Annotated in this window: 52 protein-coding genes, 1 tRNA gene and 2 pseudogenes (1 of these 55 only partly in view); 33 read left to right on the forward strand and 22 right to left on the reverse strand. The window is 66.6% G+C overall.

Annotated elements, in window-relative coordinates:
* Window positions 1–30: 30 nt before the first annotated feature.
* From ON20_RS24250 to ON20_RS24260, 3 genes are all read right to left on the reverse strand, one after another.
* On the reverse strand, window positions 31–1,185 hold the full coding sequence (locus tag ON20_RS24250; protein ID WP_040838805.1) for an acyl-CoA dehydrogenase family protein: 1,155 nt from the start codon (window positions 1,183–1,185) through the stop codon (window positions 31–33).
* 2 nt (window positions 1,186–1,187) lie between these two features.
* On the reverse strand, window positions 1,188–2,417 hold the full coding sequence (locus ON20_RS24255) for an acyl-CoA dehydrogenase family protein (protein WP_040838808.1): 1,230 nt from the start codon (window positions 2,415–2,417) through the stop codon (window positions 1,188–1,190).
* Window positions 2,418–2,535: 118 nt separating this feature from the next.
* Window positions 2,536–3,072 (reverse strand): YdcF family protein, encoded by a 537-nt coding sequence (locus ON20_RS24260; RefSeq protein ID WP_040838810.1) that lies wholly within the window; start codon window positions 3,070–3,072, stop codon window positions 2,536–2,538.
* Between the two features lie 178 nt (window positions 3,073–3,250).
* Between ON20_RS24260 and ON20_RS24265 the strand changes: the two genes are divergently transcribed.
* Window positions 3,251–4,573: a UDP-glucose dehydrogenase family protein gene (locus tag ON20_RS24265; protein WP_040839005.1), complete on the forward strand. Its 1,323-nt coding sequence runs from the start codon at window positions 3,251–3,253 to the stop codon at window positions 4,571–4,573.
* A 311-nt stretch (window positions 4,574–4,884) separates the two neighbouring features.
* The gene (locus tag ON20_RS24270) at window positions 4,885–6,057 is read left to right on the forward strand and encodes an Hsp70 family protein (protein ID WP_245547442.1); all 1,173 of its coding nucleotides are present in this window, start codon (window positions 4,885–4,887) and stop codon (window positions 6,055–6,057) included.
* Between the two features lie 277 nt (window positions 6,058–6,334).
* On the opposite strand, the pseudogene ON20_RS24275 reads toward ON20_RS24270, so the two are convergent.
* From ON20_RS24275 to ON20_RS24285, 3 genes and pseudogenes are all read right to left on the reverse strand, one after another.
* Window positions 6,335–7,642, reverse strand: a pseudogene (locus ON20_RS24275) (YibE/F family protein); the annotation flags it as partial.
* A gap of 292 nt (window positions 7,643–7,934) precedes the next feature.
* Window positions 7,935–9,179 carry a pyridoxal phosphate-dependent aminotransferase gene (locus tag ON20_RS24280; RefSeq protein WP_245547444.1) on the reverse strand — a complete coding sequence of 415 codons (1,245 nt, stop codon included), beginning with the start codon at window positions 9,177–9,179 and terminating at the stop codon, window positions 7,935–7,937.
* An 80-nt stretch (window positions 9,180–9,259) separates the two neighbouring features.
* Window positions 9,260–10,642 (reverse strand): helix-turn-helix domain-containing protein, encoded by a 1,383-nt coding sequence (locus ON20_RS24285; protein WP_040838817.1) that lies wholly within the window; start codon window positions 10,640–10,642, stop codon window positions 9,260–9,262.
* Window positions 10,643–10,869: 227 nt separating this feature from the next.
* Between ON20_RS24285 and ON20_RS24290 the strand changes: the two genes are divergently transcribed.
* A complete protein-coding gene (locus ON20_RS24290) occupies window positions 10,870–11,319 on the forward strand; it encodes a hypothetical protein (RefSeq protein ID WP_040838820.1) in 450 nt (149 codons plus the stop codon).
* Window positions 11,320–11,420: 101 nt separating this feature from the next.
* Here the strand turns inward: ON20_RS24290 and dcd are convergent, their stop codons facing one another.
* Window positions 11,421–11,993 carry a dCTP deaminase gene (gene dcd / locus ON20_RS24295; RefSeq protein WP_040838823.1) on the reverse strand — a complete coding sequence of 191 codons (573 nt, stop codon included), beginning with the start codon at window positions 11,991–11,993 and terminating at the stop codon, window positions 11,421–11,423.
* Between the two features lie 86 nt (window positions 11,994–12,079).
* Between dcd and ON20_RS24300 the strand changes: the two genes are divergently transcribed.
* Window positions 12,080–12,454 carry a VOC family protein gene (locus tag ON20_RS24300; protein ID WP_040838826.1) on the forward strand — a complete coding sequence of 125 codons (375 nt, stop codon included), beginning with the start codon at window positions 12,080–12,082 and terminating at the stop codon, window positions 12,452–12,454.
* Window positions 12,455–12,566: 112 nt separating this feature from the next.
* On the opposite strand, the gene ON20_RS24305 is transcribed toward ON20_RS24300, so the two are convergent.
* Entirely contained in the window at window positions 12,567–13,109 is a 543-nt protein-coding gene (locus tag ON20_RS24305) for a dihydrofolate reductase family protein (protein ID WP_040838828.1), read from the reverse strand.
* 144 nt (window positions 13,110–13,253) lie between these two features.
* Between ON20_RS24305 and ON20_RS24310 the strand changes: the two genes are divergently transcribed.
* The 4 genes from ON20_RS24310 to ON20_RS24325 all read left to right on the forward strand — a co-directional run bounded on the left by ON20_RS24310 (window position 13,254) and on the right by ON20_RS24325 (window position 15,263).
* Window positions 13,254–13,327, forward strand: a tRNA-Gly gene (locus ON20_RS24310).
* 489 nt (window positions 13,328–13,816) lie between these two features.
* Window positions 13,817–14,008: a hypothetical protein gene (locus tag ON20_RS24315; RefSeq protein WP_040838831.1), complete on the forward strand. Its 192-nt coding sequence runs from the start codon at window positions 13,817–13,819 to the stop codon at window positions 14,006–14,008.
* A gap of 203 nt (window positions 14,009–14,211) precedes the next feature.
* Window positions 14,212–14,586: a hypothetical protein gene (locus tag ON20_RS36720; protein WP_040838834.1), complete on the forward strand. Its 375-nt coding sequence runs from the start codon at window positions 14,212–14,214 to the stop codon at window positions 14,584–14,586.
* Window positions 14,583–15,263 (forward strand): helix-turn-helix domain-containing protein, encoded by a 681-nt coding sequence (locus ON20_RS24325; protein WP_040838836.1) that lies wholly within the window; start codon window positions 14,583–14,585, stop codon window positions 15,261–15,263. The genes ON20_RS36720 and ON20_RS24325 overlap by 4 nt, the downstream gene beginning before the upstream one ends.
* Window positions 15,264–15,385: 122 nt before the next feature.
* Here ON20_RS24325 and ON20_RS24330 read toward each other — a convergent pair whose 3' ends face one another.
* Window positions 15,386–16,576, reverse strand: a complete 1,191-nt coding sequence (locus tag ON20_RS24330; protein WP_040838838.1) for a helix-turn-helix domain-containing protein — start codon at window positions 16,574–16,576, stop codon at window positions 15,386–15,388.
* A gap of 253 nt (window positions 16,577–16,829) precedes the next feature.
* On the opposite strand from ON20_RS24330, the gene ON20_RS36725 reads away from it, so the two are divergent.
* From ON20_RS36725 to ON20_RS39970, 4 genes are read left to right on the forward strand one after another with little or no spacing between them, the layout of a single operon-like run.
* Window positions 16,830–17,006 carry a hypothetical protein gene (locus ON20_RS36725; RefSeq protein WP_157228971.1) on the forward strand — a complete coding sequence of 59 codons (177 nt, stop codon included), beginning with the start codon at window positions 16,830–16,832 and terminating at the stop codon, window positions 17,004–17,006.
* Window positions 17,003–17,173 (forward strand): hypothetical protein, encoded by a 171-nt coding sequence (locus ON20_RS36730; RefSeq protein ID WP_157228972.1) that lies wholly within the window; start codon window positions 17,003–17,005, stop codon window positions 17,171–17,173. The genes ON20_RS36725 and ON20_RS36730 overlap by 4 nt, the downstream gene beginning before the upstream one ends.
* Entirely contained in the window at window positions 17,173–17,319 is a 147-nt protein-coding gene (locus ON20_RS36735) for a hypothetical protein (RefSeq protein ID WP_157228973.1), read from the forward strand. Before ON20_RS36730 ends, ON20_RS36735 begins: the two co-directional genes overlap by 1 nt.
* Window positions 17,316–17,447, forward strand: a complete 132-nt coding sequence (locus tag ON20_RS39970; RefSeq protein WP_281032900.1) for a hypothetical protein — start codon at window positions 17,316–17,318, stop codon at window positions 17,445–17,447. Before ON20_RS36735 ends, ON20_RS39970 begins: the two co-directional genes overlap by 4 nt.
* Before the next feature lie 153 nt (window positions 17,448–17,600).
* Here ON20_RS39970 and ON20_RS24335 read toward each other — a convergent pair whose 3' ends face one another.
* The gene (locus ON20_RS24335; protein ID WP_040838840.1) at window positions 17,601–19,058 is read right to left on the reverse strand and encodes a DEAD/DEAH box helicase; all 1,458 of its coding nucleotides are present in this window, start codon (window positions 19,056–19,058) and stop codon (window positions 17,601–17,603) included.
* 666 nt (window positions 19,059–19,724) lie between these two features.
* Between ON20_RS24335 and ON20_RS24340 the strand changes: the two genes are divergently transcribed.
* Complete coding sequence (locus ON20_RS24340; protein WP_040838841.1) at window positions 19,725–20,753, forward strand: alpha/beta hydrolase; 1,029 nt, start codon at window positions 19,725–19,727, stop codon at window positions 20,751–20,753.
* A gap of 769 nt (window positions 20,754–21,522) precedes the next feature.
* On the opposite strand, the gene ON20_RS24345 is transcribed toward ON20_RS24340, so the two are convergent.
* Together ON20_RS24345 and ON20_RS24350 are read right to left on the reverse strand one after the other, a co-directional pair.
* Window positions 21,523–21,975, reverse strand: coding sequence for a hypothetical protein (locus ON20_RS24345; protein ID WP_040839008.1), 453 nt, complete (start codon window positions 21,973–21,975; stop codon window positions 21,523–21,525).
* 316 nt (window positions 21,976–22,291) lie between these two features.
* Window positions 22,292–23,380, reverse strand: coding sequence for a glycoside hydrolase family 183 protein (locus tag ON20_RS24350; RefSeq protein ID WP_083865179.1), 1,089 nt, complete (start codon window positions 23,378–23,380; stop codon window positions 22,292–22,294).
* Between the two features lie 180 nt (window positions 23,381–23,560).
* Here ON20_RS24350 and ON20_RS24355 point away from each other — a divergent pair, with 180 nt between their 5' ends.
* Window positions 23,561–24,631 carry a class I SAM-dependent methyltransferase gene (locus tag ON20_RS24355; protein WP_040838844.1) on the forward strand — a complete coding sequence of 357 codons (1,071 nt, stop codon included), beginning with the start codon at window positions 23,561–23,563 and terminating at the stop codon, window positions 24,629–24,631.
* Window positions 24,632–24,693: 62 nt separating this feature from the next.
* On the opposite strand, the gene ON20_RS24360 is transcribed toward ON20_RS24355, so the two are convergent.
* Window positions 24,694–26,529: an acyl-CoA dehydrogenase gene (locus tag ON20_RS24360; protein WP_040838845.1), complete on the reverse strand. Its 1,836-nt coding sequence runs from the start codon at window positions 26,527–26,529 to the stop codon at window positions 24,694–24,696.
* 215 nt (window positions 26,530–26,744) lie between these two features.
* On the opposite strand from ON20_RS24360, the gene ON20_RS24365 reads away from it, so the two are divergent.
* Window positions 26,745–27,344 carry an alpha/beta hydrolase family protein gene (locus ON20_RS24365; protein WP_040838846.1) on the forward strand — a complete coding sequence of 200 codons (600 nt, stop codon included), beginning with the start codon at window positions 26,745–26,747 and terminating at the stop codon, window positions 27,342–27,344.
* A 47-nt stretch (window positions 27,345–27,391) separates the two neighbouring features.
* Here the strand turns inward: ON20_RS24365 and ON20_RS24370 are convergent, their stop codons facing one another.
* The 3 genes from ON20_RS24370 to ON20_RS24380 form a co-directional block, all read right to left on the reverse strand.
* Window positions 27,392–28,072: a class I SAM-dependent methyltransferase gene (locus tag ON20_RS24370; RefSeq protein WP_040839013.1), complete on the reverse strand. Its 681-nt coding sequence runs from the start codon at window positions 28,070–28,072 to the stop codon at window positions 27,392–27,394.
* Between the two features lie 61 nt (window positions 28,073–28,133).
* Window positions 28,134–29,417, reverse strand: coding sequence for an erythromycin esterase family protein (locus ON20_RS24375; protein WP_051163200.1), 1,284 nt, complete (start codon window positions 29,415–29,417; stop codon window positions 28,134–28,136).
* Window positions 29,418–29,510: 93 nt separating this feature from the next.
* Window positions 29,511–30,617 (reverse strand): glycoside hydrolase family 183 protein, encoded by a 1,107-nt coding sequence (locus tag ON20_RS24380; protein ID WP_040838848.1) that lies wholly within the window; start codon window positions 30,615–30,617, stop codon window positions 29,511–29,513.
* 320 nt (window positions 30,618–30,937) lie between these two features.
* Between ON20_RS24380 and ON20_RS24385 the strand changes: the two genes are divergently transcribed.
* From ON20_RS24385 to ON20_RS24390, 3 genes are all read left to right on the forward strand, one after another.
* Complete coding sequence (locus tag ON20_RS24385) at window positions 30,938–31,993, forward strand: hypothetical protein (protein ID WP_245547446.1); 1,056 nt, start codon at window positions 30,938–30,940, stop codon at window positions 31,991–31,993.
* Window positions 31,945–32,469, forward strand: a complete 525-nt coding sequence (locus ON20_RS39190) for a TLP1 C-terminal extension domain-containing protein (RefSeq protein ID WP_245547448.1) — start codon at window positions 31,945–31,947, stop codon at window positions 32,467–32,469. The genes ON20_RS24385 and ON20_RS39190 overlap by 49 nt, the downstream gene beginning before the upstream one ends.
* A 124-nt stretch (window positions 32,470–32,593) precedes the next feature.
* Complete coding sequence (locus tag ON20_RS24390) at window positions 32,594–33,364, forward strand: crotonase/enoyl-CoA hydratase family protein (protein ID WP_040838850.1); 771 nt, start codon at window positions 32,594–32,596, stop codon at window positions 33,362–33,364.
* Window position 33,365: 1 nt separating this feature from the next.
* On the opposite strand, the gene ON20_RS24395 is transcribed toward ON20_RS24390, so the two are convergent.
* On the reverse strand, window positions 33,366–34,142 hold the full coding sequence (locus ON20_RS24395) for an alpha/beta fold hydrolase (protein ID WP_040838851.1): 777 nt from the start codon (window positions 34,140–34,142) through the stop codon (window positions 33,366–33,368).
* 260 nt (window positions 34,143–34,402) lie between these two features.
* Here ON20_RS24395 and ON20_RS24400 point away from each other — a divergent pair, with 260 nt between their 5' ends.
* The 7 genes from ON20_RS24400 (at window position 34,403) to ON20_RS24430 (ending at window position 41,619) form a co-directional block, all read left to right on the forward strand.
* Complete coding sequence (locus tag ON20_RS24400; RefSeq protein ID WP_040838854.1) at window positions 34,403–34,729, forward strand: hypothetical protein; 327 nt, start codon at window positions 34,403–34,405, stop codon at window positions 34,727–34,729.
* Window positions 34,730–35,699: 970 nt separating this feature from the next.
* Entirely contained in the window at window positions 35,700–36,041 is a 342-nt protein-coding gene (locus tag ON20_RS24405) for a DoxX family protein (protein WP_051163202.1), read from the forward strand.
* 73 nt (window positions 36,042–36,114) lie between these two features.
* A complete protein-coding gene (locus tag ON20_RS24410) occupies window positions 36,115–37,287 on the forward strand; it encodes a monodechloroaminopyrrolnitrin synthase PrnB family protein (protein WP_083865182.1) in 1,173 nt (390 codons plus the stop codon).
* Window positions 37,284–38,570: a flavin-dependent oxidoreductase gene (locus ON20_RS24415; RefSeq protein WP_040838855.1), complete on the forward strand. Its 1,287-nt coding sequence runs from the start codon at window positions 37,284–37,286 to the stop codon at window positions 38,568–38,570. The genes ON20_RS24410 and ON20_RS24415 overlap by 4 nt, the downstream gene beginning before the upstream one ends.
* Window positions 38,571–38,581: 11 nt before the next feature.
* Window positions 38,582–40,300, forward strand: a complete 1,719-nt coding sequence (locus ON20_RS24420) for a type I polyketide synthase (RefSeq protein ID WP_040838856.1) — start codon at window positions 38,582–38,584, stop codon at window positions 40,298–40,300.
* Between the two features lie 16 nt (window positions 40,301–40,316).
* Window positions 40,317–41,318, forward strand: a complete 1,002-nt coding sequence (locus ON20_RS24425; RefSeq protein ID WP_040838857.1) for a beta-ketoacyl-ACP synthase III — start codon at window positions 40,317–40,319, stop codon at window positions 41,316–41,318.
* A gap of 40 nt (window positions 41,319–41,358) precedes the next feature.
* Window positions 41,359–41,619, forward strand: a complete 261-nt coding sequence (locus ON20_RS24430; RefSeq protein ID WP_040838859.1) for an acyl carrier protein — start codon at window positions 41,359–41,361, stop codon at window positions 41,617–41,619.
* Between the two features lie 197 nt (window positions 41,620–41,816).
* Here the strand turns inward: ON20_RS24430 and ON20_RS24435 are convergent, their stop codons facing one another.
* Window positions 41,817–43,820 carry a VanW family protein gene (locus tag ON20_RS24435; RefSeq protein ID WP_438803435.1) on the reverse strand — a complete coding sequence of 668 codons (2,004 nt, stop codon included), beginning with the start codon at window positions 43,818–43,820 and terminating at the stop codon, window positions 41,817–41,819.
* Window positions 43,821–44,522: 702 nt separating this feature from the next.
* Here ON20_RS24435 and gnd point away from each other — a divergent pair.
* Window positions 44,523–45,560 carry a phosphogluconate dehydrogenase (NAD(+)-dependent, decarboxylating) gene (gene gnd / locus ON20_RS24440; protein ID WP_040838860.1) on the forward strand — a complete coding sequence of 346 codons (1,038 nt, stop codon included), beginning with the start codon at window positions 44,523–44,525 and terminating at the stop codon, window positions 45,558–45,560.
* A 271-nt stretch (window positions 45,561–45,831) separates the two neighbouring features.
* On the opposite strand, the gene ON20_RS24445 is transcribed toward gnd, so the two are convergent.
* Window positions 45,832–47,133, reverse strand: coding sequence for an acetyl-CoA C-acetyltransferase (locus ON20_RS24445; protein ID WP_245547452.1), 1,302 nt, complete (start codon window positions 47,131–47,133; stop codon window positions 45,832–45,834).
* A 277-nt stretch (window positions 47,134–47,410) separates the two neighbouring features.
* On the opposite strand from ON20_RS24445, the gene ON20_RS24450 reads away from it, so the two are divergent.
* From ON20_RS24450 to ON20_RS36740, 3 genes are all read left to right on the forward strand, one after another.
* Entirely contained in the window at window positions 47,411–48,766 is a 1,356-nt protein-coding gene (locus ON20_RS24450) for a 3-oxoacyl-ACP reductase (RefSeq protein ID WP_051163234.1), read from the forward strand.
* A complete protein-coding gene (locus ON20_RS24455; RefSeq protein ID WP_040838862.1) occupies window positions 48,763–49,632 on the forward strand; it encodes a MaoC family dehydratase in 870 nt (289 codons plus the stop codon). Before ON20_RS24450 ends, ON20_RS24455 begins: the two co-directional genes overlap by 4 nt.
* Window positions 49,633–49,860: 228 nt before the next feature.
* On the forward strand, window positions 49,861–50,421 hold the full coding sequence (locus ON20_RS36740) for a hypothetical protein (protein ID WP_157228974.1): 561 nt from the start codon (window positions 49,861–49,863) through the stop codon (window positions 50,419–50,421).
* Window positions 50,422–50,745: 324 nt separating this feature from the next.
* On the opposite strand, the gene pgfA is transcribed toward ON20_RS36740, so the two are convergent.
* Complete coding sequence (pgfA, locus tag ON20_RS24460) at window positions 50,746–51,900, reverse strand: cell envelope lipid trafficking protein PgfA (RefSeq protein WP_040838865.1); 1,155 nt, start codon at window positions 51,898–51,900, stop codon at window positions 50,746–50,748.
* 197 nt (window positions 51,901–52,097) lie between these two features.
* Here pgfA and ON20_RS24465 point away from each other — a divergent pair, with 197 nt between their 5' ends.
* The gene (locus ON20_RS24465) at window positions 52,098–53,297 is read left to right on the forward strand and encodes an acyltransferase family protein (RefSeq protein ID WP_174361928.1); all 1,200 of its coding nucleotides are present in this window, start codon (window positions 52,098–52,100) and stop codon (window positions 53,295–53,297) included.
* Between the two features lie 133 nt (window positions 53,298–53,430).
* Here the strand turns inward: ON20_RS24465 and ON20_RS24470 are convergent, their stop codons facing one another.
* A complete protein-coding gene (locus ON20_RS24470) occupies window positions 53,431–54,090 on the reverse strand; it encodes a TetR/AcrR family transcriptional regulator (protein ID WP_051163207.1) in 660 nt (219 codons plus the stop codon).
* A 209-nt stretch (window positions 54,091–54,299) separates the two neighbouring features.
* On the reverse strand, window positions 54,300–55,484 hold the full coding sequence (locus ON20_RS24475; protein WP_051163236.1) for a glycoside hydrolase family 3 N-terminal domain-containing protein: 1,185 nt from the start codon (window positions 55,482–55,484) through the stop codon (window positions 54,300–54,302).
* 229 nt (window positions 55,485–55,713) lie between these two features.
* Between ON20_RS24475 and ON20_RS39195 the strand changes: the two genes are divergently transcribed.
* The 3 genes and pseudogenes from ON20_RS39195 to ON20_RS24485 all read left to right on the forward strand — a co-directional run.
* Entirely contained in the window at window positions 55,714–56,061 is a 348-nt protein-coding gene (locus ON20_RS39195) for a helix-turn-helix domain-containing protein (RefSeq protein ID WP_040838867.1), read from the forward strand.
* 24 nt (window positions 56,062–56,085) lie between these two features.
* A pseudogene (locus ON20_RS39200) lies at window positions 56,086–56,265 on the forward strand (zinc ribbon domain-containing protein); the annotation flags it as partial.
* A gap of 94 nt (window positions 56,266–56,359) precedes the next feature.
* On the forward strand, window positions 56,360–57,392 hold the 5' portion of the coding sequence (locus tag ON20_RS24485; RefSeq protein WP_051163209.1) for an isochorismate synthase. 176 nt of this gene lie beyond the right edge of the window; only the first 1,033 of its 1,209 coding nucleotides appear in the window; it begins with the start codon at window positions 56,360–56,362; its stop codon lies off the right edge, out of view.

Below are 57,392 nucleotides of genomic sequence, written 5' to 3' on the forward strand. Positions count from 1 at the left end.
CGGGAAGGCACCGGCCCGATACACCGTGGATCAGGGCTTCGTCAGCGCGATATAACGGGCGAGATGATCGTCACCGGAACCGAATTCGTATTCGATGGCGGTGAGTCGCTTGAAATAGTGGCCGATGGCCAGTTCTTCGGTCATACCCATGGCGCCGTGCAGCTGAACGGCGTTCTGCCCGACGAAACGGGCCGCCCGGGCGATGGTGACCTTGGCCGCCGAGACCGAACGGGCGCGTTCGGCGGGCTCGATCGGATCGGCGTGCACCGCATAGGCCGCCAGATAGGCGGCGGCGATACTCTGCTCCAATTCGATGTACATATCGACCATCCGGTGTTGTAGCACCTGGAAGCTGCCGATCGGTACACCGAACTGCTGCCGCCGTTTGGTGTATTCGACGGTGTCGTCGAGCACCTTGCGCATAAGGCCCACCGCTTCGGAAGCGATCGCGGCAATCCCCTCGTCGACGGCGGCCTCGATAACCTGCCAGGCCTCTCCCTCGGCACCGAGCAGCGCGTCGGCCGGCAACCGGAAACCGGAGAAGACCAGGTCGGCGCCAACCCGGTCGTCGATGGTGCGGTAGCTGTGCATCTCGACCCCCGCGGGCAGGGCGGACGAATCGAACTCGACCAGGAACAGCGAGATCCCGTCGGTATCACGCCGCTCACCGGAGGTACGGGCGGACACGATCACATGTGTGGCCAACGGCACGCCGGTGACCGCGATCTTGGTGCCGTCGAGCACCCAGTCGTCGCCATCGCGGCGCGCGGTGACCGAGACATCGTGGCGGGTCTCGCCCGAGGTCGGTTCCAGCGCGGCGAAGGCGATCCGGACCGCACCGCCGGGGATCTCGGCCAGTACCCGCTCGGCGCGTTCCCCACCGGACCGGCGCAGCAGTCCGCCGCCGACCACCACGGTGTCCACATAGGGCTCGACGACCAGCGCCCGGCCCAGTTCCTCGGCGAGGATCATGCTCTCGAGCGGCCCGCCGTCCATCCCGCCGAATCGCTCCGGCAGGGTCACGCCGAGGATATCCAGTTCGGCCAGGCCGCGCCAGATCTCGGGCTGCCCGCCGGCCCCGGTCTTCACGGCGCTGCGGCTCTTCTCCAGATCGTAACGGGCAGCGAGAAAACCGGCGACGGCCTCACGCAGCATCTGCTGTTCGTCGGTGAAGGTGAAGTCCATCTCTAGAGCCCCAATGCTGCCTTGGCGAGAATGTTTCGCTGGATTTCGTTGCTGCCCGCATAGATCGAGCCGGCACGGTCGTTGAAGTAGCGCAGCGGTGCGACCGCCTGCCAGTCCGCACCGCTGACATATCCGTCGGCGGGCGGGAGGTAGTCGGCGATCGGCCCACCGGGTGCGGTCGCGTGCGGCTGGAAGATCCGCCCGCGCGGACCGGCCGCCTCCAGCGCCAGTTCGGTGAGTTTCTGGCCGAGCTCGGTGGACAGGATCTTCAGCATCGACGACGACGGCCCGAGATCACGGCCGGCCGCCATGGCGGCCAGAGTGCGGAATTCCAACACTTCGAGCACCTCGGTGCGGATCTGCGCCTCGGCGAGTTTCGCCGCGAAGACGGGGTCGTCGGCGAGCGGTTCACCGGCGCGCCCCGGCTGCGTGGCCGCGGCCTCGGCGATCTGCGCGGCCATGGCCTGCAGTGCGGGTGCGGCCGCGCCTCCGCGCTCGTGCACCAGGAGGTATTTCGCCACGGTCCAGCCGTGATCGATCTGCCCGAGCACATTGCTCTTGGGCACGCGCACATTGTCGAAGAAGACCTGATTCTGCACCTGCTCGCCGGAGCTCATCACCAGCGGCCGGACCTCGACGCCGCCCACGGTCATATCCATCAGCAGGAAGGTGATGCCCTGCTGCTTCTTGCCCTCGCGCGAGGTGCGCACCAGGCAGAACATCCAGTTCGCCTCGGTGGCGTGGGTGGTCCAGATCTTGCTGCCGCTGCAGACGAAATCGTCGCCGTCGTCGACCGCGGCCATACTCAGCGCGGCCAAGTCGGAGCCGGCCTCCGGTTCGGAGTAGCCCTGGCAGAAGAAGACCTCACCGGTGAGGATCCGGGGCAGGAAGAAGTTCTTCTGCTCGTCGGTGCCGAAAGCGATGATGGCCGGGGCGACCATGCGGATACCCATCGGCGACAGCGCGGGCGCGCCCGCCAGGGTCAGTTCCCGGTTGAAGATGTAGTGCCGGTTCAGCGTCCAGTCGCAGCCCCCGTACTCGATTGGCCAACTCGGCGCGGCCCAGCCGCGCTCGTGCAGGATCCGCTGCCACTCCATACTGGCCTCGTGGTCGGAGTAGACGCTTGTCATCAGCCGGCCGGCCGTGCGTAGTTCGGGGGTCAGCTTCTCGGCGAGAAACGCCCGCACCTCATCCCGGAAGGCCTTGTCGGCCTCCGACCAGTCGTAATCCATACACGCTCCCGAGGGCTTTCATCCGGTTGGCGGTCCCGTCCGACGACCGCCGATACAGGGGGTGAATGTAGCCGGCCCGCGCGCCGGACCAAACTGACATCGCCTGCCCTCAAATCTATCAGCAGTCCTGGAAAACCGCCTTCACAAACGCGATGGACTGGTACAGGTAGTCATAGGCCCAACGCGGCACCGACAGGCGCGGCCGCGGATCGACGAACAGCGCCTCACCGTCCCAGCACTTGCCGAGAACGTAGCGGGACCGCGTGATATGCGGTGTGAAGGTGACCACGATGACCCGCCGCCACCCGTGTAGGCGGGCCTGCTCGGCCAGATACCGTGCCTCGCCGGCGGTGGTCCGCGGCTCGGGATCGAAGCAGACCACCTCGAAGTCGTAGGTGTCGTGGCAGATCCAGTTGATCAGACCGCTTTCACCCTCGTAGGGGTCGGAGACGAGCACCAACGGCGCATACCCGGCCCGGGCCAGACGCAATGCGAGCTGCTCCCGGCCGTCATGCGCGCCGCCGAGTACCAGAATGGCATCGGCGGGCGCGGGCTCGTCCGTACGGGGCGCGACATACACCGGCCAGAGCGCGGTCACCGCCACCGTGACGACGACGGCGAAACCGAGCACGGTCCAGACGATCCGGCGACCCATCGTGGGCAGATGCTACTTGCCGACCGGCCGGGGACCGCAGGCCACGCCGCCGGAACCCGGCGCGCTCCGGACCGCTACCGCCATGACACCGCCCATGTCGCCTGGTGTACATCTCCTGTTGCCCGGCCCCTTGCCTCGGTTTGGTGGTGTGTCCACCGTCGGGGCCTACCAATCGATCATGCGATGCACAGTCTTCGGAACCGGGTACCTGGGGGCCACGCACGCAGCGTGTATGGCAGAAATCGGGCACGACGTGGTCGGGGTCGACATCGACCCGGGCAAGATCGCGAAACTGTCCGACGGAGTGACGCCCTTCTACGAACCCGGCCTGGAGGCAGTGCTACGCCGCAACCTCGATGCCGGACGACTGCGGTTCACCACGTCCTACGCCGAGGCAGCCGACCATGCCGACCTACACTTCCTCGGCGTCGGCACCCCGCAGAAGAAGGGCGAATACGCCGCGGACCTCAAATATGTGCACGCCGTGGTGGACGATCTCGCGCCCCTGCTGCGGCGTCCGGCGGCGATCGTCGGGAAATCCACCGTCCCGGTGGGCACCGCGACGGCACTGGGGGAACGCGCCCGCGCACTGGCCCCGGTGGAGGTCGAGGTGGCGTGGAACCCGGAGTTCCTCCGCGAGGGCTTCGCGGTGCGCGACACCCTGCGGCCGGACCGACTGGTCCTCGGCGTGGACGCCGACCGGCCCCGGGCGGGGTGGGTGGAAGACCTGGTCCGCGAGGTCTACGCCGAACCGATCGAGGCGCGGATCCCCTTCCTGCTCACCGATCTGGCGACCGCCGAACTGGTAAAGGTGTCCGCCAATGCCTTTCTCGCCACCAAGATCTCGTTCATCAACGCGGTCTCGGAAGTATGCGAGGCCACCGGCGCCGATATCACCATGCTGGCCGACGCCCTCGGCTACGACGAGCGTATCGGCCGACGTTTCCTCAACGCCGGCCTCGGATTCGGCGGAGGCTGCCTGCCCAAGGACATTCGCGCGTTCATGGCCCGCGCCGGTGAACTCGGCGCCGATCACGCCCTGTCCTTCCTTCGCGAGGTCGACAACATCAATATGCGCCGCCGCACCAAAGTGGTGGACCTGGCCACCCGGGCCTGCGGCGGTTCCCTGCTCGGGGCCAATGTGGCGGTGTTGGGCGCGGCCTTCAAACCTGAATCCGACGATGTCCGCGATTCCCCCGCGCTCAATGTCGCGGGCATGATCCAGCTGCACGGAGCCGTGGTGACCGTCTACGACCCCAAGGCGCTGGAGAACTCGCGGCGGGTCTTCCCGACGCTCAACTACGCCACCTCGATGGTCGAAGCGTGTGAACGCGCAGATGTGGTCCTGGTGCTCACCGAATGGGACGAATTCCTCGCGTTGCGACCGGAGGATCTCGATTCGGTGGTGCGCGCCCGCTCGATCATCGACGGACGCAACTGTCTCGATCGCGCCCGATGGCGGACGGCCGGATGGGTATACGCGGGCATGGGCACCCCGTAAAGTGCCACAAAGATGTGGCCGGACCCCTGCTCAACCGTCCTGCCGCCGGTATCGATGTTCTCGATCGGTACTGTCGATGTGGATACCTGGTTGGGGGACGAGCCGGCACCGCTCGGTGATGCGCTCCCCCACCGCGCGGCAGAATATGAGATGGGCAGCTGATGAGTTCGGTACTGGGAGTGTCGGTGGGGGCATGCTCCGTCCGGCTGGCGCGCCCGTACGGCGGTAGACCGCCCTCCTGGCGAGGAGCCCCGGAATCGTTCGATCTACAGAACATACCGATTTCATCCGATAAGCAGGTCGAGGAATTAGTGGCCGAAACCGTCGGCGTGACGTTCGAGACCACCCCCGAAATCGCCGCCACCGCCATCGCCTATCGCGGCGACCAGCGCGCCAAGGCACTGCGCACGGCGATGGCACGCCAGCAGCTCACCAATTACGAGCTGGTCCCCGAAGTCGGTGCCGCCATGGAGTTCGCCGCGTGCTCCGACGATTTTCGGGGTGTGTCGACCCTGGCGGTATACGACCTGGGCAGTACCGGGCTGTCGATATCGGTGGCGGACCTGTCTTCCCGAACGATTCTGCACACCGAGCGAACCAGCGATATCAGCGGCGACTATCTGGATTCGCTCATCCGAGAGCAGCAGATCAACGCGGGCCGTATCGCCCATCCCCAGGACCCGAGCCAGTTGGAGCAGCTGGACGCGCTGTGCCGCGCGGCCAAGGAGCGGCTCGCGACGCATACCGCGGTCGCACTGCCCAGCGAACACGGCCTGGTGCTGCTCTCTCGGGAGAATTTCGAAGCGCTGATCGGCTTGGCGATCGAGTCCGCGGCGCGGATGACCGCCGAGGCGCTCCGGCACGCCTACCGGCCGGTGCAGGCCGTGCTGGCGATCGGCGGCGGCGCGCGTATCCCTCTGGTCGGCCGGGTACTGGGCCATCACCTCGGTCTTCCGGTGATCGTGCCCGAGGATCCGGAAACGGTGACCGCGCGGGGTGCGGCCCTGCTGGCCCGCCCAGCGCGGCCGGCCCGCCCGGCGGTCGAACCGGCGGCTCCCGAATACGACGAACGGCTGACGCCGTCCTGGCTGTCGGGGCCGTCGCCACGGCGGCAGGATCGCCGGGCGATCAGCGGTGCGGCGCTCACCGTGACCGCGCTCGCCGTCGTGGCCGCGCTCGGATTGGGTCTCGGCTATGGCCGACAGGTCCTGGAAGAGGACTCCCACAGCAGCGGGGAAGGCACCTCGGTGCTGCCGACCTCGCCGAGCCCCACCACCACGGTCGGCCCGCAACAGGTCGCGGTGACACCGATGACCACCGAACACGCCTCGCTCGCCGAACCACCCCCACCCGTGCGCGAAACGGAGGAGACCACAACACCGCCCCCGCCGGGACCGAACACTATCGTGGTGCCCGGTCTACCGCCGGTCGTGGTTCCGACCCTCCCGCTTCCCCCGTTCCCCTTTCCGCCGCCGCCGCGCTGACGAGGTGTCGTTACCGCGAGTGGCGGGGGCCGGGCTCCGGCGGCTCGGGCCATTGCGGGCGCCGCCGCATCGCCGGATCCTCCCCGGTTCGCGGCCGCGACGGGTTCTCCCTGGGGCGCGACCGCTGCACCGTCGGGTTCTCCCCCGTTCGCGGCCACTGCCCCCCTGCCCCGCGTTCGGCGGATGGCCGCCGTTCCTGGCTGCCCTGCTGCGCGGATCGGCCGGGCCGGGGGCGCGGTTGTCCTGATGCCTGCCGCGCCGCGGGAACCGGCCCGGTGCGTCGACGCGCTCCGGCGGGGCGGTCCGGCTCGGTTCGCCCGGCCCTGAAGGGGCGCGCGAGCAGTACCGCGATACCCGTGGTCAACGGTACCGACAGCGCCAGGCAGATACCGCCGACGGCGGAGCGCGCGATCTCGATGGCGACCGCGTCACCGACCAGGACATCCCGGATCGACCGACCCGCCACGCTGAACAGCAGCAGCAGCGGCAGTGCGCCACCGGCGTAGGCGAGCACCAGCGTGTAGACCGTGCTGGCGATATGGTCACGGCCGACCCGCATCGCCGCCGCGAAGATCTCCGAGCGGGACGCCTTCTTGTCCAGGGCGGCGAGTTCGAACGCCGCCGAGGCCTGGGTGATGGTCACATCGTTGAGCACACCCAGTGAACCGATGATGAACCCCGCCAACAGCAGTCCGGTGATGCTGACATGCTCCAGGTAGGTGGCCACATTGGTGTTCTGTTCTTCGGACAACCCGGTCAGGTGGGTCATCTCGATCGCCGCCCAGGACAGTACCGCCGCGATGACCATCGAGGTGAGCGTGCCGAGCAGGGCCGAGCTGGTGCGCAGATTCACCCCGTGCGCCAGGTACAGCACCGCGTACAGAATCAGTGAGCCGGACACCAGCGCCACCGGAACCGCCGGTTTACCGTCCAGCAGGGCGGGCAGCAAAAACATCACCACCACCGCGAACGCAAACCCCAGCCCGATCAGCGCGCGCAGCCCGCGCCACCGGGCCACCACCACGATGACCAGTACGAAGAGGGCGGATATCAGCGCGAGCGGCAGGCCCCGCGCGTAGTCGTCGAACCCGTACAGGGGTGCGCCGGACGGGTCGGACTGGCGGACGATGCGGATCTCATCACCCGCGTGCAGATTCGGCTGACCGGGGCTGGGCGAGATCTCGAAGAGGGTGTTGTTGCCCTTGTGCGGTCCCGATTCGATCGCGATCAGGCTGCGCTGGCATTCGTAGGCGCTGACGGTCGGCGGTTCGGGTTCACCGGGGAAGACCCTGCCCATCGAGGAACTGCCGCACGGTCCGATATCCTGACGGACCACGGTTCCCGCTTCGGTGACCATCGCACCACCTCCCGTGTTCTGCATGGGCAGCGGTATCTCGACGTGCTGGCTGCTCGGCCACAGCCAGATGGTGGCGAGCACGATAACGACACCGATGAGGATGAGCAGTCCGACGACGACCCGAGCCGCGGTCGCACCGATGGCGATCGGCCCTGAATGGTCGTGGTGGTGGTGATGGTGGTCGCTCACGCCGGAGAGCCTACAAGGATTCCGCTGTTGCCAGCGCATGCGCGAACCCCGGCCAAAAGAGGAATACCACCAGTTCAGAGGGGATCCGGGAGGGGCGGCGGAGAGCAGGGGGATGTCTCCGCCGCCCGACAGGTTGGCGGCCCAGGGGGGTAGGCGGCCTAACCTGGGGCCAGGTTGCCCAGGGGGGGTAGACAACCCGGCCGGGCACTCGAAGTGCCGAACCCCACTGTACACAAACGACGCTCTTTTACGCCAGCGTGTTCGCAAAAAAGGTGCGTATCCATACACAAGGTATGTTTTCCGCCCCGGCACCGTGGGCGCTCGACCGCTCCTACTGGCGGTAACTCGCGAGAAAATTACCGAAACGCTCGATCGCCACCGCCAGATCACGAGCCCACGGCAGGGTCACGATCCGCAGATGGTCGTGATGCGGCCAGTTGAATCCGGTGCCCTGCACCATCAGGATCTTCTCCTGCAGCAGCAGATCCAGGACCAGTTTCGAATCGTCGTAGATCTCGTACACGTTCGGATCCAGCCGCGGGAACGCGTACAGCGCGCCCTTCGGCTTCACACACGACACCCCGGGAATCATGTTCAACCTCTCCCAGGCCACATCGCGCTGTTCCAACAGCCGACCGCCGGGCAGGATCAGATCCTCGATGCTCTGATGGCCGCCCAACGCCACCTGAATGGCGTGCTGCGCCGGCACGTTCGGACACAGCCGCGACGAGGCGAGCAGATCGATACCTTCCAGAAATCCGGCCGCATGGTCCTTCGGCCCGGTGATCGCCAGCCAGCCGGACCGGTACCCCGCCACCCGGTACGCCTTGGACAGACCGTTGAAGGTCAAACACAGCAGATCCGAGGCCAGGGTCGCCAGCGAGACGTGCTTGGCGTCGTCGTAGAGGATCTTGTCGTAGATCTCATCGGCCAACAGCAACAAGCGGTGCTTACGGGCCAGATCCACCAGCTCCTGCAGCACCTCCGCCGAATACACCGCACCGGTCGGATTGTTGGGGTTGATCACCAGCAGCGCCTTGGTGTTGTCGGTGATCTTCGACTCGATATCGGCGATATCGGGCTGCCAGCCATTGGTCTCGTCGCACAGATAGTGCACCGGTGTCCCGCCGGCCAGACTGGTCATGGCGGTCCACAGCGGGTAGTCCGGAGCCGGGATCAACACCTCGTCGCCGTTGTCCAGCAGCGCCTGCATGGTGATGGTGATCAGCTCCGAGACACCGTTACCCAGGTAAACGCTGTCCACGTCCAGCTCCGGGAAACCGGGCACCAGTTCGTAGCGGGTGACGATGGCACGACGCGCGGACAGTACGCCCTGCGAATCGGAGTAGCCCTGGGCATACGGCAGGGCGGCGATCATATCGCGCATGATCACGTCGGGCGCGTCGAAACCGAACGGGGCAGGATTGCCGATATTCAGTTTCAGAATGCGATGCCCCTCGGCCTCCAGCCGCGCCGCGTGCGCGTGTACCGGTCCGCGAATCTCGTATACGACGTTCTGGAGCTTCTTGGACTGCTCCAGGACCCGCGGCGATGGACGATGCTGGCCGATACTCACCTGCTCCATGGTGCCACTTGACCGACCAGTAGCTTTCCGGCGGTGCGCGACGCTGTCGCCCTGGTCACTCCGTCACCCGCCTACCCCCTACCCGGCGGTAGGCCCCGCGCCGCGGTGGCGCCGCAGAACTCCTCGATCCGCTCGTCCAGCGCCCGCGCCTCCGCGGCCCCGCGAAACGCCGGGGCACAGATCCGGCGCCGCAATCCGGTCAACCGCTCCTCCAACTGGGCGATACGTTTGTCCTCGTCGAGATCGAGCACCGGCCGCAACGCCTCGGCGGCGCCGTCGAGGCTGCCGTTGATCAGATGCGCGGCCGCCGAGTCGACCCGGGCCAGCGACTCGGCACCGTAAGAGCGCTGCCGGGACGGTCCGCTCGCATACAACTCGATCGTGCGCCGGGTGGCCTCCAGGGCCGGCTCGGCCATGCCCAGATGGATATAGGTGGCGCCCGCGTAATAGCCGGCCTTCGCCTCGGGGAAACCGAACACCCCGCCCACCCCGTCGTGCAGGCTGTCGACACCCGACCGGTCGCGGGCCTCCTCAGCGGCCCGGATACAGCGTTCGGTGTCGGAGACGCTGCCGATCTTGGACCAGATACGGGCCTCGATACTGTGCAACCGCACGGCAGCGGTCGCCGAATCGGTGTACTGCTGTCCGCTCTGCGCCAACTGCAGCGCCCGGTGCGGCCGCTCCGACCAGTATTCGATGAGCGCGTGCATACCCCGCGCCCAGGCGCGCAGGCCATTGTGCCCGCACAGTTCGGCATACGCCCAGGCGGCGCGGATCTGCTCACCGGCAGCGTCCAGGTAGCCCAGATCGGTACTCGCGTTGGCGAGCAAACCCGACAGCGTGCCCGCCAGCAGGTACAGATGGCTGGTGTCGGCCGGTCGCTGATGGCCCTCCAACAGCCGGTAGACCCGGCGGCGTACCCGCAGCATCTCCACCATCATCGGCATCGGCGGAATATGCACGTAGTCATTGGCGATACGGGTGACATCCGCATCGAGCTGCTCCAGCGTGGCGGCACCGACATTGGTGCTCTCGGCCTTCTCCGCGTGTTCGCTCGCCTCGTGGGCAGCCGCCATAATCAGATCCCTCTCCGAAATCGCTGCTGACGCATCACCTCGCACCGCACCGGAATCGATGAGGGCCAAGAGTTCGGCGTCGCTGTAATAGCCACCGCGTAACCGGGACCGCGCCGCGGCGGCCGGTGAATCGACAGCGGATACCGCCCGCGCGGCGGTCAGTTCCGCGAACCGCGCCTGCACGATCTCGTCGGACCGCGCCAGACAGGTATCGAGGGCGGCCTGGTTGACCGGACGCGGATGAATCCCTTCCCCACCGGCCTCCCATTTGGACACCAGGCGTTCGTGCACACCCAGATGCGCGGCGAATTCGCGGATGCTCATCCGCTTGGCCTCGCGCAGCGCCCGAGCCTCCCTACCGGACCATTGGCCGACCACGTTGTCACCCCTTCGAACGATTTCCCCTCCAGAGTACGAGCGGTTTGTGAGATCAACCACAAGCGGCGGCATCGCACCGCGGTCAGGCAGCGCAATGGCAGTAAAAGGCTGGCATACGGGCGATTCCGGCATACCGGCATTGCCCCCATCCTTGAGACAGGAGCCGAAGACGCGGACGGTTCCGAACCGACCGCAACTCTGTACTCCAGCCAGGCAAGGGGTTTCACGTGAACGTGGAAAAGCTCAGGACGGTCGACGATTGGGCCGCCTACTACCGTCACGAATTCGGACTGCCCGTCACCGAACGCGCGGGATTCGTCATGCTGCCCGTCACCGACCGCGTATGCGTCGTCCATCTACCCACGACACACGCGGAAAAGACGCGCTCCCTACTGGATTCACAGGGCACCCGAGTGCCCTTGCTGGCCAGGAAGGTTCGCTGGAGTTTCCTTGCCCGCCCGGACCGCAGGCCGAACCCGGATGTAGTGCAGATGCTCGACCGGATCGGTATCTGCATCCCCGGGGTGGGCAGCGCGGTGATGCTGCCGACCGGGCTCGGACGCTGGAACAGGGAAGGATGCCACTGGGTCGTACCACCCGACCGTGACGAACTGCTGCCACCGCTGTCCGCAGTGGTCAACGCGGCACTCATGGTCGGCGGCACGGACACGGCCTGAGCGGGTCAGCGGCCGGAGGCGGTAGCGCAGCGTAACCACGTAGGCCGCCCCGCCCAGGCATATCGAACACAGCCTGAGCGGGGTCGGGCGTGGTCCGGCCGCTACCCGGGCAACGGAAAATTCAGGTATGCCCGGGAAGGGGTCGGGCCACGTTGCCCCTGGTATTTCGAGCCGGCCACCGAACTCCCGTACGGATGTTGCGCCGGGCTCGTCAGCCGGAACAGACACAGCTGACCGATCTTCATCCCCGGCCACAAAGTGATCGGCAGATTCGCGACATTGGACAGCTCGAGCGTGATGTGCCCGCTGAACCCCGGGTCGATGAACCCTGCCGTGGAATGCGTGAGCAGCCCCAGCCTGCCGAGACTGGACTTACCCTCCAACCGTCCCGCCAGGTCATCGGGCAGAGTGCACACCTCCAGCGTGGACCCGAGCACGAACTCGCCCGGATGTAGCACGAACGGCTCACCGTCCGCCGGCTCCACCGGACTGGTCAGCTCGTCCTGACGCTGGGCCGGATCGATATGGGTGTAGCGGGTGTTGTTGAAGACCCGGAACATCCGATCCAGCCGCACATCGATACTGGACGGCTGCACCAGATTGTCCGCGAACGGATCGAGTGCGAGACGCCCCGCGGCGATCTCCGCCCGGATATCACGATCGGAAAGCAGCACGTGGACGAGCGTAGCGCCCGCTCGTCCCGGCCCCGCAGCCGCGCTCGGCGCCCTCTCCTGTCGTACCCGCCGGGCACACTGCGCCCATGTCCGATACGAGCGCACACGTCCACCACGGCATCGATTACATAGAACTCACCGTCACCGACCTCGAGGCGGCCAAACGCTTCTACTCCGCCGCCTTCGGCTGGCAGTTCAACGACTATGGATCCGCCTACTCCGGTATCCGTCGTTTCGACGGTTCGGAGGGGGAGGCGGGTGGCCTGGCTCCAGGCACCGAGGTCCATACCGGTGGGCCGAGGGTACTGCTGTACTCGGACGACCTGGAAGCCTCGGTGACCGCGGTGCGGAACGCGGGCGGAACGGTGACGGAAGGCCCCTTCGAATTCCCCGGCGGACGCCGCTTCCATTTCACCGACCCCAGCGGGAACGAACTGGGCGTCTGGACGGAAGCCTCATAACCCGGGCACACCGCTCGACCGCGGGAGCGTACCTCTGAGACTCACCACCCATGCCGGTAACGGAAGTGAGGGCAGGCCACCGGCCCGCCCTCACTTCCCCTCGAGGCACGGTCTAACCGAGGCGATAGGTCAACTGGGCGAACTGGCCGAACCGGCCGACATCGACAAGCCTCATCCGCGCCGACAGGATCCGACGCGGCAGCAGTGGCGCACCACTGCCCAAAGTTACCGGTGCGACGCTCGCGATGACCTCGTCGAGCAGTCCCGCGTCGGCGAACTGCCCGGCCAGGCCACCCCCGCCGACGACCCAGATGTTCCGTGCATCCGCCACCTCCGCCATCTGCTTGTGCACCGGCTCGACGTCACCGGACACGAAACGCAGGTTCGCGCCCGGGATCGGGGACAGCTCACGATGGGTGAACACCCAGCACGGGAGGTCGCCGTAGCTCTTCTTCCAGTCCTCCGGTGACTGGTTCGCGACGATCCACTCGTATGTGGTCGCTCCCATACACATGGCGCCGACTTCACTCAGGAACCGGGAGATATCCGACTCGGCGCCGCCGTCATCGGCGATTTCGAGCAACCAGTCGAGCGAGTTGTCCGGGTCGGCGATGTATCCGTCGAGGCTGGTCGCGGTGTAGTACTGAGTTCTCATGTCACCACCGTGTCAGCCGACCGTGACATCCTTTGTCAGGTTTACTCGGTCCACGCAAGCAATGCGACGCTCCTCGACGAACCGACGGGTTTCGCACCTGGATGCCTACTCTGCTATGCTCCCCCACGCCCCTATATGGGCGCTGCCGATGTAGTTCAATGGTAGAACATCAGCTTCCCAAGCTGAGAGCGCGGGTTCGATTCCCGTCATCGGCTCCACATCAAACCGCCCATCACCAGCACGAGCCAACGATCGGGCAGCCGCCCAAGATCAGCGCTGTAGCCAATATTGTAGCCAACGGATTCCCGTTGTTGAGGCTTCAGAAGTTCGCTACCACAGCGCTACTCGCCATCGCCGCCACCACCATCGCCTCCGGCACCGCAGCGACTGAACTCACTCCCGAGATCCCCCAGTCGGTCTCCGGCGTCCATGACGGCGACGGCTACACCGTCTCGTGGCCGGGCTGGACCGAGGGACAACAGATGAATTCCTCTTGTAGGCCACCGGGGTCAACAGGCAGTTCCAGGACGAGATCGTTCAGGCCGCCGGCGAGATGTGCGTCATCCTCCGCAACGATCCGACGTGGACGGGGAAGGGCCGCTTTTCCGTCATCTCGTCGAGGCGGGGCACTTCGAGGGCTACCAGGAAGGGCGAGCGCTGCGGCTCATGGTCGACGTGACCTGCCCGGACATGCAGTGGATCCTCAGATGATTGGACCGCTCGAAACCGTCACGGCCCCCACCAGGGCCGAGGCCATGATCCAGGTGGGGCTCGAATGTGCGGGCTGCACCTTTGACGAACTGGCCGCCCAAGCTCGGTCCGGCCGGTTCGAATCCCTACACGCCCGGATGGCGTGGGTGGCGATCGGGATGTACGACGACAAGACCACGACACGCTGAGACGTAGGTAACAGTCCCAGACTACGGACGTATAGCAGCCGTTGAGCCGGAATACGCGCTCGGCGGCCGCTTTTCGCAGCCTGCCTACCGCCACGCAGCACCAGAGGGGAAGTGTTTTGCCCGGAAGACCTATTACAGATTCGGCACGAACCGACACGAACGGGGGCGGTTCGGCCTACACTCTAATCGAGTGGAGTTAAGTTATGACTTCATTCAGCTTGGAGGTTATCTATGCAGGGCCAGCGCTGACGTTGTACGGAGCCGTGGTCAAGGGTGAATGTCCGGCGGTGACCTGGCTACAGGGCTTGGATACCAAAGCTAACGTTCAGTTCAGGGCGCGGATCGATCAACTGACCACCGTGGGTTATCTGCGCATTTCGGACCAGTTCAACGACCTTCAGTGCCCGGGGCGGCCTCCGGTTTACGAGATCAAGGTGAACAGTGGTTACCGAATGTATGTGGCGAGAAGCGAGCGAGACTGGGTCGCCACGCATGGAACGAAGAAGCCCGCGAAGCGGAAGGTATGCATCGAAGCCGAGCGAGCACGGGGAATCTGGGAGGAGACTCGAGAAGGATGACAACCTGGATCCGGCACACACCCGAGGCTGAAGCCCTCTTTTCCGAGGAGAGGCTTGTGCTATCCGCCACGGAGCTGGTGCACGAGGCCATCGCAGAGTCCGGTCTGAGCAAGAAAGACCTGGCCAAATTGATCGGGGTGCGGCCCTCCGAGATCAGCCAAAGGCTGAGCGGACATCGCAACCTCACCTTGCGCAGCCTCGCCCGCATGATGCATGCACTGGGGTATGAGCTGAGCTTCGAGATGAGGCGGAGAAGCTCAGCCGATCGGGAGCGCGCCAACTACGAGACAATGATCGGCCGGCGCGTGAGCAGAGAAGTAGCCGAGGACAAGCCACCGACCGAGACCGTTCGCAACTACTTCGTCGTCCTGACCTTCAAGGCGTACCCGTTGGATGAACTCGAGAAAGCGACGGACGCACTACAGGAGGCGCTGATGACCGTTGCCGGCATTAGCGACCCCGATGTCACTGTTTCCCTCGAGACCGGCCGCGTCGATGTCGCCATGTACGTTGAAGCCGGCACCAAGTTCGAGGCGATCAGCCGCGCAGAAAACGCACTCGCCGAGGCGATCCACCGTAGCGGCGCACTCCAAGACTGGGAGGAACGCGCCGAGGAGGACCTACGGGAAGACAGATACCGCGCAGAGGTTCAGCCGGCAGATCTGCTGACCGTATAACTTCGAGGAAGGCGCCCACTGTGGCGCCTTCTCTTCGTTTCACCCCCGAACGCACAACGACCCCGTCCGAAGGCGGGGCCGAAGGCTAACCAGAGCTGGTCGAGCAACCTACCCGGAGGGTATCAGCGCACCCCGACACGTTCCGCGAACGCGCGCAGACTGCTCTGCCGGTCCTTCTCCAACAACTCCCCCACCACCTGCTTCAACAGGGTCTGATACCGCACCCACTCCGGGCCCCCGACCCGCTCTGCGGTGAGCAGCATGTCCAGCGCCCGCTGATGCTGACCGGTGCGGGTCAACGCGGCGGCCTGGTCCAACAAATGCCGGGCCTGACTCACCTGGGTGAGGCCGGCACCTCGGTTCGGCATCCCCTTCGCCGCCTTCAACGCCTTCGAATACCGCTCGCTCGAGACATTGATGTCGACGGTCTGCATCACCACCTGCGACGGGCCGAAGTTGCATTCGTAGTCCCTGGTGTCCACACCGATCCGGCCGGCCACCTCTCCCGCGACGCTGGCCAAGTCCAGGGCTTCGGGAGTGTTCTGGTCCCGCCCTGCGGCCGTCGCGCCCTGCAGCACCAGCGACCCGTACACCGCCAACTCTGCGTTGGATGCGTCTCCGGTCGGCTCGACACCGGCCGCGGCCTTCAACGCCACCTTGTGCGACTCCTCATAGCGGCCCTGCACCAGGAGCTGCCACGCCACCGACCCGCGCAGGGTAGCGGCCAGGAGGGGATCGTTACCGCGTTCGGCCGCCGACAGCGCCGACCGGATCGCCGTGAACGCCGGGTCGGCCTGCCCCAGATGCACGAGCGTGCACCCGGTCACCCAGTACATGCGCGCCAGGAGTTCATGGGCCGGCGCCACGGTCTCGGCCTGGGCGGCGTGTGCGGTCGCCCGCAGCTGTGAGATACCCGGCGGGAGGATGGAGGTGAGCACCTCGTACCGGCCGCCCCAGTAGGCGCCCCACGCATAATCCACTGCCCGCTGGGCTTCCCGCAGCGAGACAGGTGGTTCGTCGGAGTCGAGCCCGATGAGGTCGTCGACATTGGTGAGGGCGCGGCGGATCGCCACGACACCGGCGTCCGGATCCTCGGAGGGGATGCCGTACCGTTTCCCGACCAGGTCGGCAATGTCGATGTCCAGTGCGCGGGCGATCTTCTGGAGGCTGGCGATGCTCGCCCCTGTCCGGACTTCCTGTTCGAGTTTCTTGATGAGGTCCAGGCTGACTCCGGCCTGTTCGGCGAGCTGCTTCTGCGTCAGTCTCTTGCCCCGGTAGCGGCGGATCCGCTGGCCGAGGGTGTCGTGTTCCATGGTTGACCTTCCGGTGAGCCCCTTCTATGGCGAGGGTACCGAGAAATTCCCGAAAAAGGGGGACAGGACGTCCCCCCTTGACCAATGTAACCCGGTTTACCTTTCCTCTACCACCCCTAGCGCCGGTCCCGGACCCCCGACCCTTTCCGGCGCGGGGGTGGTTCGCCACCACACAACACCACAACAACACGACACCGAGGTCTCCGATGACAGAGATCAGCATCGACCCCACCGCCGAGGCGCGGTCGGGAATGTGGGCGCCGAACTGCCCCATGAAGCACCAGACGAACCGTTCACCAGGTACGAGGCCTACGCAGCCATGCAGGCGCATATGGACTGCGACACCTTGTCCTGCGCCCGTAAACGCGCCGCCTGGCAGACCCTTATCGACGCCGGCGAGCTCGTCCCGGACAACGGGAGAAGGTCATGACCCCCATAGCCCCGGTTGAGCTGATCAACCGGTGGCGCATGGAGAAGTGCGACGACCGCGTCCCCTCGGTGAGCATTGAGCCCGCCCGGTTCGCGCTGTCCTTCCACGCCGGACATGGCTGCCGGCGCTTCCTTGATGGGCTTACCTACTCCTCGGCGGTGGTGTGATGACGCTGCCCCGACGGACTGCACTGCCCTCGGACGAAAAGGGGCGGACATCGTTTCTGCACTGCGTACCCCACTCGATCATCCTCACCCGGATCGTCGAACACCTGCGGGCGCAGCTGCACGCCCCCGAACGGGAGGCGCTGTGAGCAAGGGCGACAAGTACCGGGGTGTGCTGATCGACAACGACGGCCACATCAGATACCTCGGCGACGACGGATTCCCGGTCGACCCCGCCGAACTCCTCGACGAGGACGAGCAGGACGACACCGAGTGAGCGACCGGCCCCATTGGCACTCGGATTTCTTGGTATCGGCGCGGTTGGTCCGACCAGGTCCGGAGACGGTAGTGCTGCGGGTCGAGGGTTGAGGTCCGGACGCCCTGGACCCGGCGTGCGCGATCCGGCACCGGCGCCGGATTGCGCACGCCGTCAGCGACCGCGTCCACCGCCACCGGTACGCGAGAAGCCGGCCCGGCCACCGGTGCTGCCCGCGGGCGCAACCCCGTGACCACGTCCGCGAGTGCCGCGCCGCCCGGTGGAACGGCTGCCGTCGGTGCGGTGCCGACTGCCACCGTTTGCCGGACCGCCGTCGGTGCCGGTCTGGGTGCCGCCGCTTCGCCGGGGCTGCTTCGCGCGCATGGGTCGTTGTGCCGCAGTCCCGTTCCGGTTGACCCTATCCGCCGGTACGTCCTGCTCCGACGAAGCAGCGACGAGGGGGGCGACACGACCTACGAGCCGCGACACCGCGGACGAGTCCGCCGAAACATGCTGCGGTGTGGCGTCGATACCGGCCTTGCGCAACAAGGTCGCGACATCACCGCGTTCGGCGGGCAGGATCAGCGTGACGACGTCGCCGGTTCCGCCGGCTCGCGCGGTGCGGCCCGAACGGTGCAGATACGCTTTGTGTTCCGCCGGCGGATCGACGTGGACCACGAGTTCGACATTGTCGACGTGCACACCGCGGGCGGCGACGTCGGTGGCGACCAGAACCTTCGCGGTACCGGCCGCGAATGCCGCCAGGTTACGGTCGCGGGCGCTCTGTGCCAGGTTGCCGTGCAGATCCACGGCGGGAATGCCCGCGGCGGTCAATTGCCTCGCCAACTTGCGTGCCTGGTGTTTGGTGCGGGTGAACAGGATCCGTCGACCGATGCCGGATGCGAGTCGGTGCACGAGCGCCTTCTTGGCGGTGACGTCGACTGTCTCGAAGATGTGATGTGTCATCGTCGCGACCGGCGAATCCGCCTCGCCTACCGAATGCCGGACCGCGCCCGACAGGAAGCGCTCGACCAGCCGGTTGACGCTCTTGTCCAGGGTGGCCGAGAAGAGCAGGCGCTGACCTCCCGCCGGGGTGGCCGCCAGGATGCGGGTGACCGCGGGCAGGAACCCGAGATCGGCCATGTGGTCGGCCTCGTCGATCACGGTGATCTCGATGGCGTCGAGAGCGATGAGCCTCTGCTTCATCAGATCCTCGAGCCGGCCGGGACAGGCGACGACGATATCGACGCCGTGCCGCAGCGAACGCACCTGACGCTGTTGCGGTACACCGCCGAAGATGGTGGTGACCCTCATCCCGTACACCGCGGCCAGGGGTTCCATCGCTGCCGCGATCTGCATGGCCAGTTCCCGGGTCGGCGCCAGGACCAGCCCGGTCGGGCGGTTCGGTGCGGCCCGCCCGGCGCCGCCGAGCCGGTCGATCATCGGGATGGCGAAGGCGAGCGTCTTGCCGCTGCCGGTGCGTCCGCGGCCGAGAACGCTCCGGCCGGCGAGCGAATCGGGCAGGGTGTCGGCCTGGATCGGGAAGGGGGCGGTGATACCCGCGCGCGCCAGGGCGCGGGCGAGCGGTGCGCGGACGCCGAGCAGGGCGAACGACGGGGAATCAGTGTTCATGTCTGTGGGCTGCGCCTTTCGGGCATCGGGTTGTGCCGCAACTGGCTGTGGACGCGGGTCCGCGCCGGGAGCACGAGATGGCGAGATTGCCGAGAGGCAAAATCGAGCGCCGTAGGAATAGCGCTGCAACGCAGCGGAGCCGGTCGCGCAGAGAATGCCGCCTACGACGCTGGACGAGACCTGCGTTCCGTCCAGTGCATCGACAGCTCAGCGAACTGTCGCGTTTCGACCAGTCTAGCCGACAGGGCCCTGGACTCCCGAAGCCGGCCCGAGCCGCAAAGTAGCCTAGTGGCGGTCCGGTCGGTTTTCGGCTGCCGAGGCAAGTCGAAAGCGGCTCCGGCCGAGAAGTTCACGGCAGAACCCCAAGCCGGCAACCATCTCGTCGTCGACCATCACTCCACCAGGCGAGCCCTATGGCACGCTCACGCGTTCGTATCGACGTCGCTGATACCCCGCTCTGACAGACACGACCTCGTTGCGGTTTACTGAACAGGTGTGTGACGTCTTCGGGATGCCCGCGGCTCGGGTCGCTGGTGTCGGTCGGCAAGAAAGCGTCGGTCGAAACCGTCGTCCGGCAGGAGGTGGCCGGTGAAGCAAGGCGGTTCGGACTCGTCTGCCGCGGTGCGCCCCGAGAGTCGGCGCTTACCGACGCGATGGGTTGCCGAGGTGGTTGCGCCCGCAGTGGTGGTATTGGGAGCTCTGGCGATGACTCCTGGGGTGGCTGTCGCCGAGCCTCCGACCTCCGGCGCGGATACCGGGTCGTCCGAGGGCTACCAGGCCCCGGCCGAGAGCTCCGACCTTGCGGTCCGACCGGTCATCGACCGTATCGAGCCGATCACCGATCGTTGGCTTCGGGTATTTGTGACCTCGCCCGCGATGAACCGGGTCGTGCAGGTGCAGGTGCTCCTGCCGGCCGACCGTAGCCGGCCGCGACCCACCCTGTACATGCTCGATGGCCGCGGTGCCCCCGAGAAAAGCAGCAGTTGGACCGAGCACGGGCATGCGGTGGAGTTCTTCGCCGACAAGAACGTCAACGTCGTGTTCACCACCGGCGGTCCGGCCAATCTCTACACCGACTGGCAGCGCCGCGACCCTGTCCTGGGCACCAACAAATGGGAGACGTTCCTCACCCGCGAACTACCGCCACTGATCGACGCGCGCTTCGAAGGCAACGGTCGCAATGGGATCCAAGGAGTCTCGATGGGCGCCGAGGCCGCGATGATGCTCACCTTCCGAACTCCGGGCCTGTACTCCGTCGTCGCGGCCCATAGCGGCTGCTACACCGTCGCCTCCGGCACCGGCCAGGCCCAGGCTCGCTCCATCGTCAAAACCTATGGTGGCAATCCGGACAATATGTTCGGCCCACCGGACGACCCGGACTGGCTCGCCCACGACACCATGCTGCACGCCGAAGCCCTGCGCGGCACCGCGATCTACCTGTCCAGCGGCAGCGGGATCCCCGGCGAACACGACGTACCCGGCCAGGTCGAACTCCCCGACGCCATCACCGTCGGAGGCCCCCTCGAAGCCGGAGCCTACGAATGCGCTCACGCCCTTGCCGCCCGGCTGGCTCAATTGCAGATCCCCGCGACGGTGAATCTGCGGCCCACCGGCACGCACTCCTGGCCGTACTGGGCCGACGAACTGGCCCGTTCCTGGCCCACCATCGCCGAAGCACTCGGCCACGACCACTGACGGGAGCACATCGGTGTGGACGGCGCCTCGATGTGCAATCGACCCATAGCCAAGGGGTCCCGGTAGGCGCTTTCGGCAAGACTTCTCACGAACCGCCCGTGCGGTTCCTGAGCCCCGATAAGCGAGGGTCACCGGCTGCTGGAGTGGACAGCTCTTGGGGATGCGAATCGAGCAGACACTGTCCGATGAACTCGAACCCTGCGAGTTCATCGAGAAAGTGGAGGTGCTCGCGGTGGGCCGCGGCCGGGTCGGCGTCGCAGGCATGGTTCAGTTCAGCGATCGGATGAGTCGGGGCAGCCGGTGTAGTGGGACGGGGGTGCGGCCGGTGGTGGTGGACCGACAACGGCATGTTGGCGGCGATAACGACCATCCATTGGCACAATCCTTGTCCGAGCGGGCAAAACCTGATGGTTTCGTGGCGGAACCAGCGAACGAATATGAACCTGGACGATGCGCTCTACGGGATACCGGGTGGGGGCGAGGGCTCCGACACGTGGCCGGAATTCCTATCTCCTTCAGGCAAGTATGAGCGGCTCGTTCGAACCGCATGTTCACCAAAGGGTGTTTCTAGGCAAACGCTGAAATGAAATCATCGTTGACCAGCGATGACATCCGACTCTCTGCGTCCAGGAAAGGATCGGTTGATGAAAGGTCGAAGGCTGGGCGGAGCCGCCCGAGTGCATCGCGCCTCCCATAGGGACAGCGATCGGGCCGCGCGTAGACCCTTCATCGTCACCGATGCCTTCTCGTGGTCGAATGAGCCGTCGAGTCAGCGGAGTTGTTCGGTCAGTCGCTCCAGGCCGTCTTTGATCAGCCGTCCGTACTCGTCATCGCCGAGCGTGCCGATGGTGTCCTGCGCATGATGCAGGTGTTCACGGGCTCGGTCGAGATCGCCCAGCTTGCGGTAGCAGTCACTCAGGTTCAAATGCAGCGACGGATACAAGCCGGCCGCCGGAAGCGTCACTCCGGCCTGCGCCAGGTGCGTATCGGTCAGTAGATCGGCAGCCGCCAGTGCTCGCTGGTCCCATATCAGTTCTTGTTGCCCGTCTTCTTGCGCGTCGGCCATCGCATGGGCGAGCGTGCAGCGGTGCAGCGGGTCTCCGTCCTCGCCGCCGATCTCGTCCCAGATCTCGGCGAACAAGAGGCGGGCGGCTTCTCGCTCGCCTCCGTGATTGAGCTGCACCGCCTCGCCGATCCGGAGAAGTGTTGGATCCGTGATCATCGACGGCTCCTTCCCGGCCGGTTCGCAAGACGGAGATAGCACCGCCCCGGCGACCGACACGATACCGCTTCGCACTGCCATGGGTCACTTCGCGGTCGTTCGAACAGCAAGGGCCTGGCCCGCTCTCGACACCGACAAATCCTCGCCAAAGGCTGACATCACCCTCCGGTGTCCAATGGTCTACGAGCTCTCCGCCCGAGGTCTACGGACCCTCCGCCCCGCAGGGTTTTACGCTGAGCACCTCAGCAACGGTGATGCTCCGATCCCTCGAGCCGAGATCGTGCCGTCACGATACGGAACGCCCGGCCCCCCCTCGCTACAGCGGGGTCCGCATGAGCAGCACGTTGTACTGGTGATGCACCGTCAGCAGGAAGTACAGATCGCTCCCGGTCTGATACGGGAAGATCATCGGCGCGTACGCGGAAGGCAGTGCCGCCGTATCGATCAGCACGCGCGGCGGACTCCACGGACCTTCCGGTTTCTCGGCGGTGCGCATCACCACCGAGTTGGCGGGATCGGTGGTCAGCATGATGTAGCGACCCAGGTGTTCGTTCCACTGCACCGACAACTCGGCGACACCCTCGATGACCGGCGCGGACGCCTTGGGGTCGTTGAGTTTCCAGACCTTCCCGTCCCAGTACTCGTACGCATCGATATTCGCGATATCGGCTTCCTTGACCCGGGAGATGAACCCCAGGTTGTTCCGCCCGGCCGGAGTCCCGTAGCGGTAGACATAACCGTCGTCCTTCAGGAAGGAGTTCTGCTGGAACCGTTCGTGGCCGTCGATATTGGCCCGTCGGGTGGTGGGCAGCTGGGACCAGGTCTGGCCACCGTCGCCGGAGGCGGCGAGGGTGGAGAAGTTGGTGATCCACTTGCCGTGGTCGCCCCATTCCTTCACCGACATCAGGCTCATGAACTGGGTGCCGCCCACCGATACGCCGGCGGTGGGGATGAGGCTGATCTCGATACCCGGAATCTTGGGGCTGGGCAGGGGGTTCGGGACGATGCTGTCGAAAAGGATGCCACCGGACGGGTCCTTGGTGTGGCTGCGGAAGATCACATTGCTGGTCCAGGCCCAGACGCTGCCGGCGAGGAGGTTGGGCACGCCGAGGCCCGCGCTGTCGCCGAAGGCGGTGAGCAGGGTGCCGTTTCCGTCGTCCCACATGATGCCCAGGTCGGTGCCGAGCACGTTCACCTGCTGGGTCTGGTTCGGACTGTCCATGCCGGTCACCTGGAACACCGCCTCGGTAGGGCCGGGCAGGCGGGGCAGGCCGCGCGGTTGGCCGTTGATCCCCGGGATGGGGTTGACATTGTTGGGGTCGGCCAGGGCCGGTCCCGCCAACACCATCGCCGCGGTTGCGCCGAGTACGCCGATACGAGCGAGTGCGGACAGCGAACGGCTCATCTGAATGATCCCTCCAGGGTGCGGTCTGCCGGTATTTTGCCACGGGCACCGGCCTTCTGCCGGGATGAGGGGCTCGCCTGCGGCCGTGCCCGTTAACGCCCTGGACGAGGACCGCGATCCTGCAACGCAACCAATCCGTGGGCGGGCTCGTCCACGACCTCGACGGGAGGAGGGGGCGATATGAGCGTCGGAGCCGTCACGGCAGAACAGTTCGCCGAGCGCCTGGTGACCGCGGCGCTGGGCACCATCGATATACTCGCCGTACATCTGGGTGATCGGATGGGGTGGTATCGGACCTTGGCCGAGCGTGGCCCGCTCAACTCGGCCGAACTGGTCGAATACGGGCTGGGCCGGGAGCGGTACGCCAGGGAGTGGCTCGAGCAGCAGGCCGCGGCCGGGATTCTGACCGCCCATTCCGATGGGCGTTTCGAACTGCCCGCCGGGGCCGCCGAAGTCCTCACCGATCCGGACAGTCTGAATTATCTGGCGCCGTTGGCGCGTATGTTGGCCGCGGCGGCCGTGCAGATGCCGGCCCTGGTGCGGGCGTATCGCAAGGGTGGTGGTGTCGACTGGGCGACCTACGGTATCGACATGCGGGAAGCGCAGTCGGATATGAACCGGCCGTGGTTCCAGCGGCGGCTCGCCGATGATCTGGCCGGGATCGCCACAGTGCACGAGCGGTTGAGGCGGCCCGGGGCGCGGGTCGCGGATATCGGTTTCGGCGGGGGTTGGTCGTCCCTCGCCCTCGCCGAGGCGTATCCGGATCTGCGCGTCGACGGCTACGAGGTGGATGCGCCGTCGGTGGAGATGGCGACCCTGCATGCGTACGCGGCGGGGGTGTCGGATCGGGTGCGGTTTCAGCGGGCCGACGCGGCCACCGATCTGCAGGCGGGGGGTTACGACCTTGTGTTCGCCTTCGAATGTCTGCACGATATGCCGCGTCCGGTGGAGGTGTTGGTCGGGGCGCGACGAGCGCTGCGGCCGGGTGGATCGGTGATCGTCATGGATGAGGCGGTGGCGGAGAAATTCCGCGCGCCCGCCGACGAGGTGGACCGGCTGATGTACGGGTTCAGCCTGCTGATCTGTCTGCCGGACGGGCTCTCGCACCCCGGTTCCGTGGGGACCGGCACCGTGATGCGTTCGGATACCCTGCGCCGTTACGCGCGGGAGGCCGGTTTCGCCGGTGTCGAGGTGCTGCCGATCGAGGACTTCGGTTTCTGGCGGTTCTACCGGCTGACCCCTGAGCGGTAGCGGATCGACGAGTAAGGCGGCCGGGATCGATCCCGGCCGCCTTACTCGGATGTCATGTCGCGTCAGAACGCTGCTTCGTCCAGCTCCATGATGTCGTTGTCCAGGTTGGCCAGGATGGCGCGGGTGGCGGTCAGCTCCGGCAGGACATTGCGGGCGAAGAACTGCGCCACGCCGACCTTGCCCTGGTAGAAGGCCCGATCCGCGCCTTCGGCGCCGGCGTCCAGCGCCGCCCCGGCGACCTCGGCCTGGCGCAGCAGCTGCCAGCCGATGAGCAGGTCGCCCACGGAGAGCAGGAAGCGCACCGAACCCAGACCCACCTTGTACAGCTCGTTCGGCTGTTCCTGGGCGCCCATCAGATGCCCGGTGAGGGTGGCGGCCATGGCCTGCACGTCCTCGAGCGCGGTGGCCAGCAGCTTGCGCTCGCCCTTCAGCCGGCCGTTACCGGCCTCGGAGTCGATGAACTTCTGGATCTGGCCGGCCACATGGGCCATCGCCACCCCGCGGTCGCGGGCGATCTTGCGGAAGAAGAAGTCCTGCGCCTGGATGGCGGTGGTGCCCTCGTACAGCGAGTCGATCTTGGCATCGCGAATGTACTGCTCGATCGGGTAGTCCTGCAGGAAGCCGGAGCCGCCCAGGGTCTGCAGCGATTCGGTCAGGTACTGGTAGGCCCGCTCGGAGCCGACACCCTTGACGATCGGCAGCAGCAGGTCGTTGACGCGGGCCGCGAGCTCGGCGTCGGCGCCGGATACCAGCTCGGCGACGTCGGCGTTCTGGTGGGCGGCGGTGTAGAGGTACACCGCGCGCAGGCCCTCGGCGTAGGCCTTCTGCGTAGCCAGGCTGCGGCGCACGTCCGGGTGGTGGGTGATGGTGACGCGCGGCGCGGTCTTGTCGGCCATTCGGGTCAGGTCGGCGCCCTGGACGCGCTGTTTGGCGTAGTCGAGTGCGTTCAGATAGCCGGTGGACAGGGTGGCGATGGCCTTGGTGCCGACCATCATGCGCGCGTGCTCGATGACCTCGAACATCTGCGCGATACCGTTGTGCACCTCGCCGACGAGCCGGCCCTTGGCCGGGATACCGTGGCCACCGAAGGTGACCTCACAGGTGGCCGAGGCCTTCAGGCCCATCTTGTGTTCGACATTGGTGACGAAGACGCCGTTGCGCTCGCCCAGTTCACCGGTCTCGGGGTCGAAGTGGAACTTCGGCACGAAGAACAGTGACAGCCCCTTGGTGCCGGGGCCGGCCCCCTCGGGGCGGGCCAGCACCAGGTGCATGATGTTCGGGAACAGGTCGTCGGAGTCGGCCGAGGTGATGAAGCGCTTCACGCCCTCGATATGCCAGGAGCCGTCCTCCTGCTCGATGGCCTTGGTGCGGCCGGCGCCCACATCGGAACCGGCGTCGGGTTCGGTGAGCACCATGGTGGCGCCCCAGCCCTGCTCGACCGCGATCTTGGCCCACTTCTTCTGCTCTTCGGTGGCGTTGTTGAAGAAGATGTTCGCGAAACCGGGGCCGGCGGCGTACATGAAGGCCGCGGGCTGAGCGCCCAGGATCAGTTCGGCGATGGCCCAGTACGCGGCGCGCGGGACCGGGATACCGCCCAGTTCGGGATCGACGGAGTAGGTGTCCCAGCCGCCTTCCTGCAAGGTGCGGTAGCTCTTCTTGAACGACTCGGGCAGGGTGACCGAGTGAGTTTCAGGGTCGAAGACCGGCGGGTTGCGGTCGGCGTCGGCGAAGGATTCACCCAGTGGGCCTTCGGCCAGGCGACGCACCTCGTTGAGCATCTCTTTGATGGTGTCGACGTCCAGATCCCCGTATGCGCCGGTCTCCAGGACGCTGCCCAGGCCGAGTACCTCGAAGAGGTTGAATTCCAGGTCGCGGACGTTGCTCTTGTAGTGACCCATTTCAGTACTCACTCTCCGTTGAGTTGGTGCGGTCGGTGGTCGCCGTTCCCGCCCGTCTTGCCATACGGGTAGCCCTGCCGAGCAATGGCAGACTACTCGCGGGTAACTTACGCTCTATATTACCGATGAGTAAAGAAGTAGGCAAAGGCAAGATCACGCATTGTGATCTGTCGAACACGGCGGTTTCGGACCGAGTCGAACGGATACGGTGAGACATGCGGATCGAGACGAGCACCGGCCCCGCCGAGATCGACTTGGAGATTCCCGCCCAACCCGCGTTCCTCCTGGTATTCACACACGGCGCGGGCGGCGGCGTGGACTCACAGGACATCCTGACCGTCCGCGATACCGCCCTCGCCGCGGGCGGGGCGGTGGCCCTGGCGCTCCAGCCCTATCGGGTCGCGGGCAGACGCGCACCCGGCTCGTCCGGCCCCCAAGACGCGACCTGGTTGGAAATCGTCGCCGCGCTGCGGGCGAAGGTCGGCGAGGATCTACCACTGATCCAGGGCGGGCGCAGCAATGGCGCCCGCGTGGCCTGCCGCACCGCCGCGGCGGCGGGGGCTCGCGGCGTGATCGCGCTGTCCTTCCCACTGCATCCGCCCGGCAAGCCGGAACGGTCCCGACGCGTGGAACTCCTTGCCGCCGCGGATATCGATGTCGTGGTGATCAACGGCGGCAGCGATCCGTTCGGTATTCCCGATCCCGACGACGCGGCCGAGGTCCGGGTGGTTCCGGGCCAGCACCACTCGTTCCGGAAGGGGTTCGACGTCATCGGGGAAACGATCACCCCATGGCTCGACCGCTGGTGCGGGTGAGCCGCGACCCGTGGCGAGAAGCGCGGCCCGCGCGTCGCGAAGGGGTCTCAGCCGTGGGGCGGAGGTTGCGGGCTGGTGTGTTTGGTGGCTACGACCAGGGCGTCGATGGCGTTTCCGGCCTCCGTCGGACGGGTGACGCGATGCGCGATATGGATGTCCAGACCCGAATCCGCCCCGAGATCGGCGGTGATGTCCTCGGGCGTGAACAGGATCGATGGGTCCTGCGGGCCGCCGTGCCCCTCGGTGAGATTGACGGCGTCGTGACCGAGGACCAGCAGGGTACCGCCGGGCGAGAGCAACCGCGTCACGCGGTGCAGGAGTGCGCGACGTCGGGACGCGGGCAGGTGGAGGAAAACCATCAACACCAGTTCATAAGGACCGCCGAGGTCGGTCTCGGCATCGGCGAGATCGGCGCACTGCCAGTCGAGGCGTCCCCGTACCGAACGTGACAACCGGGACGCCACGGTACGCGCCTTATCGATCCCCACCTGCGAGAAGTCGACCGCGTGCACCCGCCACCCGTGCGTGGCCAGCCACAACGCGTTGCGCCCCTCCCCGCAGGCCAGATCGAGGGCACGCGGCAGATCGGGGATCAGCCCGTCGGGGCCCGGGAACAAGGGGGTACGTCGGTCCAGGCCGTGCACGTGCTCCACGACGGTGCTGTTGGGCGGTTCGCCCCATACCAATTCGCTTTGTGAGTACCGCTCGTCCCACACGGCTGCGTCCATATCGTCGAGTCTATGGACGCGACCGGTCATCGGACTCCGGGATCGGGCGGCCGAATCCGGTTCAGGCGGGGTGGGGCTCCGGCAGCCACCGCACGGGCGTGGTCTGCCGGATATGGACCAGCGCGTCGAAGGCGCCCGCCAGTGAATCCGGTTGGAACCGTGCCAGGTCGTCCTGGGCGGGGTCGTAGACGCCGCTGATCACGCGAACCGGCACCGGCTCGTCCAGCCACCGCCGCACCGCGGCGGGAGCCTCGACGGACAGGTCGAGGTAGAAGGCAGGCAGGTCGACCGCGGCCAAGGCGGCGTCGAGCAGGTCCGGCGCCGGGTCGGGCGCAACGGCCATGCCGAGGTCGCCGTGGTGGAAGCCGATCGCCACCGACAGATAGCGTGGACCGAAATACGCGCGCAGGTGGCTGCCCGTACCGCGGAAGATGGCGGGAGCGGAGCCTCCCATGCGCGCCGAGAGGGCACTCGTATGAGCGAGACCGTCCCAGTAGACGATCCGCGCCCCGATGCGGTCGTACCAGGAGACGATAGTGTCGGCCGACGGTTTCTCGTCCCGGGCGAAACCACCCTGGCCGGCGACACTGTTCTCGTGGAAGGCCACGATGAGCCGGACCCGGTCCAGCGCCGTGGTGTGGCGGTGGGCGAGGCTCTCGCCGGACACCGCCGCCTCGGCCCGCGGGTCGGACAGCGATTCCACCAGGGCCAGGGCGTCCCGGGCGTGTTCGACGAACGGGCGTCCGGGGTGGATGCCCTGGTGGCGTTGCACGTGCTCGTCGATCCGATGCGCGGTACGGATCGGGGCCAGATGTCCCCGCAGTTCCGTGAGTCGATCGGGAGCGATGTCCTGGACATAGTCGAGCACCGCGTCGTAGTCGGTCGGTTCCGCGGCGGGCGGTTCCACGCCGAACACGCTCACCTGGTCGTCGGGATGCCGCTCGTTGTAGGCACGGATCCATTCGAGGGTGGCGACGGTTTCCGCGGTGCGCCACGGCCGCCAGGCCCCGGCGAGGACGGCGTGCGGGTCGCCCGTGCCGTATCGGGCGTAGGCGTCGAGGCGTTCGCCGGAGCGCGCGCTGTCCTGGATGGCCAGCGCGCGGAAACCGTGCTCTTCGACCAGGATGCGGAAGATACGCTCGCGCACCCCGTAGGTCTGATGGGAGAAGCGTGTGGACTCCCCGAGGCCGATCACGGTCGCACCGGCCAGACGTTCGATCAGCGGTTCCAGGTCGGTGTCGGTGTGCTCGGCGTCGGTGCCGGTGAGGGGATGCGCCGCGGTGCGCAGCCACGCGCGCACCGCGGCATCGTCGGCTGTGGCGGTGAGGGTCGATCTGGTTGTCACTGGGTCCTCCCGAGATCTCGGCGTCTGCCCACCAAGCCTCATACCCGAACAATGGTTTAGGTCAAGGCGGAGACGGGCGTCGGGAGATAGCGGTCACAACCGCGTTCGCATCAGGATCACGTTGTACTGGCTGTGCACCGTGGTGAGGAAGTACAGATCGGGTCCGGTCTGGTACGGGAAGATCGACGGGGCGTACGCGGTGGGCAACTCCCGGGTATCGATCAGCACCCGCGGCGGGCTCCACGGGCCCTCCGGAGCCGAGGCGGTGCGCATCACCACGGAATTCCACAGGTCGGTGGTGAGCGAGACGAACTGGCCGAGATATTCGTTGTACATCACCGACAGTTCCCCGACACCGTGCATGATCGGCGCCGCGACGTTGACATCGCCGCGCCGCCAGCCCCGTCCGTCCCAGTACTCGTAGGCGGTCAGGTCCTGGATGTCGCGCCCGCGCACCCGGGAGACATAGGCGGCGTTGTTACGTCCCGCCCTCGTGCCGTACTGGTAGACGTAGCCACCGTCCTTCAGGAAGGCGTTCATCTGGAAGTTGGTGTGCCCCCCGTCGTTGGGGCGCCGGGTCCCGGCCAGGTCCGCCCAGGTCTCGCCGTTGTCGGCGGAGGCGGCCAGACCGGAGAAGTTGGTGGTCCACTGGCCGACCTTGTCCCAGCTCTTCACCGACATCATGCTCATGTACTGCACACCGTCCACCTCGATACCCGCGGTGGGAATACGGCTGATCTCCAGGAACGGGATCTTGGGACTGGGAACCAGGTCACGGGCCTGTCCGAAGACATCGCGGACGACGCTGTCGAAAAAGACGCCGTCGGCGGGATTCCTGGTCCGGCTGCGGAGCAGGATATTGCTGCGCCAGGCCCAGGTGCTGCCGGCGAGCAGGTTGGGAAATCCGAAGCCCGCGGTATCGCCGAAGGCGGTGAGCATCTCCCCGCGGCCGTTGTCCCACATGATGCCCAGATCGGTGCCGAGCACGTTGTAGGTCTGGGTGTTGTTGGGGCTGGCCATACCGGTCACCTGGAACACGGCCTTGGTGGCGCCGCGCAGGGTGGGAAGGCCATTGGTGCCGTTGAGCACCGGAATCGGGTTGATGGCATTGGGGTTCGCCGTCGCCGGGGCGGTGGCGACCAGTAGCGCTGCCGATACGCCCGCCAGCGCGGCCAAGAGAATGGATCCGGTCTTGTTCAAGTCCGTCGGCCCTTCGGGTGATTGTCGAAAAGGCGGAATTGAGATACGCGAGTCCTGTATCGCGGCTCGCGCCATATAGTGGACTGCCTGGCAAACCGTCGAAAATGCTAGCAGCGCAACTCGCGAATACCGGATATTAGGCCGACTACCTGCACAAAGTGTCCGACCTGGCGCAGTTGGCGCGAAACCGCGTCAATAACTGGGCGAATGCTGCTCGGTTAACTGGCATTCATCCGAGCATGGCCCGTTCCACTCTGTTCTAATCAAGGGCAAGTTACCGGTCGTTCCGATTGGTAACGGCGCAACGGAGCGGAGGAACTATGCTGCCTGCCGGATTGGATCCGCGAACCCCGGTCCTGGTGGGGGTCGGCCAGATCGTGCACCGCCCCGGCGAACCGGGCCTGCCCGGACCGGCGGAACTCGCCACCGAAGCACTGCGCCGGGCGGGCGCCGACAGCGGGGCCGGAGATGCCCTGCTGCGCTCGGCGGATCTACTGGCCTCCGTGGCCCCGGTGAGCCGTCCTTACCCGAACCTGGCGGCCCTGGTGGCGGCCGAACTGGGCGCCTCGCCGAAACGCACCCTGCAATCGGCGCCGTTCGGTAGCGACGGACCACAGCGGCTGCTCAATACCCTGGCCCAGACCATCGCGGACGGAAAATCCGATATCGCCCTCATCACCGGCGCCGAGTCGGTGGCCTCCTGGAACGCCGCCACCCGCCGCGGCACCGCGCTCGACTGGCCCGAACAGGACGAGCGCGTCCGACCGAACGAGGTTGTGGGCGCCGACGACGCTCCCAATACAGAGATGGAGACCGCGGCCGGGCTCTGGGGTCCGATCTACATGTACGCGCTGATGGAAACCGCGATGCGCGGTCGGCTCGGTTTGGACGTGGCCACCCACCGGCAGCGGATCGGCGAGCTGTGGTCGCGGTTCTCGGCGGTGGCCGTGCAGAACCCGTATGCCTGGCTGCCCACCGAACGCGATGCCGCCGAACTTCTCACCCCCACCCCCGACAACCGGATGGTGTCGAGTCCGTACCCGAAGCTGCTGGTGGCGAACCTGACCGTGGACCAGGGCGCGGGTCTGATCCTGTGCAGCGCGGCCGCCGCGGACGCTGCCGGGTGCCACGCGAGAAATGGGTGTTCCCGCACGGCGGCGCCACCGCCACCGATACCTGGTTCGTCTCCGAGCGCGCCGATATGGCCGCCTCCCCCGCCATCGCCGCGGCGGGCCGGGCGGCGCCGGCGGGCGCCGGTATCGGGATCGACGAAGTGGCCCATATCGACCTGTACTCCTGCTTCCCGGTGGCGGTTCAGGTGGGCGCCGTGGCATTGGGGCTGCCGATCGGCGATCCGGCCCGACCGCTCACCGTGACCGGCGGACTGACCTTCGCCGGCGGTCCCGGCAACAACTACGCCACCCATTCCACCGCGTCCATGGTCGAGCGACTGCGCGCCGACCCGGACCGGTACGGCCTCACCACGGCGCTCGGCTGGTATATCACCAAACACGGTGTCGGCGTCTACTCGACGCGTCCGCCGGCCCGGCTTTTCCGCGCCGTCGAAGCCGACGTTCCGCAGGCTCGTCGGGACACCGCCCCCGGCTACACCGGCCCGGCGGCCGTCGAGGCCTACACCGTCCCCTATCGCAGGGGCCGCAACGGGGACGAGGCCGAAGCCGTGGTGATCAGCGCCCTGAACCCCGCAGGCGCCCGCATACTGATTCGGGCAACGGACACCGAGACCATCACAGCCTTCACCGAGGGCGACCCGTTCGGCGCCGCCATCGAGATCACCGCCGCCGACCGCGTTGCTCTGCGGCCGGACGCCGGCGGAGGTAGCGCAGCGTGACCACGCAGGCACAGCCCGATCGCGTCATCGGCACAGCGGCCGGATGTCAGCGCCCGCGGAGGCAGCGCAGCGTAACCACGCAGGCACAGAACGGCCGCACATACAACACCGAGAGGATCGCCCGATGACCGAGCAGAACACGGTACTGACGGAACGACGCGACGCCATCACCCTGCTGACAGTGTCGCGTCCCCAGGCGCGCAATGCCATCGACCTGCCCACCGCCCGGGCGCTCGAGGCCGCCATCGACGAGTTCGAGGCCGACAACACCGCCCGGGTACTCGTCCTGACCGGTGCCGGCGGCACCTTCAGCGCCGGGATGGACCTGGTCGCCGCCTCGCGCGGTGAAATGCCGATGACGCAGCGGCGCGGTCCGCTCGGAATCACCGCCAAACCACCGGTGAAACCGATGATTTCGGCGGTCGAGGGGTTCGCGCTCGCGGGCGGTTTCGAACTGGCCCTGGCCGGTGATCTGATCGTGGCGGCCCGTGATGCCCAGTTCGGCATTCCCGAGGTCAAACGCGGGCTGGTCGCGGTGGGCGGTGGCGTATTGCGGCTGACCCAGCGGCTGCCGCGCAGCATCGCCGCCGAACTCGCGCTGACCGGCGGCCGGATCGGCGCCGAACGGCTGTATCGGCTGGGCCTGGTGAACCGGCTCACCGAACCGGGCGGCGCGCTCGACACCGCGCTCGAGCTGGCCGGTGAGGTCGTCGCGGCAGCGCCGCTCGCGGTGGCCGCGAGCAAGCGGATCATCGACGAATCGCCGGATTGGTCGACGGAGGAGGCATTCGCCAAACAGGGTGAGATCGCGCTTCCGGCACTGGTTTCCGAAGACGCGGCCGAGGGCGCGCTGGCGTTCGCGGAAAAACGCGAACCCCGCTGGCAGGGCCGCTGAGCTACCGCCGATCCAACAGCAGCCGCGCGCAGCGGTCCGGGTCGTCATAGAACGGCGTGTGGCCGCTGCCGGGCAGCGTGATGTGCCGGGCGCCGGGCAGCACCGCTCGGGCCCGGCGGCTCTGGGTGGCGTAGGTGAGCAGGACATCGCGGTTGCCCCAGGCAATGGTCACCGGGATATCGGCGAGAGCAGCCGGATCCGGCGGTTTCACCTCGGTGAAGGAGTCCAGCGCCGGGCCGAAACCGAGGGAGGTGACGGCGCCTTCGGCAGTGTCCAGGGCGACCCGCGTGTCCACCGCCCATGGTTTGCCGAAGACCAGACCGAGGAAGGCGGTGCGGCCGGCGGCGGTGCCGAGGATGGCGGGCAGTTTCGGACGCAATATCCGCCCAAGGGTTTTGGACCTGCCCAGCGACTGCTGGCACCAGACCCGGCCGGCGGTACCCCAGAAACCGATCGGGGAGAAAGCGGTGACCGAACGGGCGAGACCGCGCGCACCCAGGTTCAGGGTGATGAGACCACCCATCGAATTACCGGCCAGGTGCGGGCGCTCGATTTTTTGCGCGGCGAGGAAATCGGCCAGCGCCTCGGTGAGCGTGTCGACCGTGGTGCGCGGCAGCGGCGCGGAACCGCCGAAGCCGGACAGATCGATCGCGATCACCTCGAAGGACTCGGCGAGGGTGCCGATAATCGGCTCCCACACCTGCCACCGGCTGCCGACGCCGTGCACCAGAACCAGCGGTTCGCCGCTGCCTTCGCGATGATGATTCAAGACGGTCATCTTCGCCTCCGGTGGTCAGGACACGTCCTGACCACCCTACTGGACGCCCACGCCGAACAGTAGGCAGCGGCCGTCAGTTGGTTTCCGGTACTCGTCCACGGATACCCCGCCGGCCTGTGAATCTGACGGTAATTCCCGTCCCCGAGTTGCGGGCCGACTGTGATTGCGACTACACACAACCTTGGACAGCTGCCCAACCGGGCAAAGGGCCCCTTGACCGGTGCTGCGCTGTCCGTGAAACACAGTGAGAGAGGAACCTGGTGCGGATCACGCTCATCGCCGCGACCCTTATCGCCCTGCCGCTGCTGGCGGCCTGCGGCAGCGACTCCGATTCGGCGCCCGCGCTGACCGAAACGGATCTGTCCAAATCTCTGCAGGAGAAGGGCCTGCAGGATCCGGAGTTCGCCGACTGCGCGGCGAAGCTCTACGTGCAGGAAGGTATTTCGCAAGATGGCCTGCGCACCATGGTCGGCGACGAATTCGACACCAGGATGGCCGATCCGGAAACCCTCGGTATGAGCAAGGAAGACGCCGACAAGGCACGCGCGGCGACCAGCAAGATCGTCAACGAGTGCCTCGGCAAGTAACGAGTAAGTGATCGCAGCCGTTGCGGCCCCGCGATCGAGCGGGGACAGGCCGCGGTACGGCATGGTCGAGTCGAGCGAGGAGAAGTGGGTCGGCAAGCAGTACAACCGCGCCCCTACGTCCCGCTCGGCCGGCATCCACGCCCCCGAGTCCGGACAGCGATAATCGAAAGTTCGCCGACGCGTTCTCGGCCACGGCGCGTGCGAGGCAGCCAGGGAGGGGCTTCGCCGGCCGTGTCGGGGGCGTGGAAACGTCCGTAACCGGATCACCACACCGATATCGATTACCCCGCAAGACCCTATTGCCCGACAGCATCCTGTCAACCGTCCGCTCCAACGGCCATGTGCGGCTATTTCATAGGCATCGGGATCGGATCTGCGCCGTGCGCCGATGCGGAAGGGGCTCTGTTCGAACCTGTCCTCGACCGCGGTCAATCGCGCTGGACAACGTTGCCCGGACCGAACCGGGAGTCCGGCGGCACGGTCTTGTACAGCGTTTGTGCCCTCGACTGCCGAACCACCACCAGTGGTCGGAGAGCACCCTGCCGGCATTCGTCAGCGTATCGGAGAGCGAATGCGTGATATCGGCAACCTTCCCCCACACTTTCGAACAATGGCCCCATTTCTCAGGTTGGGGCCACCGCCGGTACAGCCGGGAGCGATAACGCATGCGACGGGGACGGTCTCGACCCCCGCCGGTTACACCGGTAGCGATCACCGAGCAAACGACATCACCCCACAGAGCCCGTTCCATAGGTTTTGCCCATATCTCTACGTGGCCACGCGAGGTGCGCAAAAGGGCCGCACCGGAATGCGGTGCCCATCAACCCCCCTGAACACATCGATCACCATTCCCCATATGATGAGCCGCTACATAACGATACGATGGCTGGCGGCAACATCGAGGAAAGACGTTGCCACGGTGGACTATTGGTTCCCTCGAGTCGAGAAATCGATTTGGAAGGCGGTATAGATGGTCGTCATAGCGGTTGTTCTGCTGGGGGTGTGTTTCATGGGGGCCGGTGTGGTGAAGCTTGCAGGCCTGGAAGCGATGAGGGCCGACGCGAAGCGATTCGGGTTCTCCTACCGGGCCTACCGGATGATCGGCGCACTGGAGGTGTGTGGTGGCGCGAGCCTGATCGGGGGATTGGCATTCACGCCGTTGGCGATCATTGCCGCAACAGGCCTGGTAGGGCTGATCATTGGGGCAGTGGTGTGCCATGTGCGGGCCGGCGATCCGGTGGTGAAACCGGCCGCGGCGGTCATAGTGGGTCTGCTCACGGCTATAGCGGGGGTGGCGAGTGTTGTCCAATGAACTTCGCATAAGCACAATCGGCCGGCCTGCGCATACGACGCGTCGTTGCTACCAGTGACGAAATGCGCCAATCATGACTGATTTCTTGCAATATCCGGTAAATCCGGGAGATCCTTGCGTCATCGGCCTTGACCCGCTCGGTTTCGACAGCCTGCTGTCAACGGTGTGGAAGATGAACATGGCGGCCGATGTGAACGGCCTGGTGGGATTGTTACGCAATCTGGTTCCGGCCGACGAAGTGGTGGCGGAATTATCACTGCCAAGTTGTGTCGCGACAATGCGTGACCTGGGACTATTGGCCGGATCGGCCAAGCGGCACGGCGTCGAGCCGGTCGATGCGGTCCCCGAATTGGAAAAACTATTGCTGCATTTGGGTGCGCGCACCCAAATGATTCCCCGCGACACTGTTCACCATTACATCGGCTGGAATCCCACTGGCCGTCGGGAGCGAATGTACACAGGCGAGCGGATGGAGCGCATGCTCATGTCCTCTGTGCGTGTAACCCTATCGCGGCTGATCGATGCGGTTGAGTCGTGTCGACGTCTGGAGGACTTGGAGCCCGAGGCGTTGGAGTTCGCAGTGGCGGCGAATGAACTGGTGGCGCTACTACGTTCACTCGAAGATGCGATCGACATCGTCATCGCGAACGTGACACCAGAGTTCTTCGCCCGGACACTGCGCCCATATTTCGAGGAGATCCGCGTCGGCGGAGTGGTTTACCTGGGACCTGCGGCCGCACACGTGCCACTGGCCCTCATCGACCTTGCCTTATGGGCGTCCGACTGCGGCGACAAGGACTACGACGAGTTCTGGTGTGAATCCGAGCAGTATGGGCTACCGCAGTGGCGGGAGCTCTACAAACGGTGGGCGAAGGGCCCATCGGCGGTCACGCGTGTGACCACGGCGCTGAGGCTCGTTCCGGCCGGTCAAGCTCCGCCGAACCTTCGCGCCAGTACCGAAGCCCTGTGCCGCGCCCTACGAGCGTTGGTGGTCTTTCGCGGCAAGCACTTCACGGTGGCGCGTAATGCCTACGCCGAAGAGATCCGGCTATACCCGCTCGGTAGTGGGGGTGGAAGCCTGCAACTCCTGGAGCAGGTCACCGCCCTCACTCGCGAAAACACCGGCTTGATGCGGAAGTCTTTGAACCGAAGCGGCTCGAGCACTACCTCGGCCTCGCGGCACAGGGCTCACCAGGGGCCGAAACAGGCACCCGGGGCGGACGAAGAGCGAAAGGCCCTGGGGTGAAGATTCTCATTGCAGGTGGTGGAATCGGCGGGCTCAGCGCCGCACTCGGCCTGCACGCGGCCGGCTTTACCGATATACGGATAGTGGAGGCAGCACGCAAACTGCGTCCCCTCGGCGTCGGCTTGAACATCCTGCCCAACGCGGTACGCGAACTCACGGAACTCGGGCTCTATGACCAACTCACCGCCGGCGCGATCGCAACGCACGAACTGGCGCTTTACAGCCGCCACGGTCAGCTCATATGGAAGGAGCCCCGTGGACTGGCCGCCGGCTACCACTGGCCGCAGCTATCCATCCATCGTGGTTATCTGCAGGGGATCCTGGCACAGGCCGTTCGGGAGCGCCTGGGCGCTGCGGCGATCACCACGCAATCACGAGTAGTGGGCTACACCCGGCCGTGCGGCCGAACGGTATCGGTGACCGTGGAGCGGGCCGGTATCGGAACTACCGTGATCAACGACATAGACCTGCTGATCGGAGCCGACGGCATCCGTTCCGCGGTCCGGGCCTCCCTCTACCCGGACGAGGGTCCGCCGCCGGGCAACGGGCTGGTGATGTGGCGCGGTACAACATGGGCGGCGCCGTTCCTCGATGGTAAGTCGATGCTTGTCACGGGGGATGACGTCCAGAGGATTGTGCTGTACCCCATCGCCGAGGACCCGACCCGCGGCGTGCTGATCAACTGGGTGGCCGCCCGGCCCGCCGAGACCGATCCGAGTGGCCATGGCGACTGGAGCCGCGAGGTCCCCGTCGCCGAGGTCCTGGATCACTTCGGGCACTGGCGTTTCGACTGGCTGGATTTCCCCGCCATCCTCGGCTCCGCGTCAAGGGTCTACAGGTATCCGATGGTCGACCGCGACGCGCTACCCCAGTGGACATTCGGCCGCGTGACCTTGCTGGGCGATGCCGCCCACGCCATGTACCCGATGGGCTCCAACGGTGCGACGCAGTCCATCATCGACGCCGTAGTACTGGCCCGGGCACTGGCCGCTACGGGTGGTGATATCCCGGAGGCCCTGGCCGTTTACGAGGCCGAGCGGCGACCGTCCATGACTCTGCTTCAGGCCAGCAACCGGCAACAGGGCCCCGAGGCCGTCATCGCCATGGTCCATCAACGGGCCCCCCATGGGTTCGACCGCCTCCACGACGTTATCTCCGAGCGGGAGCTCGCCGAAGTCTCCGCCCGCTACGCAAGCACCGCCGGCTTCGACGTCGAGACCGTGAATACGCCCCCTCCGCGAGGATCCGCGTACCGAAACAACAGCAATAGATCGGGCAGGTAAAGGTGACCCCAATGGAATGGCAAGCAGCGGCAACGAATACTCGGGAACCGGTGGCGATCATCGGGATGGCCTGCCGCTTTCCCGGCGCGCCCGGCGTGGACGCTTTATGGGAACTTCTCCGAACCGCAGGTGACGCCACCAGTGAGACCCCACCAGACCGCTACGACGTCGAATCGCTGTACGCCGAGCAGCCGGCACCCGGCAAGGTAATCAGCCGACGCTCCGGCTATCTACCACAGGCCGCGGAATTCGATGCGGAGTTCTTCGGCATGTCTACCGGGGAGGCTGCCAACCTCGACCCCCAGCAGCGTCTGTTGATGATGACCGCCTGGGAAGCCCTCGAAGATGCCGGAATTCTGCCTCGGCGCGTCGCGGGCAGCCGCACCGGTGTGTACGTCGGCACCATGCATCTGGACTACTGGGATCTGGTGACTCGCCGGGGCCTGGAAGCGCTGACCCCCTCCCATGTGTACAACATGCGCAGTATCCTCTCCGGCCGCCTGTCCTACACCTTCGACCTGCGCGGCCCGAGCATCACGCTGGACACCGCGTGTTCCTCATCACTGGTCGCCATCCACCTGGCCTGCCAGAGCCTACGGGCCGGGGAGACCACGATGGCCCTGGCCGCAGGAGTCAACCTCAAGCTGACCCCTGACGAGGATGTCATGTTGTCCCAGGTGCGGATGCTCGCACCCGATGGCCGCTGCAAGTTCGGAGACGAGCGCGCCAACGGCTTCGCCCCCAGCGACGGCGCAGGCGTCATCGTGCTCAAACCCCTCTCGACGGCTCTCGCCCACGGTGACCGGATCCGCGCCCTTGTGCTCGGCAGTGCCACCGGCAACGACGGGCGCAGCCATCCTGAACTGCTCACGCCTTCGGTAGAAGGCCACATCGAAATGCTGCGTTGGGCTTACGAAGACGCTGGAGTTCCACCGGCCGACGTCGACTTCATCGAAGCCCACGGCACCGGCACCCCCATGATCGACCCGGTGGAGTTCACCGCTCTCGGCGAGGTACTGGGCAAGGACAGGCCTGCTGAACAGGTCTGTTACGTCGGTTCGGTGAAGAGCAATATCGGACACACCGAGGGCGCTGCCGGAATCGCCGCGCTGATCAAGACAGTCCTTTGTCTCGAACACCGAGAGATCGTACCGAGCCTGCACTACGAGACCCCCAACCCCAAGATCGCCTGGCAGGAGCTGCCCCTTCGGGTCCCCACCGAGCCGGTCCCCATCCCGGACCGGGGCCGACGGTTGATAGCGGGCATCAGCGGGCAGGGCATCTCGGCAACCAATGCTCATCTGGTAATCGGCCAGGCCGATGAGCTCACACCCCTGCCGCCCACCCACGGACCACAACTGTTCGTCACTTCCGCACGCACCGAGAGCGCGCTGCGCGACATGGCGATCGCCTACCTCGCATACCTGGCACCCGGAGGGCCCGGTAGCACGCGGCGACTGGCCGATATCTGCCGCAGCGCGGCACTGCACCGCCACCATCACCACAAACGCCTGGCCATCCTGGCCGAAACCCATCAGGAACTCACCGATCGGCTGCACGCATTCCTCAATGGTGAGCTCCACCCGCAGTTCGACAACACTCCGCTTTCGGCCCTCGCGCACAGCTATCTCGCCGGTGAGCCCGTCGAGTGGGCAGACGCATTCCCCAAGACCCGCTATGTCCCACTGCCCACATATCCGTGGCAAACCAAACGCTACTGGCTCGACTGAGGAGAACCGACAAACCATGACCCGCACCCCTGTACTCTGCGGCCTCGGCACGTGGGTACCACCCACTGTGGTGACCAACAATGACCTGGCCAAGCGCCTCGACACCAGCGACGAATGGATCCGCACCCGCACCGGGATCCACCAGCGGCACATCGTCGAACCCGGCTCCGCCACCTCCGATTTGGCAGTCGAGGCCGGCACTCGAGCGCTCAAATCGGCCGGTGACACCACTGTTGACACCGTGGTCCTGGCAACCACTACCCCCGACCATCCGGTCCCGGCGACCGCCCCCGCTGTCGCCGCTCGGCTCGGATTGAGCGGAGTTGCCGCCTTCGACCTCAATGCCGCGTGCAGCGGCTTCGTCTACGGCCTCGCCACCGCAGCAGCACTCATCACCGCCTCAATTGCCGATCGGGTGCTGTTCATCGGCGCGGATGCTTCCTCCACGGTGGTCAACCAGGACGACAGGAATATCGCGCCGATATTCGGTGACGGCGCGGGCGCCGTGGTCCTCCGCGCCGGCACGGCGAACGAACTCGGCGCTCTCACCGCCTTCGACCTCGGAAGCGACGGCGACGGCGCCGAACTCATCCACCATGCGGCAGGCGGATCCCGCCAGCGCTCCACGCACCGGGACCCACCCGAAAATGAGCGCTACCTTGCCATGAACGGCAATGCCGTCTTCACCACGGCCATCACCAAGATGACCGCATCGTCGCGAGCAATACTCCGACTTTCCGGTCGCTCAACGGATGAGGTCGACTGGCTCGTCGCCCACCAGGCCAACGTCCGCATTCTCCACGCCGTTGCCCACCAACTCGACTTCCCTACCGATCGATTGATCACCAACATCGACCAGGTCGGCAACACCACTGCCGCCTCCATCCCCCTCGCCCTCGCCCACGCAGTCCGCACAGGATCACTACACGCCGGACAACTCATCCTGCTCACCGCCTTCGGCGCCGGGCTGACATGGGGTTCCACGCTGCTGCGCTGGCCAACGCTCACAACCGACTAACCACCGCCGTACCTGCCACCCCTACCGAAGGAGCACACACATGGCCACCACTCTGCAGCGTGTATGGAAAGTCCTGGACGCCTGGTGCGACCTGCCCAGTGGACCAATCCAGCCGAACCTGAAACTCGACGATCTCGACATGGATTCCCTACGCAGAGCGGAGATCTCGCTGGCGTTGGACAAGGAATTCACCGCCTCCATCCCCGACAGCAAGATCAAAAATGCCAAGACCATCGCCGATCTGGCCGCTCTGATCGACGCGCATACGGCCACCATCAGGAAACTGAGAATGCCTGAATAGGGGGCGCCGTAGCAACGGCCGAATCTACGTGCAGGAAGGCATTTCGCACGAGGGCCTGTGCACCATCACCCCGGTTTCGGCATTTCCCCGGAAAAATTCGCGAATCCCGGATACCGGCCGGACCGGCCATCGCCGGAGCACCGAAACAAAACCGGGATGGGCGCCCATACCCATCCCGGTTTCACATCCGTACCGGTCTATCGGGGACGGCGCCCCTGCGGCACCTGCGATGTCCCGGTGGCCTGCGGCTGTTCTTCCTTCTTCTCTTTCTCTTCGTCGGCACCGCATTTGACGATCGGCACCGGGTCGTATTTCACTGTGCGCGTGGTCCGCGAAACCTCGCGTCCGGTGGCGATATCGGTGATGATCCGGGTGTCACTGACCGTGAAACCGGGAGCGCCCTCACTGGCGATGCAGTCCTCGCCGGCCGGCAGCCGGACGGTTTTCGGCTCGGTGGGCTTGGTGCGCTCACCGGTAACGGATTCCACCTCGACGGTCTGGGTGCCCCAGATGCGGACGGTCACCTCGGAGCTGTCGGCGAAGGCCTGGATATAGATCCCCTTCGGGGTGTTGTTGCGGAACTGCAGATCGATGACGCCGTCGAAGACGGTGGCTTCTCGTGCCGCCGGGTAACGGGAGATGTAGTAGCTGTGCTCGGTGTGCGCGACGTCTTCCAGACCCGAGAAATAGGCGGCGTTGTAGAGAGTGGTCGCGAACTGGCTGATACCGCCGCCGACCGCCTTGCTCGGCCGACCGTGGTCGATGATGCCGGATTCGACATAGCCTTCGGCCGCGGTGCGCGGGCCGGTGTGGCCGTTGAGGGAGAACACCTCGCCCGGTTTCACCACGGCGCCGTTGACCTCCTGCGCCACGAGGCGGATATTCACCCCCGAAGGGCCGGTGAAACCGCTGGTGGTGAACTCGCCCATCGGTTCGGTGATACCGAGATCCTCGGCGATCTTGGTAGTGAACTTGGGCTCGATCTTCTCGTAGACCGCGTCGGTACTCCGCTGCGGGCCGACGGCGGTGAACAGCGTGGGGAGCTTCTCCAGCGATTTCGGCCAGCTGATCTTGTCGCCCGCCACCGACGGCACCACCGTCGGCGCGCCGCCGGTCAGGCTGAAGGCGGCATCCTTCGGCTCGACCTCGGTGTCCGCCAGCTGGGGAGCCAGCAGATCGGTGGCCGTCTTGGGGTCGTACCCGGCTTTCAGGCCGCCGCTGCCATCGGGTACGAACCTGATGACGGCGGCGATCTGCTCCGGCAGTAGGGTCGCGGTGGTGCCCTTACCCGTGAATACGACGGGGGCGGATACCGCGGGTTCGGCGATCTGGTGCAGTGCCTGGTCGATGGACTCGGGCCGCACGTTCATCGGCGCGGGAACGAGGGGGAGTTCCAAGGTGCCCGCGCCGGCCCAGCGCTCGATCAGCAGGCTCCGGGCGGCCGCGAGGTCGAGCACCCGACCGGGTACCGGAGCGACCGCGATCGGAGTGGCACCCTCGAACCGGATGGTGCCCTCGACCGCCGGTTCGTCGTGGACGCGCAACTCTTCGAGTTTCCCGTCCAGGGCGGCATCGTCCACAGCGCTTGCGACCGGAACCGTTCGGGTACCGAACAGGGAGAGCAGCCGGGCGGCCGGATTGAGCGGCTGACCGCCGATCCGATCCCAGGTGGCGTCCCAATCGACGCCGAGTCCCGAGCCGGCGGGGGTCAGGGTGGTCTGCACCTCGTCGATCCGCACCGACAATTCCTGCCCGGCCCGCGCGTCGAGCACCGACCGTAGTTCGGCATCGGCCGCGGCGGTGTCCATACCGCCGATATCCATACCGGCGACAACCACCCCACGCGGCACCTTGCCGGAGGAGGCGACCAGATCGGCGAGATAACCGAGGACCGCGACACCGAGCACCACGGCGGCCACGAGGGCGATACGGCGGGCCCGAGGGGTTTTCAGGACCGCTCCGGGCGAGCGCAGCAATTCCGCGAACCCGGGCCGACCGGCCGGGGGTACCGGACCTCGTTCGGCGGAGGCGGGCCGAGCAGGGCGCGAGGGACGGTTGTCGTCGGCGTCGACCGGGTCGTGCGCGACGGTCGGTGAATCGGCGGCCGGGTCGGTCCCCGCCGTATCGATCACCCGGGTGGTCCGCGCGTCGGCCCTGTCGTCGGGTCGACCGCCCGGCACCGGCAGCACCTCGGTGTTCATCGAATCGAGCACGGGCCGGGGCAGCCGGCTGGTGACCTCGTCGTCCCCGGGCACATAGGGCAGATCGACCGCACCGGGCGGGGCATCCGAATACCGGGGGCTCGATCGGGCGTTGTCCCGCGCGCCGGCCGGCCGGGACTGCTCGGACAGCTGGCCGAGCGTCTCCGTCATCCAACCGGAGGTTTCCGGCGAGAGGCCAGGGGGTACAGAAGGTCGGGAGACAACAGAAGATGAGGCGTCGGCGGGCGCGGCCTCCGGACCGGTACGCCGAGGGGCCGGATACGGTGCCTCGTGGGGAGCGGACGAGGGCTGTGACATCTGCGGACGTGTGGGCGGATGCGCCTGCCCGGACCGGGTGGATTCGAGCAGCCGACGCATCCTGCTGTCGTTCGCCTGCGGATCGTGGCCGGACCTCCGGCCGCTGCTCGATTCGCTGCTCACGAACCGTCCTTCCCCGTTCGAGTTGCCGGGCTCGCGCGACGCGAACCCTTGCCCACGATAACGTCACGAACCGATATCGTCAGTGCAGCATCTATCACAACCGACTGTGCGGCGGAAGCCGACCGCGACCCACGCGAGCATGATGAGGCTCCGTGCAGCTGCCGGGTCGGGGGTCAGGCAACTACACGGAGCCATCAGCTATATCGGGATACGCAAGCCGGCGTTACACATTCGCTCGACAGTCGAACGAGGCGAGGCGGGATGCAGCTGGGAATGATCGGCCTGGGCCGGATGGGCGCCAATATCGTGCGCCGCGTCGTAGCAGATGGGCATACCGCGGTCGGCTACGACCGATACGCCGCCGGGATCGCCGAACTGCGCGCCGAGCTCGGGCCGAGTTTCCGTGGCGGCACCGATCTCGCTGATTTCGTCGCGGCACTGGAGACCCCGCGGGTGGTCTGGGTGATGATCCCGGCGGGAGCGGCCGGCACGGTCATCGACCGGGTGACCGAACTGCTGGGCCCGGGCGATATCGTCATCGACGGTGGTAACAGCCGGTACCACGACGATATCGAGCGAGCGGCCCGGCTGGCCCCCAAGGGGATCCACTATCTCGATATCGGCACCTCGGGCGGGGTGTTCGGTCGGGCCCGCGGATTTTGTCTGATGATCGGCGGCGAGGCGGAGCAGGTGCGCTATCTGGAACCGCTGCTGCGCTCCATCGCCCCCGGGGTGGACAGCGCCCCGCGCACTCCCGGCCGCACCGGCGAGCCGACCCCGGCCGAGCACGGCTATCTGCACTGCGGTCCCGCAGGTGCCGGCCATTTCGTGAAAATGGTGCACAACGGCATCGAATACGGTCTGATGGCCGCCTATGCCGAGGGCCTCAACATCCTGCACCGGGCCGATTACGGGGCACGGCGCCGCGGTGAGTTCTCCGCCGAGGAAACCCCGCTGGAACGTCCGGAGCACTATCGCTACGACATCGATATCCCGGAGGTGGCCGAGGTATGGCGGCGCGGGTCGGTGATCTCCTCGTGGTTGTTGGATCTGACCGCGGCCGAACTGTACGTCGACCCGGCTCTGGATTCCTTCGACGGCCGGGTCTCGGACTCCGGCGAAGGCCGCTGGACGGTCGAGGCCGCCATCGATACCGGGGTACCGGCCCCGGTTCTGTCGGCGGCCCTGTTCCAGCGGTTCTCGTCCCGCGGTGAATCGGCCTACGCCGATCGCATGCTCTCGGCCATGCGTCAGGCCTTCGGCGGACACCGTGAACTGCCGCATCCGCCGCAACCGTGAATCCGTCGCCGCCGGCCGGAAGCGTTTACGGCGGCCGATGGCGAAGGGGCGGTGGCGCGGGGCCGAAACCCCGGGCCACCGCACGCTCCGCCGAACCCGCGGCCGGCGGCGGTCGAGCGTCAGCGCCGAAGGAGGTAGCGGAGCGTTGCCACGAAGGCGCAGCTCGGCCGCCCGTTCAACACAGCGGTCGAGCGTCAGCGCCGAAGGAGGTAGCGGAGCGTTGCCACGAAGGCGCAGCTCGGCCGCCCGTTCAACACAGCGGCTCGGGAGGTCAGCGTTCCAGGATCGCGACGACGCCCTGACCGCCCGCGGCGCAGATCGAGATCAGCACACGGCCGGAACCCTTCTCCGCCAACATCTTCGCGGCCGAGGCCACGATCCGGCCGCCGGTGGCGGCGAACGGGTGGCCCGCGGCCAGCGAGGAACCGTTGACGTTGAGCTTGCCGCGATCGATGGAACCGAGCGCCCCGTCCAGGCCCAGCCGCTCCTTGCAGTACTGGTCCGACTCCCAGGCCTGCAGGGTCGCCAGGACGACCGACGCGAAGGCCTCGTGGATCTCGTAGAAGTCGAAATCCTGCAGCGACAGGCCGTTGCGGGCCAGCAGTCGCGGCACCGCGTAGGTGGGGGCCATGAGCAGGCCGTCGGGGCCGTGGATGTAGTCCACCGCGGCGACCTCGCTGTCCACCAGGTGCGCGAGCACCGGCAGATTGCGCTCGGCGGCCCATTCCTCGCTCGACAGCAGCACCGCCGAGGCGCCGTCGGTGAGCGGGGTGGAGTTGCCCGCGGTCATGGTGGCGTCGCCCGCCTGCACACCGAAGACCGGCTTCAGCTTGGCCAGCTTCTCGATCGAGGAGTCCGGACGCAGGTTGTCGTCGCGGGTCAGCCCGAGGAACGGGGTGACCAGATCGTCGAAGAAACCGCGGTCGTAGGCGGCGGCCATGTTCTTGTGCGACAGGTAGGCCAGTTCGTCCTGGGCCTCGCGGGAGACGCCGAACTCTTTGGCGGTGATGGCGGCGTGCTCACCCATGGACAGGCCGGTGCGTGGTTCGGCATTGCGGGGAATTTCGATGCCGAGCATGCTCGGGCGCAGTTGGCCCACCAGCTTGAGGCGGTCGGTGTTGGTCTTGGCGCGGTTGGCCTTCAGCATCCATTCGCGCATGCTCTCGCTGACGCCGATCGGCGCGTCGGAGGTGGTGTCGGTCCCACCGCCGACACCGACCTCGATCCGGCCCGCGGCGATGACGTCGCCGACGGTGACGATGGCCTGCAGACCGGTACCGCAGGCAAGCTGCAGATCGTGTGCGGGGGTGTAGGGGCTGAGCTTGCTGCCGAGCACACTCTCGCGGATCATGCCGTGCTCGCCGACCCGTTTGAGCACGGCACCGCCGACCACCATGCCCAGCCGTTCACCCTGCAGGCCGAACCGGCCGACGAGACCGTCCAGCGTGGCGGTGAACATGTCCTGGTTGGAGGCGCGCGCGTAGGCCCGGTCGGAGCGCGCGAATGGAATACGGTTACCGCCCACGATCGCGACGGGACGCGGTTGTCGGGGGGTGCGGTCTGTGCTTGTCACTCGGATCTCCCAAGGTGTCGACAGTGTGTCTCCAGCGGTCCGGCGCCCCGGTGCGCGGGCTTCGCCGCGCCGCCCGGCGGCCGGGAGCACTCGGTTTACATTAAACTTACTCTGGAGTAAGTTTAATGTCGACACCGCAGCCTGCGACTGTGTGCCGGCCCACCCGCGACAGCGATCACTCCCGCAGGTGCGTCGCCCGCCGGGAACCGATACGCAGTGCAGGGGCGATTACCGACATCCCCTGTCCGCTATCCACAGCACAGAAAAGGTGAAACCAGTGGCAGCCAAGACCAAGGGTGCACCCAACCTCTACGGATCGTTCGTCAATTCCGCCCCCGGCGGGTTCCTCGCGAGCAAACTGGGGCTGCCCAAGCCGGAGAAACTGCGGCGCTACATCCCCGGCGAACCCCCGCTGCCCGGGCCGGTGCTGCTCGGCGGCAAGGGGCGGATCGCCGACCCGGTACGTGCCCTGCTGTCGGACTACGCCTTCGCCGATTCCCTCACCCCGGGCACCAAATACGGTGCGCTGGTCTTCGATGCCACCGGGATCGGCGGCATCGAGGATCTGTCGCAGCTGTTCGAGTTCTTCCAGCCCGCCATGCGCAGTATCGCGCCCTGTGGCCGGGTGCTGGTGATCGGCACCACCCCCGAACTGGCCGGCAGCGTGGAAGAGCAGATCGCCCAGCGGGCGCTGGAGGGCTTCACCCGCAGCGTCGGCAAGGAACTGCTGCGCGGCGCCACCGCCCAGCTGGTGTACCTGCATCCGGAAGCGGCACCGACGGCCACCGGCCTGGAGTCCACCCTGCGCTTCGTGCTCTCGGCCAAATCGGCCTTCGTGGACGGCCAGGTCATCCGAGTGGGCAAGGAAGACTCCACCGCCCCGACGAACTGGCAGCGTCCGCTCGACGGCAAGGTCGCGGTGGTGACCGGCGCGGCGCGCGGTATCGGCGCGACCATCGCCGAGGTGTTCGCCCGGGACGGCGCCCAGGTGATCGTGGCCGATATCCCGGCCGCGGGTGAGACGCTGACCGACACCGCGAACAAGGTGGGCGCCACCGCCCTGGCCCTGGACGTCACCTCACCCGACGCCGCGCAGAAGCTGGCCGAGTTCGCCACCGAACGGTTCGGCGGAATCGACATCATCGTGCACAACGCCGGTATCACCCGCGACAAACTGCTGGCCAATATGGACGAGGCGCGCTGGAACGCGGTGATCGGCGTCAACCTGGCCGCGCCGCATCGGATCACCGAGGGTCTGGTGGCCTCGGGGGCGCTGCGCAAAGGTGGCCGGGTCGTCGACGTGTCCTCGATCGCCGGTATCGCCGGCAACCGGGGGCAGACCAACTACGGCGCGTCCAAGGCCGGTGTGATCGGCATGGTGAACGCCGAGGCGCCGAAACTGGCCGAGAAGAACATCACCATCAACGCCGTGGCGCCCGGGTTCATCGAAACTGCCATGACCGCCGCCATTCCGCCGGCCACGCGCGAGGCGGGGAGACTGATGTCGTCGCTGAACCAGGGCGGTGAGACGGTGGACGTCGCCGAGGCCATCGCCTACTTCGCGAGCCCGGCGTCGAACGCGGTGACCGGCAATACCCTCCGCGTCTGCGGCCAGGCCATGCTGGGAGCATGATGACCGACACCATCGTCCTCACCGAACCGCCGAAGAACGGCAGCCTGTATGTGCAGGCGGCGCTCGGCGCCATTCCGCTGCCGCTGGTGTCGTCCCGCAAGCCCACCATCCCCGACCGGCAGGTGCGGCTCGACGGTGTTCGGGTGGATCCGGACCACCTGGCCGCGTACTGCCGGGCGACCGGACTGCGGTTCGGCGACGAGCTGCCGCTGACCTATCCGTTCATCATCACCTTCCCCTTGGTGATGAAACTGGTCGTGCAGCGCGACTTTCCGTTCGTCGCGGTGGGCGCGGTGCACGCGGAGAACCTCATCGAACGCACCCGCGCCCTCTCGGTGAGCGAACCGCTGGACATCCGCTCCCACGTGGAGAACCTGCGGGAACATCCGAAGGGGCTGCTGGTCGACGCGATCAGCGAGATCAGTGTGGGACGGGAACAAGTGTGGCGGCAGGTCACCACCTTCCTGCACCAGCAGCGCACCTCGCTCTCGGGCGGGCCGAAGCCGGAACCCAAACCGGAAGAGGTCCCGCCGCCGCCACTGCGCACGCTCCGGGTCGACCAGCAGACGATCAACCGGTACGCGGCGGCGTCCGGTGACCGCAATCCGATCCACACATCGGCACTGGGTGCCAAGGCGTTCGGGTTCCCGCGGTCGATCGCCCACGGAATGTGGTCGGCGGCGGGGATTCTCGGCGTCGTCGAGGGCCGGATCCCGGATGAGACCACCTATGCGGTGAAGTTCGGTAAACCGATCCTGCTACCCGCCACGGTGAACGTCTACGCCGACCGGATCGACGAGGGCTGGGATCTGGCGCTGCTCCATCCGACGAAGGGATACCCCCACCTCACCGCGACACTGCGCTGATCGTCGACGCGACGAATTCCGCCCGGGCATCCCGCCCGAGGCGGGATTCCGCTTCTCGGCAACCGGATACACCTACTTCCCCCTGTATTAAGGTTCGGTGTGGTTGCACAGTGATTCGCGCGCTCATTGAGCAGGGGCGCAACAGACTGCGCGAGGGTTTCATCCCCAAACCGCCGATGCGGCGCCGAGCACACCGGGGGTACCGCGGCAGAGTTCGCGGGGAAGACGGTGCCCGATGGGGATCTGGAGGGTAAGGGTCAGGTCGAACAGGCCGGTTCCGGGGAACCGGCGGAAGACATACCTGCCCCGCTCGACCCGTCACCGAGAACGGCCGAGTTTTCGCCGGGCATGTCCGGACAGCAGGTTCACGATACGGTGGCGGGGCTGTCGAGCGACCGCGGTGCCGTCGGTGTCGCCACGCTGCCGGTGGACTACGGCCTGAAGGCCTTGGGCAAAGAGGGGGTCCGTCTGTCGTCGGCGAGTGGGCACAGCGGTACCGGAGCCGTGATCACCGGGGCGGTCGAGGGGCTGCGGCTACCTCCTGGGGGATGCTGCGTAATGGCCGGGGTGGTGAGTTTCTCGGCGGGTTCACGTAGAGGGCCCCGGGAGACGGGACGGCTCCGTCGTGGTCGATACAGTTGGTGGGGAACCGCGAACGTATCGGTCAGGGAGCCGACCGGCTGCCCGAACAGCCGGCCGAACCGGCACCGGGTTTCGGTGCGGATCGGGTGCATCGACGGTGACCGACGCGGTGAAACCGGCATCGGAGCACAAGAGTCCGAGGCGTGACGGTGGGTCACTTGCTGTCGAGGCGACAGGCGAGCGGTTGTGTGCGTGTGTGGAAAAGCGTCGGGGATGCGAACATGACGCCCGCCGACCGGGCGTTGTTCGATCGCACCATCACCCGCGACGACGTTGCCTGATGGATCGAAGCGAGTAGCTGTCCGCGGCGACCGCCCGACCACTGTCGCCTACCGGCACGCCGGCCGAGCCACCGCCATCGCGACCCCACGGCGCCGGCCGATCGCGACGAACCCGGTCCGGAAACGACAACGGCTCCTCGGTCTGTACCGGGGAGCCGCTGTCCAGGTCTCGGGTTACGAGATCCGCTTCCTACAGGTTCTTCGGCAGTTTGATCTGCTCCGTGGGCGCATCGGCATCGACCGCGGCCCGGGAACGCGGAGTCGAGGAGCCGGAACCACCGGACCGAGGCCACGACGCACCGCCGGTCGCCGGAGCGGGCGCCCCACCGTCGCGGACGCCGACCACGATACCGGCGACCAGCGAGAGCAGACCGAGCACACCGAGCACGATCGGCAGGACGCGACCGAACAGCGACAGCCGGTCGATGTTCTCCTTCGCCACCGCCAGCTGCGACTCCACGGTGTCGGAATCGAATACCAGATGCGACTTCAGAGCGGTCACCTCGGGCTTGTCACCGCTGCGCGCGTAGAAGATGTTCAGCTTCTCGCCGCCCTTGACGATGGTGCCGGTCTCCGGCTCCACCCAGACATCACGCTCGTTGCTGTACCAGCGGTACATGGTGACGGGCTCGTCGCCGCCCTCGACACCCCACTTGGCCGCGGGCAGGCTCAGCCGGTTGGTCGGAGCCTGCACGGTATCCCACAGATTCGTCACCGGCACCTGCTGTTTGAAGTGGTAGACCTTGGTGTCGTTGATCTCGGTCTCCTCAACGAACTCCATATCGGTGGTGATCCGGGCGTTGACGTCGAAGTAGGGGTAGCTCTTCTTCTCGGTGCCGATCGGGAAGCGGTACTGCAGACCGGTGCGGTTCACCGGGTCGGCGATACTCTCCATGTTCTTGTTCACCGTCACCGCGATCGAACCGTTGGGGTCGGTCGAAACCGGCTCACCGGTCTTGCGGTCGATGGTGACCCGGTCGATGTAGGCGGTCAGCAGGCCCGCGTCACCCTGTTTGTCGATGCGCCGCAGCGTGTTACCCGCCTGGACGGTCATCTCGTTCGCGTCCGAGGGCTCCTCGACCGTGAGGAAACGCTGCGAGACCAGCGGAACGTTCTGGTCGATCTTGGCCGACCCCTCGGGCGCGGTGAGCGATTTGGCATCGAGCACCGAACTCTCCTCGTTCGGTTGGTTCACCGCGATCGTGGTGATCTCGAGGTCGAGAGGAGTTTTGGCCATCTTGCCGACGGTGTAGGTGGGGATCATCAACGCCGCGACGATCAGCAGCGCGCCGAGGCCCACCAGCAAGCAGGCAACCGTCCTTCTGGTTCCGGCACTCCGTGCCATGCAAAGTCTCCTCGTCGTAGAACACAGGTCGTTCCGCGGGTACTGCGGGCTCGCCGCGGCACTCGTGCGTCCCGACCCTAACAGCCTGGTGGCCCCCTGAGAGGCGCCGAGGCCTGGATCGGACCGAAATTGCTCGAGTCTAGCGCGAAACCCCTACCGGATCGGTCTCGAGGCCAGGTCAGGGCAGACTGGACACGATGACCACCGCCGTGACCACCGCATCCGCCGGCACCTCCGCCGCCCCCGAGCCCGGCTCGCGTACCTTCCTGCCCGCATTGGAGGGTATGCGCGGTATGGCGGCGCTCGGGGTGCTGCTCACCCATGTGGCCTTCCAGACCGGTGCCACCTCCTGGCCGGTGGTGGGACGTCTGCTGGAACGGTTCGATATGGCGGTCGCGGTGTTCTTCGCGCTGTCGGGGTTCCTGCTGTGGCGGCCGCACGCGGCGGCGGCCCGCGACCTCGGCACCGCACCGACGGTCGGGTACTACCTGCGGCATCGGATCGCCCGTATCCTGCCCGCCTATTGGGTGGTGGTGTGCGCGGTACTGCTCCTGCTGCCGGCCGCGTCCAATACCGCGGGTATGCAGGTATGGCTGTCGAATCTGGCATTGCTGCAGGTGTTCGTGCCGCTGACGCTCACCGATGGACTCACTCAGATGTGGAGCCTGTCGGTGGAGGTGGCGTTCTATCTCGTGTTGCCGGTCATCGCCTTCGCGATGTGCCGGTTGCGGGGCCGCTCGGCTCGAGCACGGGTACCGGCGCTGCTCGTGCTCGGGGTGCTCAGCCTGGGTTGGAATTTCCTTCCGGTACCCACCCCCGACGCCATCCACGCCGACAACTGGCTGCCGGGCTATCTGCCGTGGTTCGCCGGCGGCATGCTGTTGGCCGAACTCGTATATGCCGGTGGTGGACCGACCCGATGGCATCGCCTGTTCGGCAATCAGCGGTTGATGTGGACCGTGGCGACGGCGGCGTTCGTGGTGGCGGCCACGGACCTGGGCGGTGTCGCCGGACTGACCCGGGCCCAACCCTGGCAGTACGCCGCGAAAATGGGACTCGGCACGGTCATCGGTTTCGCATTGCTGGCCCCGCTGGTACTGGGGCCGCCCGGAAAACGACACCACTGGCTGGAATCGACGATCGCGGCCACCGCCGGCCGCTGGTCCTACGGGATCTTCATCTGGCATCTGGCGATGCTGTCGATAGTGTTCCCGATCTTCGGAATCATGCCGTTCCACGGCGACTTCGGCTACGTCCTGGTGCTCACCGTCGCGTTCACGCTGCCCCTCGCGGCCGCGAGCCACGCGCTGGTGGAGGAACCGTGCCGGCGACTGGCACGCCGGTTCGATCGGCCGCGCCGCTCGGCACCGCCGGTCGACACCCCGACCACGTGGTGACCGTCCGATCAGCCGCCGCAGTTACAGCATCCCGAACATCCGCTTTCCCTCCGGTTTTCGGCCGACTCCTCCTCATCGGTACCGAGACCAGAAAGCTACGCACGGCCGAGAAACCCCGCAACCCGGGGTCGCGCTACGACTGTTCGGCGCTCCATTCCGCCCGGGGTGCCGCGGACGGGTCGGTTTTCTCCGCCTGGTCGGTCTTCTTCCGACCGGACAGGCCCCGCCAGGCCAGATCGTCGAGCAGATCGACGGCCTCGGCGACCTGGATCCGACCACCGGCGACATGGTCGGCGATGGCCTCGCCCGCACCGATCACCGCGACGGCGACGATATCGAAGTTGGTGCCGGGCTCGGCGTGTTTGGCGCTGGACTCGAGCAGTTTGGCGGTGAGCTCGATGACCCGCTCGCGGGCATTCTCGATCTCCGACGCGAAGGTCTGCTGGCTGATGGCCTGCCGGTAGAGGACCTGCCAGGAGTTGCGGTTGGAGTCGACGAAGCCGAGAAAACCCTCCAGCGCTGTGCGCAGCTGTTCGTGTGGGGTGAGCAGCGGGTTGCCCGCCGGGGCGACCGATTCGAGGAAGCGCATACCTTCGCGCTGGATACAGGCGCGGAAAAGCTCGTCCTTGGATCCGTAGTAGAGATACAGCATCGGCTTGGAGATCTCGGCCTCGGCGGCGATGGCGTCCATCGAGGTCTCGTGGAAGCCCTTGCGTGCGAAAACCTCGACAGCGGCATCGAGCATCTGCTGCTCACGAACCGCTCTCGGAAGTCGCTTGGTTCCGCCCGCCATCCACTCTCCTACCGCAGTGAACCTCTTATATTACTCGAAAGTAAGTTCCGCGGGGTCGTATTTTGCCGGCCGCACTGTCCCGACAGCCCCTCCGACCACGTGAAACGCGCACGATATATCACGAATCGGACATCCGGCTCGGACCCGGACAACCACCCGGAGACGACGGACGGCACCGACGGCGACAGTCCGCCCATGCCGGTGCGGTGTCAGCAGGGTAGCGATACCCCCTTGAACTTCGCCATCCGAAGAACCGAGGCGTCCACCCGCTCCATCGGCAGACGACCGGCGGCCACCGCCTGCTCCAGCCGATCGAGCACCGAGCCCACCGCGTCCGTGCTGATCCACAGCGCGTTGTCGGCGCCGGCGACCAGGGCCGCCTCGACCGCTTCCTCAATGGACATCCGGCTGGTTATGGCCGCCATACCGCTCAGATCATCGGTGAAAATCGGCCCGTCGAACGGCTGAGCGCCGTAACCGGCACCGTCGCGCAGCAGCGCCATGGCCTCCGGGCTGATACTGGCGGGCACATTCGGTTCGGTCAGGCCGGGTACGTCCAGGTGGCCGACCATCACCCCCGAACCGGAACCGACCAGCTCACGGAACGGAACGAGGTCACGCTGCTGCAACCGGTCCAGCGGCGGAGTGCGCACCGCGCCCAGATGCGAGTCCCCGGACGCCTCACCGTGGCCGGGGAAATGTTTGAGGACCGTACCGAGCCCGGCCTCGTGCGCGGCACGGATATAGGACCCGGCATAGGTGGTCACCATCTGCGGATCAGCGGAGAACGAGCGATCGCCGATGACCGTATCGTCGGGCTGGGAGCTCACGTCGACATCGGGGGCGAAATCGACCGTCACCCCGAGATCCAGCAGGGCACGGCTGCGCTCCAGGCTCGCGTCGTGGAACTGCTCGGGAGTCATGGTCTGCGCGGTCGCCCGGGCCGACGGGGCCGCGCCGATCAGATCCGATACCCGGGAGACCCGGCCGCCCTCCTCGTCGATGGTGACCATGAGCGGAACCCGGGCCGCCGCCTTCACCTGGTCGATACCACCCGTGGACAGCAGCGACATATCCGTCCAGCCGCCGATGAAAATCCCGCCGACCTGGTGCGCGCGCACCACGGCGAGGGCATCGTCGGTTCCCGTGACGCCAACCGTCAGCAACTGGGCCAGCTTCTCCCGAGTGCTGAACTGCGCCAGGTATTCCGCGGCGCAGTCGCGTCCGGGCGTGGTCGCGCCGGGCGGAGTCGCCTCAACACCCGAGGCCCCGGGGGCGCCCAAGGTGTTGGGAGCGCCGGAACCGGTCCCGGACGATTCACGGGTATCGCTGCCCGAGCACGCGGCGGCGAGCGCGGCGAGCACAGCGAACAGGACGAAGAGCGTCTTCCGCATGGGTCGACGGTAGTCCGCACGACCCGCCACGGAAACATCGGTTCGATTACGACAACCATTCGCGGCGTGATCTTGCACCGCCGACCCCTGCCGATCGCTTCGGACGGATACGGTCGGGATATGGCCAGGGAACGTAGCACGCAGACTCCCGCGTTCGGGCGAGGGCCGGCACATCAATTCCTGCATGACAGCTCGGCACACTATTCCGTCCTGTACGGGATCTCGGGGGGTGAAGCGAGCGTACAAGTACCGCTTCTGTCCAACCGAAGACCACAAGCGACAGCCGGCAGCCACCTTCGGTTGCGTCCGTTACGTCTACAACCGGGACTTGGCCGAACGTTCCCGCGCTTGGACGCAGGAACGGCGGGTCCCGCACGCCGAGACAAACAAGGTGCTCACCGGCTGGAAACGCAACCCCGACACCGCATGGCTCACCGAGCCGTCCCAGGGTCCGCTGCCCGACGGTGCTGTCCCGTCGCTGTACACGCTCTCGACTCGACCGGTGCGCGAGAACCAAGTGATCGCCATCGAGGATCTGGGCGTGCGGGACATGGTCCGCAATCGCAAGCTCGCATGAGAGCTCTCGGATGTGTCATGGTCGATGTTCCGGTCGATGCTCGAGTACAAGGCCGACCGGTACGGGTGCACCGTGGTGGCGGTCGACCGGTTCCGTCCTTCGTCGAGAACATACTCGGCGTGCGGGCAGATCAACACTGCGATGCCACTTCATGTGCGGGAGTGGGTGTGCAGCTGCGGAGCACATCACGACCGGGACGTGAACGCGGCCGAGAACACAGAAGCCGCCGTTCCGGCGGTGCTCGCCTGCGGAGATGGTGTGAGAGCGCCCCGCAGCCGATATGGGGAGGCAACCGTCGATGAAACAGGAAAACTCGGGTGCGAAACCGGGAATCCCCCGCCTTCGGGCTGGGAAGGGAGTCAAGGGATTCTTACTGGCACAGGCGGACGGCGTGATCCGCGGTCAGGGGGTCCGAGCGAGTTTCGACAATGCGCGGCGGGCCGCGGCGGCGCTGCGGGACGGAACCGCCGGCGCGGTGGTGGGGGCGCTGCCGTTCGACCCACGCCGGCCCGCGGCGCTCACCGAACCCGAGCGGATGACATATACGGCCGGCCCCTGGCGGCCCGCGGCGCTGCCGGACCTGCCGGCGGTACGCGTGGTGCGCGAACGGCCGGACCCCGCCGAACACATGACGCGGGTTGCCGACCTCGTCGAGCGGATCAACGATCCGGACCTTCCGCTGCGCAAGGTAGTCGCGGCCCGCTCGGTGCTGGCCGAAGCCGACGCCGAACTGGACGTGCAGGTCGTCGCCGCCCATCTGTTGACCAGGCAGCCGCGCGCCAATGTCTTCGCGGTCGATCTGAGCCCGGCGGGCCGAACCGGACATACCCTGGTCGGCGCCAGCCCTGAAGTACTCGTCACCCGCCGCGGCACCGCTGTCACCCTGCATCCACTCGCCGGAACCCTGCCTCGGCTGGCCGATTCCGACGCCGACGCGGCACAGGCCGCGGAGTTGCTTGCCAGCACCAAGAATCAGGACGAACACGCGTTCGTCATCGAGTGGATCCGGGAACGACTGGGCCCGGTATGCACCGAGCTGTCCGTACCCGACCGGCCGGAGCTGGTGCACACCCACGAGGTATGGCATCTGGGCACACCGATCCGCGGCATACTGCGCGATCCCGTGCCGAGCGCCCTCGAACTCGCGCTGCTGCTGCACCCCACCCCGGCGGTCTGCGGCACACCCACCGCGGCGGCCCTCGACACCATCCTCGAACTGGAAGAGGACCGCGGCTTCTACGGCGGCGCGGTCGGCTGGTGTGACCGGCAGGGCGACGGGGTGTGGGTGGTGGCCATCCGCAGCGCCGAACTCGCCGCCGACCGCCGGAGCC

This window comes from Nocardia brevicatena NBRC 12119 (assembly GCF_000308495.1).
Lineage (GTDB): Bacteria > Actinomycetota > Actinomycetes > Mycobacteriales > Mycobacteriaceae > Nocardia > Nocardia brevicatena.

Coding starts and splice junctions, on each gene's coding strand:
- ON20_RS24250 (WP_040838805.1), bottom strand. CDS start 1,185: ATGGACTTCACCTTCACCGACGAACAGCAGATGCTGCGTGAGGCCGTC.
- ON20_RS24255 (WP_040838808.1), bottom strand. CDS start 2,417: ATGGATTACGACTGGTCGGAGGCCGACAAGGCCTTCCGGGATGAGGTG.
- ON20_RS24260 (WP_040838810.1), bottom strand. CDS start 3,072: ATGGGTCGCCGGATCGTCTGGACCGTGCTCGGTTTCGCCGTCGTCGTC.
- ON20_RS24265 (WP_040839005.1), top strand. CDS start 3,251: ATGCGATGCACAGTCTTCGGAACCGGGTACCTGGGGGCCACGCACGCA.
- ON20_RS24300 (WP_040838826.1), top strand. CDS start 12,080: ATGTCCGATACGAGCGCACACGTCCACCACGGCATCGATTACATAGAA.
- ON20_RS24305 (WP_040838828.1), bottom strand. CDS start 13,109: ATGAGAACTCAGTACTACACCGCGACCAGCCTCGACGGATACATCGCC.
- ON20_RS24315 (WP_040838831.1), top strand. CDS start 13,817: ATGATTGGACCGCTCGAAACCGTCACGGCCCCCACCAGGGCCGAGGCC.
- ON20_RS36720 (WP_040838834.1), top strand. CDS start 14,212: ATGACTTCATTCAGCTTGGAGGTTATCTATGCAGGGCCAGCGCTGACG.
- ON20_RS24325 (WP_040838836.1), top strand. CDS start 14,583: ATGACAACCTGGATCCGGCACACACCCGAGGCTGAAGCCCTCTTTTCC.
- ON20_RS24330 (WP_040838838.1), bottom strand. CDS start 16,576: ATGGAACACGACACCCTCGGCCAGCGGATCCGCCGCTACCGGGGCAAG.
- ON20_RS36730 (WP_157228972.1), top strand. CDS start 17,003: ATGACCCCCATAGCCCCGGTTGAGCTGATCAACCGGTGGCGCATGGAG.
- ON20_RS36735 (WP_157228973.1), top strand. CDS start 17,173: ATGACGCTGCCCCGACGGACTGCACTGCCCTCGGACGAAAAGGGGCGG.
- ON20_RS24335 (WP_040838840.1), bottom strand. CDS start 19,058: ATGAACACTGATTCCCCGTCGTTCGCCCTGCTCGGCGTCCGCGCACCG.
- ON20_RS24345 (WP_040839008.1), bottom strand. CDS start 21,975: ATGATCACGGATCCAACACTTCTCCGGATCGGCGAGGCGGTGCAGCTC.
- ON20_RS24350 (WP_083865179.1), bottom strand. CDS start 23,380: ATGAGCCGTTCGCTGTCCGCACTCGCTCGTATCGGCGTACTCGGCGCA.
- ON20_RS24355 (WP_040838844.1), top strand. CDS start 23,561: ATGAGCGTCGGAGCCGTCACGGCAGAACAGTTCGCCGAGCGCCTGGTG.
- ON20_RS24360 (WP_040838845.1), bottom strand. CDS start 26,529: ATGGGTCACTACAAGAGCAACGTCCGCGACCTGGAATTCAACCTCTTC.
- ON20_RS24365 (WP_040838846.1), top strand. CDS start 26,745: ATGCGGATCGAGACGAGCACCGGCCCCGCCGAGATCGACTTGGAGATT.
- ON20_RS24370 (WP_040839013.1), bottom strand. CDS start 28,072: ATGGACGCAGCCGTGTGGGACGAGCGGTACTCACAAAGCGAATTGGTA.
- ON20_RS24385 (WP_245547446.1), top strand. CDS start 30,938: ATGCTGCCTGCCGGATTGGATCCGCGAACCCCGGTCCTGGTGGGGGTC.
- ON20_RS24390 (WP_040838850.1), top strand. CDS start 32,594: ATGACCGAGCAGAACACGGTACTGACGGAACGACGCGACGCCATCACC.
- ON20_RS24395 (WP_040838851.1), bottom strand. CDS start 34,142: ATGACCGTCTTGAATCATCATCGCGAAGGCAGCGGCGAACCGCTGGTT.
- ON20_RS24405 (WP_051163202.1), top strand. CDS start 35,700: ATGGTCGTCATAGCGGTTGTTCTGCTGGGGGTGTGTTTCATGGGGGCC.
- ON20_RS24410 (WP_083865182.1), top strand. CDS start 36,115: ATGACTGATTTCTTGCAATATCCGGTAAATCCGGGAGATCCTTGCGTC.
- ON20_RS24420 (WP_040838856.1), top strand. CDS start 38,582: ATGGAATGGCAAGCAGCGGCAACGAATACTCGGGAACCGGTGGCGATC.
- ON20_RS24425 (WP_040838857.1), top strand. CDS start 40,317: ATGACCCGCACCCCTGTACTCTGCGGCCTCGGCACGTGGGTACCACCC.
- ON20_RS24430 (WP_040838859.1), top strand. CDS start 41,359: ATGGCCACCACTCTGCAGCGTGTATGGAAAGTCCTGGACGCCTGGTGC.
- ON20_RS24435 (WP_438803435.1), bottom strand. CDS start 43,820: ATGAACACCGAGGTGCTGCCGGTGCCGGGCGGTCGACCCGACGACAGG.
- gnd (WP_040838860.1), top strand. CDS start 44,523: ATGCAGCTGGGAATGATCGGCCTGGGCCGGATGGGCGCCAATATCGTG.
- ON20_RS24455 (WP_040838862.1), top strand. CDS start 48,763: ATGATGACCGACACCATCGTCCTCACCGAACCGCCGAAGAACGGCAGC.
- pgfA (WP_040838865.1), bottom strand. CDS start 51,900: ATGGCACGGAGTGCCGGAACCAGAAGGACGGTTGCCTGCTTGCTGGTG.
- ON20_RS24465 (WP_174361928.1), top strand. CDS start 52,098: ATGACCACCGCCGTGACCACCGCATCCGCCGGCACCTCCGCCGCCCCC.
- ON20_RS24470 (WP_051163207.1), bottom strand. CDS start 54,090: ATGGCGGGCGGAACCAAGCGACTTCCGAGAGCGGTTCGTGAGCAGCAG.
- ON20_RS24475 (WP_051163236.1), bottom strand. CDS start 55,484: ATGCGGAAGACGCTCTTCGTCCTGTTCGCTGTGCTCGCCGCGCTCGCC.